Source organism: Virgibacillus ndiopensis (genome assembly GCF_900187325.1).
Taxonomy (GTDB): domain Bacteria; phylum Bacillota; class Bacilli; order Bacillales; family Amphibacillaceae; genus Virgibacillus_E; species Virgibacillus_E ndiopensis.
This window is the reverse complement of the sequence record NZ_FZMZ01000005.1, coordinates 634,386-692,056: the sequence shown is the minus strand read 5'-3', so window position 1 is coordinate 692,056 and position 57,671 is coordinate 634,386. Positions and strand designations below refer to the sequence as shown.

The following is a 57,671-nucleotide window of genomic DNA, read 5'->3' as shown; positions in this document are numbered from 1 at the left end:
AATTGCATTCTTTTGGCCTTGATTGCTTAAACAGCGGTCGATTCAGAAGTTAAGAAAACATAAACTGATAGCTCTATTAAGTTATTAACAGAGGAGGCCACGTATACATGTCGATACCGGGAGTGTACGCTTTTGTTCTTCTAGCTTTGCATACTTAATCATGTTATTATTTGAAAGAGATAATTATTAGAAGATAGTTAAAGGAGTTTAAGTTAATGAACCGACATACAGCAAGAGAGAAGGCCTTCCAGATACTTTTTCAATTAGATATAAACGATATAAATCCTGGCGAAGCAGCTGAAGAATATCTAGAAACAATGGAAATAGATGAGTTTTTGAGAAAATTAGTACAGGGTGTTGCCACAAATAAAGCAACAATTGACAATACAATATCCGAGCATTTAGAAAATTGGTCCATTCAACGTATTGCTTCGGTAGAAAAAACAATATTACGTATCGCAACGTATGAAATAAAATATGTTGAAGATATTCCAACAAACGTTTCAATAAATGAAGCTGTAGAATTGGCTAATACATATGGAGATGAGAAATCAGGTAAGTTTGTAAATGGAGTATTATCAAAAATTGTTGCATAAAAATACGGAAGCGGGGAGTCCATTGTTACGCCTCGAGCACTAGCTCATGGAATTAGGCATGAACGATTCCGTACTTTAGTATACAGAATTCGAATACATACTTTCTTATTTTATAAAAGGGGATGAACGCTATGTCTGCAGAAATTATCAATGGAAAAGATTTAGCACATGAACTTAGAGTGGAAATGAAGGAAGAAGTTTCACGACTTAAACATGATGGATTGATACCTCATCTAACCGTTGTACTTGTAGGAGATGATCCTGCTTCAAAATCTTATGTAAATGGGAAAAGAAAAGCATCTGAAGAAACAGGGATATCTTCGCAAATTATCGAGTTACCATCATCTACTACAGAACAAGAACTGTTGCAATTAATAGATAAATTAAATAACGATGATTCTGTACATGGGATATTGGTCCAGCTCCCTTTACCTAACCATATAAGGGAACAACAAGTCATTGAAGCAATCGATCCAGCTAAAGATGTAGATGGGTTTCATCCGGTGAATATTGGAAGAATGATGACTGGGAAAGATACATTTTTGCCATGTACACCTTTTGGAATCGTAACGATGTTAAAATCAAAAAATATCCCAATTGAAGGTAGTCATGTAGTGATCATTGGTCGTAGTAATATTGTTGGAAAACCAGTTGGTCAATTATTACTTAATGAGAATGCAACGGTTACATATTGTCATTCAAAAACAAAAGATCTAAAACAAATTACAACAAAAGCGGATATTTTAATTGTTGCAGTTGGCAAGGCAAATATAGTTGATAAAGACTATTTGAAGCAGGGTGCTGTTGTTATTGATGTTGGTGTAAACCGCTTAGTAAACGGAAAATTAACTGGTGATGTGGACTATGAGGATGCAAAAGAAAAAGCTTCTTACATAACACCTGTTCCTAGAGGAGTAGGTCCAATGACGATAACAATGCTACTAAAAAATACAATTAAAGCAGCGATTGGATTGTCAGGAAAGTGAATCATAATTATTTAACGGTAACGGCGCTAACGAAATACATCAAGCGAAAGTTTGAAACAGATCCACATTTAAAAACAATATTGCTTAAAGGTGAAATATCTAATTTCAAGCATCATAGCCGTGGGCATATGTATTTGACAATTAAAGATGAGAATTCCAGAATACAGGCTGTTATGTTTGCTGGGAATAACCGCTTTTTGAAATTCAAACCTGAAAATGGTATGAATGTGCTTATTAAAGGAGAAATTGGTGTTTTTGAACCACAGGGACAGTATCAGCTTTATATTCAACAAATGGAACCTGATGGAATTGGGGCGCTTTATTTAGCCTTTGAACAATTAAAGGAAAAATTATATAAACAAGGCTATTTTGATGAAAAGTTAAAAAAAGAAATACCTATATTTCCGAAACGAATTGGTGTTATTACCTCTCCTACAGGTGCGGCGATTCGTGATATTATTACAACAATAAATCGTAGATACCCAATTTGTAATACGACAATTATCCCTGTAATTGTTCAAGGGCAAAACGCGGCAACGTCGATTGCGAAAGCGATTGAAACCGCTAACCGTTACAATGATTTTGATACCTTAATTGTCGGTCGTGGAGGAGGTTCGATTGAAGAGTTGTGGGGGTTCAACGAGGAAGTTGTAGCTCATGCCATATTTCATTCAACTATTCCTATAATTTCGGCTGTTGGTCATGAAACGGACACAACGATTAGTGACTTCGTTGCTGATTTACGTGCCCCAACTCCAACAGGGGCAGCTGAGCTTGCTGTTCCTTCTCAAAGCGAATTAAAAGACAGAATATATAGTATTAAACGTACGTTATCGAAAGTAATAAAATCGGACATAGTCAATTCTAAACAGAGTCTTCAGCGAATAAAGCAATCGTATGCATTTCGTTATCCCGAACAACTTGTGAAACAAAAAGAGCAGGAATTAGATAAACAGGTTGAGCGGTTAGAGAAAACACTAACTATACACGTAAACAGAAAAAAAGAAATGTTTTTTAATATGAAGGCCCGATTAGTAAATCAACATCCAAAGAAGCAATTTTTACAAGCGAGGAAAGATTTACAACAACTTATTAAGCAAAACAATTATTTTATGAAAAAGAATCTTGAACAAAAGACTGCACAATTATCTACTTCATTAGATAAATTGACTTTATTAAATCCTTTAGAAATTATGAAGCGTGGTTTTGCTATTCCATATACAGACACTAATAACATTATTAAATCAACAAAGCAAGTTGAACAAGAGGACTTAATTTCCATAAAGCTTAGTGACGGTAATTTGGAATGCCGGGTGTTAAATGTAAAGGAGGACAAAAAATGACGAATGATATTTCCTTTGAAGAAGCCATGATTGAATTGGAAAAGATTGTAGAAAAACTAGAAATGGGTGACGTTCCATTAGAGAAAGCGATAGTGTACTATCAAGAAGGTATGAAACTTTCAAAAGTTTGTAATGATAAACTAATAAATGTTCAAGATAAAATGACACAAATTATGAATGAACATGGTGAGCTTGAACCGTTTGAAATACAGGAGGAAGAATAGTGTTACACGGAACGCTTAATAATTATATAGACGATAATAAAAAAATTGTGCACGATGAATTGAAAAATCAGTTACATCATTTACCTATTCCAAAGCGTTTAAAAGAGTCCATGTTATATTCTGTTGAAGCTGGAGGGAAAAGGCTTCGGCCGATTCTTTTAATTGCTAGTAACGAGGCGTATGCAGGTGATTCTCAAAAGGTACTGACAACTGCTGTTGCACTTGAAATGATTCATACATATTCACTGATACACGATGATTTACCTGCAATGGACAACGATGATTATAGAAGAGGTAAGCCCACAAACCATATAATGTTTGATGAAGCAACTGCAATATTAGCTGGAGATGCTTTGTTAACATATAGTTTTGATATTATTTCTAATGATTCATTGTTAGCGGATAATCAAAAAGTAGAGCTAATCAAAATGTTATCGCATTCCAGTGGGCCAAAAGGTATGGTTGCTGGGCAATTTCTCGATATGGAAGCAGAAGATAAAGTCGTTTCAATCGAAGAATTAGAAGAGATACACGATCTAAAAACTGGCCAATTACTAAAATTTGCAGTTACTGCGGGCGCGTTAATAGGAAATGCAACTAGTGACCAGTTAAAACATTTAAATGCGTTTGCATATTATTTAGGATTAATTTTTCAGGTGCAAGATGATATTTTAGATGTAACTGGTGATCAAAATAAACTAGGTAAGCCAATTGGTAGTGATGAGGTCAACAAGAAAAGTACATATCCGAAGCTCTTGGGAACAGACGGAGCATTGGAGCAAAAAGAAATATATGTTTCGAAAGCAAAAAGTGCATTAAAAGAAGCGAATGCAGATAAATCTTATTTAATGATGTTAACGGATTACTTTAGTAAACGAGATCATTGATAAGTACCATATAGAAATTTATTCAATAATATGGTATAATAGATCTATCAACGGAATGGTGCAGTATTCTAGTCAGCCCTCCGTTCCTGAAGGCGGGCCTAAAAATCCGCCAAAGGGCACATCGATGAAGTTCCTTGTGGTGGCTTGAGGCGCCCAGCCTTGGGTCACTGCTGGGAGTTAAGGTTTTAGGGCGATCCACAAAGGCATGTGGGCGTTGACCCTATTACCGCGGAGGCCCATCTTTGTATTGATAACTAAGCCTAGGGATCAGTATGAAATGGGGTATGAACCTGCTTAAATAAGGTAAGGGACTCCTTATTAGCAGCGTAGCCTGCCTTGAGTGGTGCTGAGAGGATTGGATTCTTAAATAATAAGCTAGGTGGCCACTAGATTGTTATTTGTATCTCCATGAAATCAGAACTGCAAAAGAGGCTAGGGAGCGGTTAAAGGCTGTTGAGGAAATCTCCTAGACTGTTCCTCGGACGTTTGAAAGGGATTATAGTGTGGACTAAGTGGTAATCCAGTCTAGCTTTTGGTGACGAAGCTAAGATGGTTTTAAAGGGGAACCGCCTTCATGGCAACATGGGGTAGCCATCTGGGAAAACCTACTGGACCTAAGCCGCAGTTTTTACCTTTCGAATGACCATTCCTACATACATAATAATCTAATGTAAATTGAGGTATAGAATGAAATCGCACATAAGAAGCTCGATTAAATTCAGTTTGACTATTGCCGTTATCACTTTTGTGTTAGCGGCTATTTTTTCAATTGTATCATCATCTATTTTAAGTGATGTCGTATGGATAGTAGGAATACTTATTGTCTTCGTTATTGTGGCAATTGGTGTTATATTTGATATGTTAGGTATAGCATCGACAGCTGCAGATGAAGCGCCATTTCATGCAATGGCAGCAGAAAAGGTAAATGGTGCAAAAGAAGCAGTTATTATAATACGAAACGCAGATAAGTTTGCAAGTTTTTGTAACGACGTAATTGGTGATATTTCTGGTATTGTGAGTGGAACTGCTTCAGCAATAGTAGTACTGCAAATAGCCTCATTAACTGGAAATGGGGAAGGGTCAACTGTACAAATTACTTTATCTGTTGTAGTTACAAGTCTTGTTGCGGCTTTTACTGTTGGAGGCAAAGCGTTAGGTAAGTATTTTGCGATTAATTCCTCAACACATATTATATTTTTTGCAGGTAAGGTAATTGCTGTCATTGAGAATAAATTAAAAATACGGATACTTCCTAAAGGTAATAAAAAATAACTAAAAGATAGAATAATTATACAAAAAAGGACTTGCATAGATGAGTAAAATAAGACTGGATGTTTTATTAGTAGAAAGAAATTTAATTGAGACAAGAGAAAAAGCTAAACGAGTAATAATGGCTGGTTTAGTTTTTTCTGAACAAAATCGTTTGGACAAGCCCGGTATGAAAGTTAATGAGGATATTCCGTTAACTGTAAAAGGGAAATTAATCCCTTATGTTGGTCGAGGTGGATTAAAATTAGAAAAAGCATTGAAGCACTTTTTCATATCAGTGGAAGATAAGATAATGGTGGATATAGGATCATCTACTGGAGGTTTTACAGATTGCGCTTTACAAAATGGCGCTAAACTTTGTTATGCTATCGATGTTGGTTATAACCAATTAGATTGGAAATTACGGAGTGATGATCGGGTTGTTGTAATGGAGAAAACAAATTTTCGTTACGTTACGCCTGATATGCTTCAAAACGGTCTGCCGGATATGGCGACGATTGATGTATCGTTTATATCTTTAAAACTGATCTTGCCAGTTCTAAAACAATTATTAAAACCAAATAGTGATATCGTAGTATTGGTTAAACCTCAATTCGAAGCTGGGCGAGAAGAAGTTGGCAAAAAAGGGATTGTACGTGATAAAAAAATTCATAAAAAAGTTTTAGATAAAATTCTATCGTTTGCATTAGATGAGGGCTATCAATTATACGGTTTAACTTATTCACCAATTACCGGTGGAGATGGCAATATTGAATTTTTAGTACATCTTGGTTGGAATAATGAAAAAGAAGGAAAAGAATTGAATGGTGTCGAATTAGAACAAGTAGTAGAACAGGCACACGTAAATTTTACAGCACATCGTTTACAATAATCAGGGCTACGTACGTTATTAAGTAGTTCTTAATCTATAAATGGAGGATTATTATGAGTAAGATCCAACGCCATATTAAAATACGTGAATTGATTACAGAGAACGAAATAGAAACTCAGGATGAATTAGTCGACCGATTAAAAAGTTTAGGTTACAACGTCACACAGGCTACAGTTTCACGTGATATTAAAGAACTCCACCTTGTTAAAGTTCCCTCCGTTTCTGGGACTTATAAATATAGTCTCCCTGCCGACCAACGCTTTAATCCATTAGAAAAGTTGAAACGTCTGATTATGGATGCTTTTGTTAAGATTGATCATGCGAACCACTTTATTATTTTAAAAACTTTACCAGGTAATGCACACGCAGTAGGTGTTTTAATTGATAATTTAGATTGGGATGAAATAATGGGTACAATATGCGGTGATGATACGTGCTTAATTATTTGCCGTACTGTAAATGAGTCGGAAATTATTAAAAGTCGTTTTTTAAGTATGCTTTAACATCCGAAAATTGTAAATAACGGGGTGAATTAAACTTGCTTACAGAATTATCTATTCAGGATTTTGCTATTATTGATAACATATCTATAACTTTTAACGAAGGTCTTACGGTATTAACAGGAGAAACTGGTGCAGGAAAATCAATTATCATTGACGCTGTTCAATTGTTAGCAGGTGGAAGAGGATCTATTGAATTTGTGCGCCACGAGGCTAAAAAGGCAGAAATTGAAGGATTATTTAGTGTTGAACCAGGTCACCCAGTATTTCGTATAGGTTCTTACTATGGTATTGATATACAGGAAGACGGGATGGTTGTTTTACATCGAACGATTACACAAAACGGAAAAAGTATATGTCGTGTAAATGGAAAATTAGTTACGTTGGCTATTTTGCGCGAATTTGGCAAGACATTAATTGATATACATAGTCAGCACGAAACCCAATCACTGATGGATCGTGAAAATCATATCGACCTACTTGATTTATATGATGAGGACATAATCGTAAAAACAAAAGAGGAATACACAAAATTATATCAAAAGTTATCGATGTTGAAAAAACGTTATAAGGATTTAAGTGAAAATGAACAAGAAATAGCACACCGTTTAGATTTACTTGAATTTCAACTGCAAGAGCTTGAAGAAGCTAATTTAACACCAAATGAGGATGAAGTCTTAGAAGATGAGCGTAGTCAATTAGCAAATTTTGAACGTATTTATACTGGTATTCAAGATGCTTATAATGCATTATATGGTGAACAAAAAGGTATTGAATGGTTAAATACAGCACAACAAGCCTTGCAGGATAATCGTCAATACGATAATTTTATAGCTGAAAAAGCTACTGAATTATCAAATCACTATTATCTTATTGAGGAATTGTCATATGATTTACGTAACTACAGTGAAACATTGCAATATAATCCGGAACGATTAAATGAAATTGAAGCCAGGTTGAATGAAATAAGCCGTCTTAAGAAAAAATATGGACCGACCGTAAATGAGATTATTGAATATATGGGTAAAATAGAGGAAGAATTAGAACAATTAACGAATAAAGATTCCCATTTAACTAAATTAGCGGAGCAAATAAATGAAACTGCCCAAGACACTTATTTAGAAGCAAAGCAACTACACGATATTCGGCAAAAGGCTGCGAATTCACTAATAGATGATATCCACGATGAGTTAAAAGGGTTATATTTAGCAAAAGCAAGATTTTCGGTATCATTTGATACAAAAGCAGATCAGGATATAGAGAACCAATTAAATAAAAATGGTATTGACCATATAACATTTCAAATATCAACTAATCCTGGTGAGCCATTGAAAGAATTAAATAAAGTGGCTTCAGGTGGTGAATTATCCCGTATTATGCTTGCTTTAAAAAAAATCTTTTCCAAGCATCAAGGTGTAACGAGTGTAATTTTTGATGAAGTTGATACTGGCGTAAGTGGCAGGGTAGCACAAGCAATTGCCGAAAAAATTTATCGTATTTCTAATGGGTCACAAGTGCTTTGTATTACCCATTTACCACAAGTAGCAGCAATGGCAGATACACATAAATTAATTGAAAAAGTTGAAAAGAATAATCGAACATCTACAACAGTTGCGGAGTTAACACAAAATAAAAAAATTGAAGAATTAAGCAGAATGATAACTGGTACAGAATTAACAGAAACCGCTAAAGAACATGCTAAGGAATTGCTTGAATTAGCGACAGACTATAAATCAAAAAAAAAATAAGGATAATGTTGATAAAAAAGCCAGAAAATATAACATCTGGCTTTTTTTTATTGTTAAAACGTTGATTTATATACATATTCGTTATTGAAGAATTTTTTAAAAGGAAATGTTACACATGTTTTCTTATCTTTAACCAGTTTAAAAAAGGTTCTGTTCGGTCAAATTAGAAGTACAGAAATAAATATGGTATGGGTTAGGAACGAGGAGAGTGAATTGATTGAAACACACTAATAAATTACGAATAGGGGTTGGAATTCTGCTCCTTGTTACGCTAGTAGCATTACCTTTTTTTAACCCATTACAAAAATACCTTTCCATTCCTAATGAAATTGTGACCTTTAATAATCAAACTCCAATTGAGGTTCCCGCATTAGGCGATAACGTTAACATTGACACTACTGAAGAGAATGTTCAAGCAATTGATTCCTCCGAGTTTTATGCCAAAGAACCAGGAAAAAGTCAATTAGTATACGAAATGGCTGGCCTTCCAATTAAAAAAGTGAATGTATCTGTATTAGAAGATATTAAAGTAATTCCTGGCGGTCAATCCATTGGTGTTCAACTTCATACCTTGGGGGTACTAGTTGTAGGGCATCATCTTGTAAAAGGAGAAGAAGGTTCAATGTCTCCAGGGGAAAAGGCAAATATTAAGGTTGGTGACGTAATTTTAAAAATTAACGGTAAACCAATCAAGGAAATGTCTGATGTTAAACCATTTGTAGAGGAAGCTGGTAAAAAGAATAAGAAGTTAAATGTAACCATTAAACGTGATAAAGAAACGTTTAATACTACATTGCAGCCTGTTATGGATCAAAAAGGACATGAATATCGTATTGGATTATATATTAGAGATTCAGCGGCTGGAATTGGCACAATGACCTTTTATGATCCAAAATCGAAGAAATACGGAGCACTTGGTCATGTGATTTCTGATATGGATACACAGAAACCAATTCAAATTCATAACGGTACGATCGTTCGCTCAAATGTGACTTCAATCGATAAAGGTGGCAATGGTACTCCAGGTGAAAAACAAGCCGAGTTTTCAATTGGAGAAAATAAAATTGGAAGCATTAACAAAAATAGTCCGTTTGGGATTTTTGGTAAATTAAATAAACCGATAAAAAATAATATTATGGATAAGGCTATGCCTATTGCATTATCACACCAAGTAAAAGAAGGGCCTGCGAAAATTTTAACAGTATTGGATGGAGAGAAAGTGGAAGAATTTGATATAGAAATAGTTAGCAGCGTTCCACAAAAATACCCTGCAACTAAGGGTATGATTATCCAGGTCACAGATCCTGAACTATTGAAAAGAACAGGTGGGATTGTACAAGGAATGAGTGGAAGTCCAATCATTCAGGATGGAAAAGTTATTGGCGCTGTTACACATGTCTTTGTAAATGATCCTACAAGCGGATATGGTGTTCATATAGAATGGATGCTTCAGGAGGCTGGGATTAACATTTATAAACCAAATAAGAAAGCAAGCTAATGAGCTAAACAAAATGACTGGTAATGGAATTTTTCCATTCCCGGTCATTTTTCTATTTCCGTTTAAGATTATCATTATTATGGTATAATTCTTTTAAATTAATATTTTTCGACAAATATACTAACGGTTATGTCGTAAAAGATCATATTTTATCAAAAAATATCGTAATCAGAAGTAAAATAAAGTAAATAAAAGAATATGCAAAAAAAACTAAAGTTTTTCAAATAAAAAAAGGATATTTGATACTTGTGTCGAATACATTACGTGGAGATCTTGAATTACATAAAGGAGGAACTTTTTAGTGGAAAAAATCTCAGTTTGTTTGGTAGATGACAATAAGGAACTCATTCAGTTGATGGAAGATTATTTTGGAGAACAAAACGATATTGAGGTAATCGGAACAGCTTTTAATGGAAAAGAATGTTTAGAAATGTTAGATGAATTGGATCCTGATGTATTGATTTTAGACATAATAATGCCTCACGTGGATGGATTAGCAGTGCTTAACAAAATAAAAAATGCTGAACGAAATCCTAATGTTATTATGTTAACTGCCTTTGGTCAGGAAGAAGTTATGAAAAAAGCGGTTGACTTAGGGGCATCTTATTTTATTTTAAAACCATTTGATTTAGATAACCTTGCTGATCAAATTAGACAGGTTCAAGGAACTAATATTATCTATTCAGGCACGAAGAAAGGGATTAAAAAGGACAGAAGGAAAAAGGATTTAGAAGCCAGCATTACAAATATTATCCATGAAATAGGTGTTCCAGCACATATCAAAGGTTATATGTATTTACGTGAAGCAATTACTATGGTTTACAATGATATAGAATTGTTAGGGTCCATTACGAAAGTGTTATACCCAGACATTGCCAAGAAATATAATACAACTGCTTCACGTGTTGAACGCGCAATACGACATGCAATTGAAGTTGCCTGGAGCCGTGGGAATATAGATTCAATTTCTGCGTTATTTGGCTATACGGTAAGTATCTCTAAAGCTAAACCAACAAATTCCGAATTTATAGCAATGGTAGCGGACCGTTTAAGATTGGAACACAAAGCGAGTTAATAAATTAAAAAAAATTACTGCATCCCACTTTTATCGGGGATACAGTAATTTTTTTCATATAGGAAGTTTATGATTCAAAAAAAGCGGTATACAATGATTGGACAGCACGGTTTATATCTATTTCCTGAATACCGAACATCATGGAAACCTCTGATGATCCTTGGTTAATCATTTCAACGTTAACATTTGCTTCTGCAATAGCAGTAGTTGCCTTTTGGGCAACGCCAATTGTACTTGTCATACCTTCACCGACAACCATTACCATTGCTAAATTTCGGTGGATTTTAACCATATCAGCATGTAATTCATCATTGATACGATTTAATATTTTTCGTTCTTTTGCAGCAGTTAATTGATTTTGACGAATGATTACTGACATATCATCAATACCAGAAGGAGCATGTTCAAAAGAAATACCTTCGTCTTCAAAGATTTGCAATAATTTGCGACCAAACCCTACTTCGCGGTTCATTAAATATTTACTAACATATAAACTGCAGAACCCAACGTCGCTAGCTATCCCAACAACACATTTTTCGTTTGGCTTTTTTTCTGATACTATCATTGTTCCAGGTGTATCAGGATTATTTGTATTTTTAATACATACTGGTATTCCAGCTTTAAATGCAGGAATTAACGCTTCATCATGAAAAACGGAGAATCCTGCATAGGATAATTCACGCATTTCCTTATATGTAACCGTTAGGATTTCTTTCGGCTGGTTAACAATCGTAGGATTCACAGCATAAACGGAATCAACATCAGTAAAATTCTCGTATAAATCAGCCTGAACACCAGCTGCTACAATTGATCCAGTTATATCGGATCCACCTCTAGAAAAAGTTACTAAGTCGCCTTCTTTTGTATAGGCGAAGAATCCTGGAATAACAAAAATTCCTTCTTCATTACGTAATGTTTTTAGTTTGGCAAAACTTTCTTGTAATATTTGAGCTCTTCCTGGTTCATTACTAACCAATATGCCGGCGTCTTTTGGATTCAAATAGGAAGCATTTAATCCTAATGATGAAAGGTACTCACTTAATATTTTTGCAGAGTTATCTTCCCCTAGTGATTTAAGCGCATCCATTTTCATAAGATAAGACTCATTACTATTTAAAATTGATTGAATAGAGTCTTCTAATTCATTAACAATGTTTGTTTGAATTTTTAAATCGTCGATAATTTCAGAAAATCTATCCAAAATAGTAGCCACTATATTTTCATGAGGTTTATTTTGGCTGTGTTGAATAGCTAAGTCAATCAATTTATCCGTAATTTTAAAATCACCTTTATATCTTTTACCTGGAGCAGATACTACAATAAATTTCCGCTTAGGGTCTTTCTTTATAATTGCTCCTACTTTTTTTATCTGCATTGCATTTGCAACTGAACTCCCGCCGAATTTTGCTACTTTCATTTCCCCATCGCCCCACTTACTTATCGTATTTTTATTTTTCATAGTAACACATTGACTCTACCTTGTGTACAAAAAAAGATGACTAGTTAGTCATCCTCCCCATGATGGTATTTTTTCTTTTTTATAAGTTGTCGCTTTCGGTCACGGTGTACGATAAATCCTCCTATAAACGCTATACCACCTACAAAAAAAACAAGCCCAATAAAAAATTGAATTCCTATATGGAAGAAAATAGGTATTAATTCGTTAAATAGTGAATCGCGCATAAGTTTTATTCCATATGCAGCAATAATTCCAGGTATAAATAATAATAGCGCAGCAATAATTCGTTTCATACCTTTTCCCCTTCTATATAATAACTTTATATAGTATATCAAATTCAATTAAAAATGGGAATAATTCAAGATTTGCTAAAAAGTGCAGATTATCGTATGATTAGTTTGTGCAAAAAATTGCAAGGTGGGGTTGTATGAAACGTGTCCTTATTGTAGGTGGGGGTAAAGGCGGCAGTGCCTTGTTAAAAATTTTATCTGCAACAGCTCATATGGAAATAGTTGCTGTTATTGATAAAAAAAATGATGCGATGGGAATTCTGACTGCCCGAAATTTTGACATACCAGTAGGAGTAAACTGGAAGGAATGGATACATAAGGACCTTGATATTATTATTGAAGCAACCGGAAATGAGCAGGTTCTAGAAGAATTACTGGAAACAAAAAATAGAAAAACAGTAGTAATACCGGGTTCTGTTGCTTACATAATTGCTGAGTTGTTCGAAGAGAAAGAGAAATTGTTAGACCGTATAAAACTTCAAATGAGTAATCAAGAGTTAATATTAAATAACATTCGTGATGGAATGATTGTTATTAATAATGAAGAAATTGTTCAGTTTGTTAATAAAAGTACGGAGCGAATAGTGGGAGTATCTAAAAAGGATTTTGAAGGAAAACCTATTAAAGATATTATTGAGCACACGAGATTACCACATGTTTTGCGTAGTCGGAGAAAAGAAGTAAACCAGAAGTTGGTATTAGAAAATGGCAAGAAAGTGATTACTACTAGAATACCGGTCATTAATGCAGATGATCATTTAGTAGGCGCTTTTGCTGTTTTTAAGGATATTACTGAGGTAATGAATTTAGCTGAAGAAAATACAGATTTAAAAGAGATTAAAACAATGCTTGAAGCGATAATCCAATCCTCTGACGAAGCAATTACAGTAGTAGATGAAAATGGTATTGGTATCATGATAAACCCTGCATATACAAGAATTACCGGTCTAAAAGAAGCTGATATTGTTGGACAACCTGCAAATGTAGATATTTCAGAAGGCGAAAGTATGCATATGAAAGTTTTGCAAACACGTAGACCTGTAAGAGGAGTTAGAATGAAAGTGGGTTCCTCTAAAAAGGATGTATTGGTTAATGTTGCCCCTGTTATCGTGGATGGAAAAATCAAAGGAAGTGTCGGAGTTTTACACGATGTTTCTGAGATAAAGTCATTAACAAGTGAATTAAAAAGAGCAAGGCAAATTATTCGAAATCTAGAAGCAAAATATACCTTCGCTGATATTGTTGGAACTTCACCGGAAATGAAGTTGGCCCTAGAGCAAGCAAAGGTAGGCGCGAAAACCCCTGCTACAGTTTTACTTAGAGGAGATTCTGGAACTGGTAAAGAGCTTTTTGCTCATGCGATTCATAACGAGAGTGACAGGAAGCATAATAAATTTATCCGTGTTAATTGTGCAGCGATAGCCGAAAGTATTTTAGAAAGTGAATTGTTTGGTTATGAAGAAGGTGCTTTTTCAGGGGCAAAAAGAGGTGGAAAAAAAGGGTATTTTGAAGAGGCGAATATGGGCAGTATATTCCTAGATGAAATTGGCGAGCTTTCCCTACATATGCAAGCGAAATTACTCCGAGTATTGCAAGAACATGAAATAGTGAGAGTAGGTGGAACAGATCCAATCACCATTAATGTTCGTATTATAACGGCTACAAATATTAATTTAGAAAAAGCCATTATGAATAGAACGTTTCGAGAAGATCTTTATTACCGATTAAATCGTTTGCCAATTTTTATTCCATCATTAAGAGAAAGAGTGACTGATTTACCAATATTAATAAATCATATTATTGATAAAATTAATCAGGACTATGGACGAAATGTTAAATCGATTTCAGAGGATGCTTTAGTTGATTTAAAAAACTATCATTGGCCAGGAAATGTTCGTGAATTGGAGAACGTTATAGGACGAGCTATGATCTATATGGATATGAATGAAGAATTGATAAAAAGAGAGCATATTCCAAGTCTTGGTACAAATAACACTACTAGTCATACAAAAAAAGATATACCGATAGAGATTGAAAATGATCTAACACTTCAAAAAGCTATGGAACAATATGAAAAAAAATATATTTTAAACGCTTATAAACGAAATAACTTTAACAAAACTAAAACTGCTAAGGATTTAAATGTATCGATTCGAAACCTTTATTATAAAATGGAAAAATACAAAATTGAAAAGATCAGCATGCAAGATTTTTCATAAATGCAGATGTTTGCACGTTTTCGAACGACGTAGTAAAGCGCTTACATAGATTTAGTGTTGGCACAAAATTTGCAGTATAATTCATGGAGGATGTTTAGGGGGAATTATGAATAGATTAACATCGTTACAAAATATGGCAAAGCTAAATAAGAACCAGATTGTTTCAATCGCTAATGCAGCTGACTTTGAAGTACTCGATACCGTAAAAAAAGCGATAAATGAAGAGATGTGTTCGTTTATTTTATTTGGGGATGAACAAGACATTAGGTCTGTCGCGAAAACAGTCGATTTAGATTTGTCATCAACTAGAATAGCGTTGGAAAATGTAACGAATCCGGCGGAATCTGCTGTTAAAGCGGTTCATCATAACGAAGCTCATATACTTATGAAAGGAAACGTTTCAACGAAAGATTTATTAAAAACGGTACTGAACGAGAGATACGGATTACGATCTGGCAGCGTCTTATCTCATGTGGCATTATTTGAAATACCAAATCAGGATCGCCTATTGTTCTTAACGGATGCGGCAATGAATATCGCGCCATCTTTAAAAGAAAAAATAGAGATTGTCAACAATGCGGTTAAAGTGGCACATCATATTGGGGTCAAAAATCCAAAAGTTGCTGCGCTAACATCTGTTGAGGTTGTTAATCCGGCCATGCAAGCAACAATTGACGCTGCTGCCTTGACTCAAATGCAAAGACGTGGGCAAATTACAGGTTGTACCATTGATGGTCCTTTGGCTTTTGATAACGCTGTATCGATAGAGGCTGCTGAACATAAGAATATTGTCTCTGATGTAGCTGGTTATGCGGACATGTTACTAGTTCCAACAATTGAGGTGGGAAACGCATTATACAAGTCATTTATGTATTTTGCAGGCGCAAAGGTGGCTGCGGTAATAAGTGGCGCTAAAGCACCAATAATTTTAACGTCTCGCGCGGATTCAGCCGAGAGTAAATTATACTCATTATCTTTAGCTCTATTAGCATCTAAAACATTTTAGGAGGAAACAGCATTGAATAATAACTTAGAAATCTTTACTTATATGGAGAAATACGATTACGAGCAATTAGTTTTTTGTCAAGACAAAAATTCAGGATTGAAAGCGATAATAGCTATTCATGATACAACATTAGGACCAGCATTGGGTGGGACTAGAATGTGGACATATGATTCGGAAGCTGCTGCGATTGAGGATGCTCTGAGACTTGCTAAAGGGATGACCTATAAAAACGCTGCTGCTGGATTAAATCTTGGTGGAGGAAAAACAGTTATTATTGGTGATCCTAAAAAGGATAAAAGTCCAGAATTGTTTCGAGCATTTGGACGTTATATTCAAGGTCTAAACGGACGTTATATTACAGCTGAAGATGTAGGGACAACCGTTCAAGACATGGACTTAATTCACATGGAAACAGATTTTGTTACTGGTATATCACCAGAATTTGGATCATCTGGAAACCCTTCCCCTGTTACAGCTTATGGAGTTTACAAAGGAATGAAAGCTGCAGCAAAAGAAGCGTTTGGATCTGATTCATTGGAAGGAAAAACAGTTGCGGTCCAAGGTGTTGGAAATGTTGCCTATACAATGTGTGAGTATCTCCATGAAGAAGGAGCAAACTTAATTGTTACTGATATTAACAAAGAAGCGGTAAATCGTGCAGTAGAAGCATTTGGCGCAACAGCTGTTGAACCAGACGACATTTATAACGTTGATTGTGATATTTATGCACCATGTGCTCTAGGAGCTACGGTTAATGATGATACCATTCCACAATTAAAAGCAAAAGTTATTGCTGGTTCAGCGAATAATCAATTAAAATCAACCAAACATGGTGATATCATTCATGAAATGGGCATTGTCTATGCCCCAGATTACGTAATCAATTCTGGTGGTGTTATCAATGTAGCTGATGAACTAAATGGGTACAACAAAGATAGAGCAATGAAGAAAGTTGAAACAATCTATGATAGTTTAATAAGAGTTTTTGAAATATCCAAACGTGATAACGTTCCAACTTATGTAGCTGCAGACCGTATGGCTGAAGAACGGATTGAATCACTTCGAAATTCTAGAAGTCAATTCTTGCTGAATGGACATCATACACTTAGCCGTAGAGGGTAAAAAAGCGCTGTAAGCAACGGAGGACAAAAAATTGCAACAACAACTATTTCGAATACTAGTATTAAATCCAGGATCAACATCTACGAAAATTGGTGTATTTAATAACGAAAATTGTATTTTAGAAAAAACCATTAGACACAATGTAGACGATATAATGCAGTATAATCGGATTATTGATCAATATGATTTCAGAAAAAGAGTTATTCTTGAACATTTAGATTATGAGGGTATTAACATTTCCAAGCTAAGTGCTGTATGTGGGCGCGGTGGACTGTTACGCCCCATAGAAGGTGGGACCTACGAAGTAAATGACGTGATGCTTCAGGATTTGAAAATAGGCTACAATGGGGAACATGCTTCTAACCTCGGGGGGATTATTGCACATGAAATAGCATGTGGCTTAAATATTCCATCTTATATTGTTGATCCTGTAGTTGTTGATGAATTAGATGATATCGCAAGGTTTTCGGGGGTTCCTGAAATACCTAGAAAAAGTATTTTTCATGCACTAAATCAAAAGGCAGTTGCAAGGAAAGCTGCTTTTGATTTAGGTGAAGCATATGAAAATGTTAATCTTATCGTTACGCATATGGGTGGAGGTATTACAGTTGGTGCCCATCGAAATGGCAAAGTTATCGATGTTAATAATGGCTTACACGGTGAGGGGCCATTTTCTCCAGAACGTGCAGGAACTGTCCCAGCAGGCGATTTAGTTTCATTATGTTTTTCCGGTCAATATTATCGAGATGAAATAATGAAAAAGCTGGTCGGGCAGGGTGGATTAATGGCATATTTACAAACCAACGATGCTATGGAAGTAGAAGATCGGATAAAGAATGGAGAACACGATGCTGCTAACATTTATGATGCTATGGCATACCAGATAGCAAAAGAAATTGGGGCAATGAGTGTCGTCCTTTCAGGCAAAGTTGATGCAATTGTTCTAACTGGTGGTCTTGCGTATGGAAAGACGTTTGTCGAAATGATATCTGAACGTGTGAATTGGATAGCCGACACCATTGTCTATCCTGGTGAAGATGAATTACAGGCATTAAATGAAGGTACATTACGAATTTTGCGTAACGAAGAAGTAGCGAAGACTTATCCAAATAATGTTCAAATAAAGGAGAATTAATGTATGGCAAAAGAGTATGATCTTGTTGTTCTAGGAGGAGGAACGGGTGGTTATGTAGCAGCGATTCGAGCCTCACAGCTAGGTATGCAGGTTGCTGTAGTAGAAAAAGGAGAACTTGGTGGAACTTGCTTACATCGAGGTTGCATCCCATCAAAAGCGTTACTTCGTAGTGCTGAGGTTTTTAAGCAAACAAAGGAAGCTGAACATTATGGAGTTGACACAAAAGATACAACGTTAAATTTCACAAAAGTACAAGAAAGAAAAAGTAGTATTGTCAGTACATTGCATCAAGGCGTGCAAGGATTAATGAAAAAAGGAAAAATTGATGTTTTTGAAGGGTATGGGCGTATTTTAGGGCCAAGTATTTTCTCTCCAATGCCAGGAACTATTTCAATTGAATATGAAAATGGTGACGAAAATACAATGATTGTCCCTAAAAATGTTTTGATTGCAACAGGGTCCAAACCTAAGTCGTTGCCAGGATTAGATATTGATGGACAATTTGTGATGACTTCTGATGAAGCATTACAAATGGATAAATTACCAGATTCTATCATTATTGTTGGCGGAGGGGTTATTGGAATCGAATGGGCATCCATGCTTGCCGATTTCGGTGTAGATGTTACAGTTATTGAATATTTAGATCAGATTCTTCCAACAGAGGATGAATCAATCGTAAAAGAAGTTGAGAAGCTTCTGAAGAATAAAGGAATTAAATTTATAAAAAGTGCTAAAGTTTTATCTGATACGTTGTCTCGTGATAATGGTGTGATTATTGAAGCGGAAATTAACGGGGAGACTAAAAGCTTTCAAGCAGATAAAATGCTCGTCTCTGTTGGTCGTTTAGCGAATACAACAAACATTGGTCTTGAGAACACAGATATAGTAGTGGAAAAAGGTGTTATTCAAACAAATCAATTTTATCAAACGAAGGAATCTCATATTTATGCCATTGGTGATGTAATAGGTGGAATGCAACTTGCCCATGTTGCATCACATGAAGGAATTGTAGCTGTTGAACATATGGCAAATAATACACCCACACCAATTGAATATGAAAACATTCCAACATGTATCTACTCGAATCCGGAAGTTGCAAGTGTTGGTTTAGCCGAAAAGCAGGCTAAAGAAAAAGGTTTAGCTATAAAAGTGGGGAAATTTCCATTCAAAGCAGTAGGTAAAGCACTTGTGCATGGGGAGTCAGATGGCTTTGTTAAAATCATTTCCGATAAAAATAATAATGATTTATTAGGCGTCCATATGATCGGACCGCATGTGACCGATATGATATCTGAAGCAGGACTTGCAAAAGTATTGGATGCAACACCTTGGGAAATTTCAGAAAGTATCCATCCACATCCAACATTATCTGAGGTTATTGGAGAAGCGGCATTAGCAGTAGATGGTAAACAAATTCATGGTTAGAATCAAAAGGAGGGACTTTTATTATGACTGTAAATCGTCATGAAGCATTAGGCTTAACAGATGAGCAAGTCTTAGACATGTTTAAAACAATGCTTTTAGCTAGAAAAATTGATGAAAGAATGTGGCTGTTAAATCGTGCTGGGAAGATACCTTTTGTTATTTCTTGTCAAGGACAGGAAGCGGCACAGGTTGGAGCATCATTTGCGTTAGATCGTGAACATGATTATGTGGCACCTTATTATCGTGACATGGGTGTTGTACTTGCATTTGGTATGACTGCAAAGGATTTAATGTTATCAGGGTTTGCTAAAAAAGAAGACCCTAACTCGGGTGGACGGCAAATGCCTGGTCATTTTGGTCAAAAGAAAAATAGAATCCTAACGGGGTCATCTCCTGTAACTACACAGGTTCCGCATGCAGTGGGTGTTGCGCTAGCAGCTAAAATGGAGAAAAAAGATATCGTTTCACTCGTTACTTTAGGTGAAGGATCATCAAACCAGGGTGATTTCCATGAAGGATTGAACTTTGCTGGTGTACATAAATTACCAGTGATTACTATGGTAGAGAATAATAAATATGCCATTTCCGTACCTATTGAACGTCAATTAGCATCTGAAAAAGTATCTGATCGTGCACAGGGATATGGTATGCCAGGTATAACTGTAGACGGGAATGATCCCCTTGCAGTTTATGAGGCGGTAAAGGAAGCGCGTAATCGTGCAATAAATGGTGAAGGACCTACATTAATTGAAGCTGTTTCGTATCGATTAACGGCACACTCAAGTGATGACGATGATCGTCAATATCGTGAAAGTGAAGAAGTGGAAGAGGCGAAAAAGAAAGACTCAATTATAACGTTTGCATCTTACCTAAAAGAGGTCGATATTTTAACGGAAGAGGTAGAAAAAGAAATTAATGGAGAAATTAGTGATCTTGTAAACGAAGCTACGGATTATGCAGAAAATGCTCCATATGCAGATCCTGAAGACGCTTTAAAGTTTGTTTATGAAGAGTAAGGAGGGAAATTTACTATGCCAGTAATGTCATATATTCAAGCTGTTACAACTGCATTAAAAGAAGAAATGCAACGTGACGAGAAAGTATTTGTATTAGGGGAAGATGTTGGTAAAAAAGGCGGTGTGTTCCGTGCTACCGATGGATTGTACGATGAATTTGGTGAATATCGTGTACTAGACACACCACTAGCTGAATCTGCAATAGCCGGTGTTGGTATTGGTGCTGCGATGTATGGAATGCGACCTGTTGCAGAAATGCAGTTTGCTGATTTTATCATGCCTGCAGTCAACCAAATCATTTCAGAAGCATCTCGAATTCGTTATCGTTCAAACAATGACTGGGATTGCCCAATTACGATTCGTGCGCCATATGGAGGCGGTGTGCATGGTGCGTTGTATCATTCGCAGTCCGTTGAAGCGGTTTTTGCCAATCAACCTGGTCTAAAAATTGTAATGCCTTCTACACCATATGATGTGAAAGGATTATTAAAGGCAGCAATTCGAGATAATGATCCAGTGCTATTCTTTGAACACAAACGTGCATATCGTTTGTTAAAAGGGGACGTGCCAGAGGATGATTATGTTCTACCAATAGGTAAAGCGGATGTAAAACGAGAAGGTTCCGATATAACGATTATTACGTATGGACTATGTGTACATTTCGCCCTCCAAGCTGCAGAGAAATTAGCTGAAGAAGGAATAGATGCACATATTCTAGATTTACGTACAATTTATCCACTTGATAGAGAGGCTATTATTGAAGCTGCCAAGAAGACAGGGAAGGTATTGCTTATTACAGAAGATAACAAAGAAGGCAGTATTATTGGTGAAGTTGCGGCGATTATTGCAGAGAATTGTTTATTTGATTTAGATGCACCAGTACAACGATTAGCTGGTCCGAACATTCCAGCAATGCCATATGCACCGACAATGGAAAAATATTTTATGGTTAACCCAGACAAAGTAGAAAAAGCAATGCGTGAATTAGCTGAGTTTTAATACAATAGTTAGGCAAGTTTGCAAAGTGGTGAAAAGCGGTAATAGAACGCGCGAATTTGGCTCTTGGAGTGACATTGAATATGTCTCGAAACTCTCGCGTGCATCGCTAGACGTGCCTCATGCTACTACATTTTTAATTATAAAAAGGAGGGACCTGTGATGGCTACTGAAAAAATTAACATGCCTCAATTAGGAGAAAGTGTAACGGAGGGGACAATTAGTTCATGGCTTGTTGGTATTGGAGACAAAGTTAACAAGTATGATCCGATTGCTGAGGTCATGACAGATAAAGTAAACGCAGAAGTTCCATCTTCGTTCACAGGAGTAATAAAGGAGCTTATCGCTCAAGAGGGCGACACGATTGAAGTTGGAGAATTAATGTGTTATATCGATACGGAGGGGGGAGTTGGTGAGGAAAAAACCCCTGTATCAGATGAAAAAGTAGAAGTCGAAGAAAAAACAGAAGATAATGCCAATGCTGATCAATCAATGAAAAAGCGGTATTCTCCGGCTGTTTTACGAATGGCGCAGGAAAATGATATTGATTTAGTACAAGTAGACGGAACAGGAAAAGGTGGACGTATTACTAGAAAAGATATAGAAAAAATTATCGCTTCTGGTGAAGTACAGAAAGCCAATGACAAAATACCGGCAAGTGAGGATAAGAAACAACAAGAACCAGAATCGGCTAAAAAACCATCACCACAAGTATCTCAACAAACAACTCAATCTGGTGATATCGAAATTCCAGTTACAGGTGTACGTAAGGTAATTGCACAGAACATGGTACGTTCCAAACAGGAAATTCCTCATGCTTGGATGACTGTTGAAGTTGATGTGACGGATCTGGTGAATTATAGAAATAGTGTTAAAAATGAATTCAAACAAAAAGAAGGATTTAGCCTTACATTCTTTGCTTTTTTTGTGAAAGCTGTTGCACAAGCATTGAAGGAATTTCCACAATTAAATAGCGCCTGGGCAGGAGATAAAATTATTCAAAAGAAAGATATTAATTTATCTATTGCAGTTGCTAAGGATCAAGAGCTTTTTGTGCCTGTTATTAAACATGCGGATGAGAAAAGCATCAAAGGAATTGCTAAAGATATTTATGAACTTGCATCAAAAGCCCGTTCAGGTAAGTTGACTTCTGAGGATATGCAAGGTGGTACATTTACCGTTAATAATACAGGTTCTTTTGGGTCAATTCATTCAATGGGTGTAATCAATTATCCGCAGGCAGCTATTTTACAAATTGAATCCATTGTAAAACGTCCAATGATTATTAATGATATGTTTGCTGCAAGGGATATGGTGAATTTATCCTTGTCTTTAGATCACCGAATTTTGGATGGCCTTGTTTGTGGTCAATTCCTTGCTAGAGTAAAAGAAATTCTAGAAAATATCAATAAAGACAATACAAATGTCTATTAGTGAATTTTGGGTTCAAGTACAATCTAAATAAATTGAAATCTAGGCTTAAAATTGATAAGCTAGTGATAGGTTTCAACTATACTTATTTTTAAGGGGATGGATGTTCAGATGGATTTTAATCTATTCATGAATGACGTTGTCGATGCTGCTAGAAAAGATATTAGGGAAGCAGGTTACGAGGAACTAACTACGACTGAACAAGTTGATGAGGCTCTTAACCGTAAAGGCACAACGCTTGTTATGGTAAATTCAGTATGTGGGTGTGCTGGTGGAGTTGCACGTCCAGCGGCTGCAAATGCGATACATTATGATAAACGACCAGATAATCTTGTTACTGTTTTTGCAGGACAAGATCGTGAAGCTACTGAAAAAGCGCGTGGCTATTTTGAAGGATATGCACCATCATCTCCATCTTTTGCATTTTTGAAGGATGGAAAAATTGTTACGATGTTAGAACGTCATGACATTGAAGGTTCTAGCGCAGTTGACGTAATAGGCAAGCTTCAGCATGTATTTGATGAGCATTGTAAAGAAATATAAACTAAACTAGAATTTCTAGTTAAAATGAGGCTGTCTCAATGTTTAATGCGGGTCAGCCTCTTTTTAGTTTAAGTAAAGAGCGCTTTATACTTGTAAGGGGAGATATTATTGTGAAAATTGGCTCTAGAACTGTTAAAACTGCAATAGGTACTCCCATCGCTATTACGATTGCTCAATTTGTAGGTGTGACAAACTTTGTTTCGGCAGGAATTTTAACGATTTTGTGCATTCAGCCTTCTAGAAAACGTTCGGTTTTGAGTGCGTGGCATCGTTTTTTAGCTTGTACGTTAGCAATTATTTTTTCCTTCGTTTTTTTTGAAACAATTGGTTATAATCCTATAGTTGTTGGCTTAATGTTAGCATTTTTCATTCCAGCAACTGTTTTGTTGAAAATTACACCTGGAATAGCGACTAGTTCCGTAATTATATTGCAATTATATGGTGCCGGGCATATTTCGTTCAGATTTATACTTGAAGAGTTCCTGCTCATTTTAGTAGGTGTTGGTACAGGACTACTTTTAAATTTATATATGCCTAGCTTAGATAATAAGTTAAAGAAACAGCAAATGAAACTTGAACAAAATTTCCAAGTTATTCTAAAGGAAATTGCATTATACATAAGAGACAACAACATACTATGGGATGGTAAGGAAATAACAGAAACAGAAAAAATTTTACATGAAGCAAACGATTTAGTTGATCGTGATCGAGAGAATCATATGTTACGTAACAAACATTCATACCATGATTATTTTCAGATGCGTACAAAACAATTTGAATTATTACAACGTATGCTTCCGCTAGTAAGTAGATTATCAAATACCGATTCACTCTCAGAAAAAATAGCTAGCTTCTTTGAGGGGTTATCAGACGCAGTGCATCCGGGTAATACGGCGGTATTATTTTTGGATGAATTGGATGAGTTATATAAGACGTTTAAACAAGAGCCTTTACCAACATCGACTGAAGAATTTGAAACAAGAGCTAATCTGTTTAGACTGCTTCATGAAATTGAGGATTATTTGATTTTAAAAAAGAAATTCAAAACAAGTGATGTTTCAACCGATAGAAAACATAAAAAGACTGGAACAAAACAATCTAGTTGATCCAGCCTTTCTTTCGCTTCTTAAACGTATACTTATAGGAACATTACCAAGCCTGTTGTAAGCGATGACAAAACCATGGCGAGAATCATGATATAGATAACAATCTTAAGTCGTCTTTCACGCTTTGATCGCTTTCTTGGTGCTTGTTGTTTAATTTGTTTTGCAGCCACAATTAATCCTCCTTCTCTTTCCCCCATACTACTTGTATTTTATCGTTAAAATAAACAATGGACAAGTATAAAAAAATAATTAAAAATAGAATTATAGGAAATTATAAGATTTTTTTGAATGGAGGCATTATCTGTATGACTGAAAGAAACAAATGGGAACAATCTGTTGAAAAAACGGTAAAACGTTTCCCTGAACGAAAGGATACGTTCACCACATCGTCGGATATAGAGGTTAAACGGTTGTATGTTGATGAAAATACAGATCAGTATGAGGAAAAACTAGGGTATCCAGGGGCATATCCATATACACGAGGTATACAGCCGACAATGTATCGGAGCCGTTTCTGGACGATGCGTCAGTATGCTGGATTCGGTTCAGCGCAAGAAACGAATAAAAGGTTCCGTTATTTGCTGGAACAAGGTCAAACAGGACTTTCAGTTGCGTTCGATTTACCAACACAAATAGGGTACGATTCGGATGATATCATGGCGGAAGGAGAAGTCGGGAAAGTAGGAGTAGCAATAGATACGTTATATGATATGGAGCAGCTATTAGATCGAATTCCACTTGATAAGGTAAGCACGTCGATGACAATTAATGCACCTGCATCCGTATTATTATGTATGTACATTGCTGTTGGTGAGAAACAGGGGGTTCCGTTAGAACAATTAACAGGAACGATCCAAAATGATATTTTAAAAGAATATATCGCACGTGGTACCTATATTTTTCCGCCAAAGCCCTCTATGCGATTAATTACAAATATTTTTGAATACTGTCAACAAAATACTCCGAAATTTAATACGATAAGTATCTCTGGCTACCATATAAGGGAAGCTGGCTCCACGGCAGTTCAGGAAGTGGCATTTACAATTGCAAATGGAATGGCATATGTTGACGCTGCATTAAAGGCAGGTTTAGATATTGATGCATTCGCACCAAGACTTGCTTTTTTCTTCAATGCGCATAATCATTTTTTTGAGGAAGTTGCGAAATTCCGTGCTGCAAGAAGAATCTGGGCCAAAATAATGAAAGAACATTATAAAGCAAAAGATGCAAAAAGCTGGAAAATGCGTTTCCATACACAAACTGGTGGTTCGACGTTAACCGCTCAGCAACCAGACAACAATATTGTTCGAGTAACATTGCAAGCGCTTGCGGCAGTGATGGGAGGAACACAAAGTTTGCATACAAATTCCCGTGATGAGGCATTATCATTGCCAACAGAAGATTCAGCGAGAATCGCGCTTAGAACACAGCAAATTATAGCTCATGAAAGTGGTGTCGCTGATACAATTGATCCATTTGCTGGCTCCTATTATGTTGAGGAATTAACTGATAAAATAGAAGAAGCAGTAAACAAATATATTGAGCGCGTAAACGAATTAGGTGGAGCTGTAAAAGCGATCGAAGAAGGATTTATGCAACGGGAAATTCACCACAATGCATACGAAACACAAAAAAGTATTGAAAAAGAGGAAGAAATCATTGTTGGTTTAAATAAATTTAAGCTTGATGAGGAAGTAAATCCAGATTTACTTAAAGTAGATGAAGCGTTAGAACAAGCACAAAAAGAATCTGTTGAATCAATAAGAAAAAGCCGTGATCAGGAAAAGGTACACGAAACATTAACTGTTTTAAAAGAACAGGCAAAAATGGATGACGTAAATTTAATTCCATATATTTTAGATGCCGTAAAGCAATATGCAACAATTGGGGAGATTTGCAATGTTTTACGTGAAGAGTTTGGAGAATATACAGGAGTTTAAGTATATAATTTTTTATGTTCTTTACTAGTAAAAGGGGGAGAGACAAATGGGAAAAATACGCGTATTAATCGCAAAGCCGGGGTTAGATGGTCATGATCGTGGCGCACTCGTGATAGCTCAAGCATTACGTGACCATGGAATGGAAGTTATCTATACAGGCTTAAGGCAATCACCAATACAAATTGCGCAGGCTGCTATACAAGAAGATGTAGATGTCATTGGGCTTTCTTCTTTGTCAGGTGCACATCGTACATTATTTCCAAAAGTAATTGAGGCATTGAAAGAGCGAAATGCAGGCGATATTCCAGTTGTTGCTGGTGGTGTTATCCCAAGTGAAGACATTCCTTATTTAATCGAAAAGGGAATCAACAAAATCTTTACAAGTGGTTCATCAACAGATGTACTAGCAAATTATATTAAACAGTTAATCTCTCCAGAGGCGATTAATGTGGCCCCGCCTAAAAAAATTGCTCATATTGGAATTGCCGTCCAGTCAATCGATCAAGCAATTTCCTTTTATACAGATATGTTGGGGTTAAAGCTAGAAGGTGTTGAAGCTGTTGAATCTGAAGGAGTTAAAGTAGCATTTTTGAAAATTGGCGAGTCGAGGTTTGAACTGCTAGAACCGTTACATGAATCTTCAACGATTCAAAAGTTCCTTAACAAAAAAGGGGAAGGCATTCATCATATCGCACTTGAAGTTGATAATATTGAGGATCGATTAACGCAATACAAGCAAGCAGGTGTTAAACTCATCAATGAAGAAGCAAACACCGGGGCACAATCAAGTCAAATTGCTTTTATTCATCCAAAAGTAGCAAATGGTGTTTTATTGGAATTATGTCAGCATGACGAGGGAAGTGAATCATAATGGATATTTTTGACAAAATTAACGAATTATACGATAAACGAAGACAGGTAGAACTTGGCGGCGGAGATGAACGAATTGACAAGCAGCATGCTAAAGGAAAGATGACAGCTAGAGAAAGAATTGAATATTTGCTTGATGACGGTTCGTTTGTCGAGCTAAATCCATTTATTGAACATCGTTCTTCTGATTTTGGTATGGATAGTTCCATAGCAAAAGGGGAAGGCGTCGTAACTGGATATGGAAAAATAAATGGTAAAGCTATTTATTTATTTGCTCAGGATTTTACCGTCTATGGTGGTGCACTTGGAGAAATGCATGGTAAGAAAATAGCGGCAGTAATGGATTTAGCAGCTAAGAATGGTGTACCGTTTATAGGCTTAAACGATTCTGGTGGAGCTCGTATCCAAGAGGGGGTATCGTCACTGGATGGGTATGGACAAGTGTTTTATCGTAACTCTATTTACTCTGGTGTTATTCCGCAAATTTCGGTAATCATGGGTCCTAGTGCTGGCGGAGCAGTTTATTCTCCAGCTATTACAGATTTTGTAATCATGGTCGAAGAGACGTCTCAAATGTTTATTACAGGACCGAAAGTAATTGAAACAGTTACCGGTGAAAAAATATCAGCAGAAGATTTAGGTGGAGCCCAAATTCATAATGCAAAAAGTGGGAATGCCCACATTAAAACCAAAAATGAGGAAGAGGCTTTAGATACTGTTCGTGAATTACTTACATATTTACCAGCAAATAATCAGGAAAAACCTACAGTAGAAGCTACGGATAAGGTAACAGATAATCTTTGCCCTGAATTAACCGAGATTGTTCCGTTTGATTCAACTAAACCATATGATGTAAAAAAGGTAATCGAACAAGTTGTTGATAAAAATAGCTTTTTTGAAATTCATAAAGCGTTTGCCAAAAATATTGTTGTTGGGTTTGGTCGTATCTCTGGTGAAACAGTTGGTCTTGTGTGTAACCAACCAAAGTATTTGGCAGGGGGTCTAGATATTGATTCAAGTGATAAAGCAGCAAGATTTATTCGCTTCTGTGATGCGTTTAATATTCCGCTTATTACATTTGAGGATGTTACAGGCTTTTTCCCTGGTGTAAAGCAAGAGCATGGTGGTATCATACGTCATGGGGCGAAAATTTTGTATGCTTATTCTGAAGCAACGGTACCTAAAATTACCGTCATTACCCGAAAAGCTTTTGGAGGGGCTTATGTTGCGTTAAACAGTAAATCAATTGGGGCTGATTTAGTTTATGCTTGGCCAAATGCAGAAATCGCTGTAATGGGTCCTGAGGGGGCAGCAAATATAATTTTTGCGAAAGAAATTGCTGAGAGCGCTAATCCGGAAGTAACCCGCCAGGAAAAAATAGAGACATATCGTGAGAAATTTGCAAATCCGTATGTCGCTGCAGGGCTTGGTATGGTTGATGACGTAATTGATCCACGAGAAACTCGAATTAAACTTATTCAAAGTTTAGAGATGCTATCCAATAAGCAAGAGGACAGACCAAAGAAAAAGCATGGAAATATTCCATTATAAAGTTTAAAGAAGCAGGGCGGAATGCATATCTTACATATGAAAAGGAGTAATGTATAAATGGTTCAAGTAAACAATGACCGATTAATAAATGAATTTATGGAATTGGTACAAATTGATTCAGAAACTAAACATGAAGAAAAAATAGCTGAGGTTCTAAAAAAGAAATTCACTAATTTAGGTTTAGAAGTTATTGAAGATGATAGCAAAATTGAAACTGGCCACGGTGCTGGAAACTTAATTTGTAATTTAAAAGGTACAAAAGATGGTATTGATACAATTTATTTTACATCACATATGGACACAGTTGTCCCTGGTAATGGTATAAAACCATCTATCAAAGGCGGATATATCGTGTCTGATGGTACGACAATTTTAGGTGCGGATGATAAAGCCGGGTTGGCTGCTATATTGGAAGCTATCCGTACGTTAAAGGAAAATAACATAGAGCATGGTGACATTCAATTTGTTATCACTGCAGGTGAAGAGTCAGGTTTAGTGGGAGCAAAAGCTTTGGATAGTTCGTTGTTAAAAGCAAAATATGGATATGCAATTGATAGTAATGGAACAGTTGGTGATATTATAGTTGCAGCTCCGACACAAGCGAAAATCTTCACGGTTATGAAAGGCAAAACAGCTCATGCCGGGGTAGCGCCTGAAAATGGTGTCTCGGCAATTACACTTGCAGCTAAAGCTATTGCTAAAATGCCGCTTGGCCGCATTGATGAAGAAACAACAGCTAATATCGGTCGATTTGAAGGAGGTAAACAAACAAATATTGTCTGTGATAATGTTGAAATTTTAGCAGAAGCTCGTTCACTTGTTCCTAACAAAATGGAAGAACAGGTCGCAAAAATGAAAGAGGCATTTGAATCCACTGCCAAAGAACTTGGTGGAAGTGCTGATGTCGATGTACAAGTTATGTACCCTGGATTTAAACAAGAAGCAGGGGATGAAGTAGTAGAAATTGCGAGAAGCGCAGCAAAATCGATTGGTCGTGAAAGTAAATTGCTAAAGAGCGGTGGTGGCAGTGATGCTAATGTTATCGCAGGACTCGGTATCCCAACTGTAAATTTGGCAGTCGGTTATGAAGAAATTCATACCACTAACGAACGAATTCCTGTTGATGAGTTGATAAAGGTTTCGGAACTTGTTACAGCAATTGTGCAAGAAGTAGCCAATAAATAAGTAGTGAAGTGGAACCCTTAGACTGAGGGTTCCTCTTTACATTTATCCCATATTATTGGGCATTATGATTGTACGTGTTCGGTTTGTCAAACTTACATTAAGTGGGTGAAAAAAAAATCCCACCTGATTGAAGTGTCACTTTATGCTATAATAAGTATAGCAAACAATTGTTCGTAAAGGGTGTTAATTATGTCTCAATGGTACCCTAAAAAGGGCCGTGTCATTTTCCATATCGATATGAATTGTTTTTATGCATCTGTGGAGATGGCTTATAATCCAATGCTAAAAGGGAAGCCGCTGGCAATTGCAGGTAATCCGGAAGAACGAAAAGGGATTATTGTTACCAGTAGCTATGAGGCAAGGGCAAAAGGTGTAAGAACAACAATGACATTGTGGCAGGCACGAAAATTATGCCCAAATTTAATAGTGATGCGACCTAACTTTGAGCGATATCGGACAGCATCAAAAGAAATGTTTAAAATTTTAGCGGAAATAACCCCATACGTTCAACCAGTTTCAATTGATGAAGGATATATGGATATAACCGAAAGCGGACATCTCGGTAACCCATTGGAAATAGCTGAAAACCTGCAAAATAAAATTAAAAATGAACTTGACTTACCGTGCAGTATTGGAATCGCCCCAAATAAATTTTTAGCAAAAATGGCATCGGACATGAAAAAGCCACTAGGAATAACGGTGTTAAGAAAAAGGGACTTGCAGCAAAAATTATGGCCCTTACAGGTGGGGGAAATGTATGGTATTGGTGAAAAAACAGCTAATAAGTTAAATGCAATTGACGTAAATACAATTGGTGATCTTGCTAATGGTGATGTCTATCAATTAAAACGAGTGTTAGGTATAAATGGAGAACGTTTACAAAATCGTGCTAATGGTATTGATCCAAGGCAAGTTGATCCAGAAGCAGTTCATGAATTCAAAAGTATCGGTAGCTCCCAGACACTCCCACAGGATACGACAAACGAAACAGAAATAAGAAATCTAATGCATCAATTGGCAGATAGTGTTGAACGACGAATAAAACGAAAACAAGCTGCTGGGCGAAGTGTGCAGATAATGATTCGTTATCATGATCGAAAGACAATTACCAGGAGTAAAAAACTGCAAGCATATATTGAAAATAAAGAAGACATTCTATATGCTGCAAATGAATTATTTCAAAAGCATTGGGATCTTGAACCAATTCGTTTGTTAGGGATTACAGTGCAAGATGTTGAAGTGAAGGAAAATATTGCACAACAACTGGATTTGTTTACGTATGAAAAAGAAGCAGAAAAAGAGAAGCTTTATACTGCTATTGATAAGCTTACAACTAAATATGGGAAAAGTCCTTTTATGCAGGTAAAGGATGAAGAAAAGGAAGATCAACCACGGACCAGCTTTCAAAAGGATTTTCTGGATGATTATAAAAAGTAAAAGCTCACAACTATTTTAGAATCGATTCAGTTGTGAGCTTTTTACTTTTACCTCATTATCCGTTTAACCAACTGTTCCGCTACTTTGCCACCGGGGTAGCGAAAAGGCATATCAAATTTTGTAGTTTGTTTTAATACACTTTTTTTGTGTGAGAATGTATCAAAGCTATATTTACCGTGGTATCCTCCAATCCCACTACTTCCTACACCTCCAAAAGGGAGATGTGGATTTGCCAAATGATAGAGTGTATCGTTAATACACCCACCACCAAACGAAATATCCCGTAAAATCTTTTGCTGTGCTGGCAATTTTTCTCCAAAATAATAAAGCGCTAAAGGCTTTTCTATTTGTTTGATGCTTAAAACAACATCATCGAGATTGCTAAATGTTAATACAGGCAACAACGGACCGAATATTTCTTCTTGCATAATCGAATCTTCCCATGATATTTTGTCTAAAATAGTTGGTTCAATTGCATTTTTACCTTCGTTATAATTTCCACCATAAACAATTTTTCCGTCAGTCAGAAAAGCTTGTAATCTATGAAAATGGTCTTTATTAATGATTCGGACATAATCTTCATTTTTCAAAGGTTTTTTTCCATAAAATGATTTAATGTATTTCTTCATTGTTTTAAGAAGTTTTGGTTTTATATCCTCGTGAGCATATAAATAATCTGGTGCTACACATGTTTGCCCAGCATTTGTAAATTTACCCCAAACAATTCGCTTTGCCGCTAGATCAATATTGGCATCTTTATCGACAATTACAGGACTTTTTCCACCTAATTCCAAGGTAACAGGTGTTAGATGTGCACTTGCTTCTCTCATGATTATTTTCCCGACAGTGGTGCTTCCGGTAAAAAAGATATAATCAAATTTTTGTTTCAACAATTTTTCACTAACCTCTTTATCACCCTCAACTACGGCAAAGTACGTATTATCAAATGTTTCATTTATCATTTCAACTAATAACGAAGAAGTAGCTTGAGTGAATTCGGATGGTTTTAGAATAACTGTATTTCCAGCCGCAATCGCGCCTATTGCAGGAGCAATTGCCAACTGTAACGGGTAGTTCCATGGAGAAATTACCAGGGAGACACCATATGGCTCTGACAAAATGTAATTTTTCGTCCCTTTATGGGTAATTGGCGCCTCCGCTTTCTCAGGTTTCATCCAGTCTTTGAGATGTTTAAGTGTAAAGTCTATCTCTGTATAAAGGAATCCAACTTCTGTTGTAAGGGTTTCATAATTCGATTTGTTTAAATCAGTTTTTAGGGCTTGATAAATACTTTTCTCGTATTTTTTAAGCATATTCTTTAATTTTTTAAGCTGTTCCTTTCGAAATGAATAGGTTAATGTTTCCCCACTTAAAAAGAATTCTCGCTGATTTTCCACTAATTGTTCCGTTTGATCCATTTAAAAACACCCCTCTATTTTTTTGAATCTATTGTCAACTGGTAAAAATCATTTGCGAGTACAGTGTTTGGAAAAACTTCTTGTGCTTCTATTAACAAATGTTTGAAATCTTCTCGTTGATAGCGTGACGAGATGTGTGTCAAAACTAATTTTCTTGTACTGCTCTCCTTGGCAAGAGAGGCAGCCTGGGTTGTTGTGGAATGGAAATAATTTTTAGCTAATTCGTCCTTCGAATGGTCAAACGTTGCCTCATGCACTAGAACATCGGAATTTTCCACAAATGATATATTATCTTCGGTGAACCGTGTATCTCCTAAGATAGTTATGATTCTTCCTGGTTTATTAGGTCCAATAAATTGTTCTTGATAAATTGTTTGTCCATTTACTGTAACAGTGTCATTTTCTTTTATTTTCTGATAAATCGGTCCGGGTTTAATGCCTGCTGCTTTTAGTCTTTCAACCAACAGTTCACCAGGCTTATCTTTTTCAACGATACGGTATCCATAACAGGGGATCCCATGGTCAAGCTTTTTACAATAAACCGTGAATTTGTCATCATCTATAATCTGTCCTTCAGTGATTTCAACAATTTGTAAAGGATATGTAAGATGCGTTCCACTTGTTTCAAGACTTGTTTCAATAAATTGTTTAATACCAGTTGGTCCGTAAACTGTTAATAGTTCATCTCCACCCTGGAAGGAGCGACTGCTTATAAGACCTGGGAGACCAAAAATGTGGTCTCCGTGCAGATGTGTAATGAAAATTTTGTTTATCTTTCTTGGTCGTATTGAAGTATTTAGAATTTGATGTTGTGTTGATTCGCCACAATCAAACAGCCAAATACTGTTTTGTTCCTGAAGCATTGTCAAGGCGATCGATGATACGTTTCGTTCTTTAGACGGAACACCTGCGCCTGTTCCAAGGAAAATTAGTTCCATAGTTAAGCCTCCTAATTCCAGCCTCTTTTATACTGCACAGGTGCACCAATGGAATATCCCAGTTCATCAGCAGCAGCTTTTGGCCAATAGGGATTCCGTAATAGTGCGCGTCCGATAAATACCAGATCTGCTCTGTCGTTTTGAACAATTTCCTCTGCCTGTAATCCGCTAGTAATCAGTCCCACAGCTCCAGTAGCAATACCAGTTTCATGCTTGATTTGCTCACAACGAGGGAGTTGATAACCTGGATAGGATAAGACTTTAACAGGTACTACACCACCTGAACTACAATCGATTAAATCTATTCCTTGTTTTTTCATTTCGTTAGTAAAATAGATGAAGTCCTCGAGTGAATTGCCTTCATCGCTGTATTCATTAGTAGATATTCGTACAAAAATAGGACCATTCCATTCGGTTTTAACCGCATCGATGACTTCAGAAAGGAAACGATAACGCTTTTCCTTTGAACCACCATACATATCTGTTCGTTTATTTGTTAATGGTGAAAGGAATTGGTTGATTAGATAACCATGAGCACCATGAAGTTCAATGATGTCAAATCCTGATTCCTTTGCTCTTCTTGCACCATTTTTAAATGCTTGGATAGTTTTTTGTATGTCATCTTCCGTCATCTCTACAGGAGTATCAGATGAATCATTAAAAGGTAGAGCAGATGGAGCATAGATTGCAGAATCCAATACTGCTTTTCGTCCAGCATGTGCGAGTTGTGTTGCTGACTTGGCACCATAAGCGTGAATCTGTTCGTTTAATTCTTTTAACCCTGCAACATGTTCGTCATCCCATATTCCTAAATCCTGTGGAGAAATACGTCCTTCCGGCATTACTGCAATTGCTTCGGTCATAACTAGACCAACTTGCCCAACCGCTCTACTAGTTAGATGGGTTATATGAAAGGGCGTTATTTTACCGTCCTGTTCATAACAAGCGTACATACACATAGGGGACATAACAATTCGGTTTTTTAGTTCGGTTTCTTTAAAAGTAATTGGCGAAAATAATTTTGACATATGGATCCTCCTAGGACTATTTGTTTTGTTCCTTAAAAACTGTACGATATTGTAATGCAAGATCCGGGACGTCAGTAAATATACCATCACAGTTTAATGCATAAGATTTTAGCATACGTGATGGTTTATTAAGTGTATAAGCCCGGATAGCCATGTTTGCTTGATGACATTGGTCAACAAGAAACCGATTCAGTAAACGGTATTTAACATGGATCGCATTTGCACCAAGTTCCCGCGCGTAAGGCACCAGATTTTTGTTTCTTCTTGATGTTAAAAAAGCAATCTTTATTTCGCTATGAAGCTCGCTAATTCGTTTTACACTTTTCGGATTAAATGTCGACAATGTCGTTCGATTTAATAATTGATAATGCCTTACCATATCGTATACAATTGTTTCAATGTTCTTATAGTCTATCTTATTATTTTTTAACTCAATATTTAAGTATAACGGCTTAGGTTTTATCCATTCCAGGAATTTCTCAAGCGAAATAATTGCTGTCCCGGTGTATTTTTGAGAGAACCAGGCGCCGGCATCCAACTGTTTTAATTGGGCAAATGTGAGGTCTTTGATGTAGCCGATACCATTCGTTGTTCGCTTGACATGTTCATCATGAATTAATACAGGAACATTGTCCTTCGTTAATTGGACATCTGTTTCTATTGCCTCTGCACCTTGCTGATACGCCAGGTTAAAGGCAGGCATTGTATTTTCGGGAGCTAGTTTACTAGCACCGCGATGGGCAATAATTTTAGTAGTCAATAGTTTCACCTCTTGTTTGATTGTGTTTTATTCTTTGCAAAAAGTCAATTTCCATAGGAGGAACACGTATGAGACTCTGGCAAACAAAGGAAGAATTAACCGAAATTTTATGTTCGTTAGTTAATCATCAAAGTATAACTGGCAGCAATGCAGAAATTGCATTAGCAGAATACCTTTATCATTTACTTGCACAAAAGGAATACTTTCAAAGTAATCCTGAATTATTAAAATTACATCCATTAGATGATGGTAGAAGACTTTTAACAGCTCTAGTTAAGAAGGGTGATGCAAAAGAAACGGTTATTTTATTAAGCCACTTTGACGTTGTCGGTGTAGAAGATTATGGCTCACTACAAAATCTTGCCTTTCATCCAAGGGAATTAACAAAAGAAATGGAAGAAATCAGAGATCAATTACCTGAACAGGTCAAGCAAGATTTAAAATCAGGCAAATGGTTGTTTGGTCGAGGAACGATGGATATGAAAGCAGGTCTGTCCTTGCATTTGTCCATGTTAGAAAAAGCAATTGATAATGAATTCGATGGAAACATTCTTTTGTTAACAGTTCCTGATGAGGAAGTTAATTCAAAAGGGATGATAACCGCATTACCTGTTTTAAATGAGTTACAAACAACAGAAAACTTAACCTTTAATGCCTGTCTAAACGGTGAACCAATGTTTAGTAAATACCCTGGTGATCCTTCACATTATATATATACAGGTTCAATCGGAAAAGTACTACCTGGTTTCTATTGCCATGGGAAAGAATCGCATGTTGGTGAACCATTTGCGGGTATTAATCCGAATTTAATGATTAGTTTCTTATCCCAGCAACTAGAATTAAATGAGTCTTTTATCGAAAAAATAGGTGAGGAAGTAACGCCGCCACCAACAAGCCTAATGCAGCGAGACTTGAAGGAAGAATACTCTGTACAGACACCTCATGCAGCAATCGCAATGTACAATGTCTTGTATTTAAAACAACCTTTTGATCAAATTAATCAAAAATTGCTAGCAGGCGCTAATAAAGCTGGGAGGGAAATAGAAAGCTATGTAAATGAGAAAGCGGTTAATTTCGCCAGCATGGCAACGGATTTTGCGCCATCAGAAATTAACGTAAACGTTCTGATGTATGAAGAATTATATAACGAAGCAGTGAAACGATATGGAAAAAATGAAATAACTAGACGACAAAATTTATTAGTTAATCAGAGAGACAAAGGGGATCGGGATTTCTCTACATTACTTGTTCAAGATCTAGCAGCAATGTGTAAAGACTTGAGCCCAATGATTGTACTGTTTTATAGTCCGCCATTTTATCCAGCAGTTTCATCGTATAATGACCCGTATATAAAAGATGTAATGGATTATGTTATGGAAAAAACATCTGAGTCTTTTAATATTGACCTAACTGTAGCAGAATTTTTTACAGGTTTATCCGATTTAAGTTATGTCGGACCCGCTTCAACTAAAAGTACGTTAAGCCAATTAACAGCGAATATGCCTTTGCAAAATAATGGATTTGTTTTCCCAGATGATATTATGGAAAAACTGACAATGCCTATTTTAAATATTGGTCCAAAAGGAAGAGACCCCCACCAATGGACCGAGCGTCTTGAACTGACATACAGCTTTGAACAGTTACCAGAGATTTTAACTAGTGCGATACACCGGTTATTTACAAGAAAAGAGTAAGTTATGTGACATTTTTGTACTAAAAGGGTAAAATGAAATATAATGAATGATCATTCACTTTTATGGGGGCTTTTACATGAAGTTACTACACGATACTATTACAAAGCTTACACTACCTACGCCATATCCGGTTGGCGATGTACATGTTTATCTTTTAAAAGGAGATACATTGTCATTAGTCGATGCAGGCGTTAAAACAGAAGCGGCATGGGATGCTCTTACGTATCAATTAAAACAAATAGGGTATTATCCAAACGATATTGAACAAATCATTTTAACGCACCACCATCCAGACCACATTGGTTTGGTTGGGCAATTTCCGAGGGCTCAATCAATCGTTGGACACAAAAATAACGACCTTTGGTTAAAACGAAATGAAACATTTTTAATGCATTATGAACAATTTTTCAAAAATTATTTTATGGCTTCTGGTGTTCCAAATCGTTATTTGCGATTTCTAGATAAATTAGATAAGCCATTACGGTATGCCGGCGTTGGAGAACTAACTGCAATATTGGACGAGGGTGATGTTTTGCCTGGCCATGATGATTGGCATGTCATTGAGACAAAAGGTCATGCACAGAGTCATTTATCATTTTTTCGTGAAACAGATGGAGCGTTTCTTGCAGGTGATCATCTTTTGAAACACATTTCGCCAAATCCATTATTAGAGCCACCGGTGGATAAGCAATCTGATCGTCCAAAACCGTTGCTGCAATATCGAACAAATTTATTGAAGTGTCAATCGCTTGGTATTAGAACGGTTTATCCGGGTCATGGAGAAATTTTTACGAATGTCGACGAATTAATTCCTGTACGGATAGAGAAACAGGAACAACGAGCGGCTAAGGTGTTACATATGTTAACAGAAAAAGAACAAACTCCTTTTGAAATTTGTGAAAAACTATTCCCTAAACATATCGATGATGAACTTGATTTAACAATGTCGGAAACAATTGGTCAGCTCGATTTTCTTGAGAGCGAAGGGCATATTGTAAAAACAATTGACAATGGTATATTCATTTATCAGGCGAAATAGGTGGTTTTTTGAGTAGAAATGTAGCAAATAAAGCAATTATTGTAACAGGTGCATCAAGTGGTATCGGTGAGCGTATTGCATGGCATATTGCGAAAAACGGTGGTACACCAATTATGATTGCCCGTTCAATTAAGAAGTTAACAAAACTAAAGCAAATGATGGATCAATCGCTAGGCATTGAATCATTTACTTATCAAGCTGATTTAACGAATGTTACAGAGCTCGAGAATGTTATCAAACAAATTTTAGCAGAACATAAACAAATACACGGTTTAATCAATAATGCAGGTGCAGGTGTGTTTGATTACGTAGAAACGATGCGTTTGACCGATATGGAAAACATGTTTCAATTGAATGTATTTGCACTTATACGAGGGACAAAGTTTTTATTGCCTCATTTTTTAGCAAAACAAGAGGGGCACATCGTTAATATAGCTTCACAAGCTGGTAAAATTGCTACACCGAAATCAGCTATTTACGCCTCCACAAAGCATGCAGTTCTTGGGTTTACAAATGCACTTCGTTTAGAAATGACTGATAAAAGCATTCATGTTATGGCTGTAAATTTAGGGCCGGTTCGTACGAATTTTTTTGATGCAGCTGATCCCGATGGTACATATCAAAAAGGTATTGAACGTTATATGCTTGATCCCGACAGGGTTGCACAAAAGATTGTCCAGCATTTGTTTATGAATAAGCGCGAAATTAATTTACCAAGATGGATGGATCTAGGTAGCAAACTGTATCAACTTTTTCCAAAGACTATGGAATTACTATTAAGGAAACAGTTTAATAAGAAATAAAAAACAGTTGTGATGACTGTTTTTTATTTGTTTCATTAGGTGGGAAAGGCTTGACAAAAGTCAAGCACTTATAAAATAGTGATACCCATAATGTCATCAAAAGAAATCCATGTACTGTCGTGAGGGGAGACAAGTTTAATCTGTTTGGGAGTTGTTTTTTGAATTCTTCCTGTAATGTGGTAATCATGATAGGGGTGAAAAATTTGAATTTTTACGTTCCTTTCCTGTTGTACCGCTTCTGAAATTAGTTGAGAAAACAATATAATTTGTTGTTCATCAAAAATTGGTTTTGTTCGTTTCTTTAACTCCTTTTGATGTTCTCGTATGCGTGATTTATGTTCTGGAAGCATCATACGACTTGATTCCCACATCAAATTATGACCTGGAGTCAATTTGTTTGGATTCATTTGCTATTCCTTCTTTCCTATTGGCTCTTTTCGTAAATTTTATTGTCTTTTACTACGTAGTTTCAATAAAATGCGACGTAAGTGATTTAATTGTTAAATCTAATTCTTGATCGTCGTCCGGGATCGCTACGGGCGGATGCTTTCCGCGGGCACGGCCTCAGCCTCCTCGAGAAAAACACTCTGCGGGGTCTTCGGACTCGTGCTGTTCCCGCAGGAGTCACCACCCTCCGCTCACCCGGACTAGTGATGTGGTATAATGCGGTCTTCTCTATAACAATTTTTATTCCACCTATGGACCGTAAACGCAACACCAGCGAAGGAAATACACGGAGACTCCTGTGGGATAGCGAAGACGATGAGACCCCACAGTGAGTGGGTTTCTCACGAGGAGGCTCATCGCGAGCCCACGGAAAGCGTAGTGTATTTCCGCAGCGGTAGAAGGTCACCAAACATAATTTTTCGTCATGTCGCAGTTTATGTATTTTGTGTAAGAACAACAATCTTTTAGAAAATAGCCTTCCTATTTATAATGCCCACCAATCTTTTCGGCTCGGCTGTATGCTTGCCCGGCACTTGTTAGTGAAGATGCTCGCACAATAGCGGTGGGACCATATTTCGTATAGATATAATCCATCGCTTCATTTAGATGTTCCTTTTTTAGCGAAAAATCAAAAAGACTTAATTGATATGGATCAGCTGGTTGCAATTCTGATAATGTTACACCGGCACTACGGACGGGCAAACGATTCCAATGGATGCGGAATAAGTGTAAGGCTGCATGAAAAATATCCATATCAAAATTGGTTGGCGATGTAAGCTTTACTTGTCGATGAAATCCAGTGGGAAAATTAAAATCAGCGCCACGTATACCAACTGATACCGTATTCCCTCGGTAACCACCAGTTCTGGCGCGTCTGGCAACTTCTTCACTTAATTCAAGTAAAATTACTTTTATTTCATCAAATGTTTTATAATCTCGTGGCAGTGTCATATGATGCCCCACCGCTTTTTGCTTGTCATGTGTCTTTGTTGTTACGGGAGCGTAATCTATTCCATTTGCGATTTGCCATAGTACTTGCCCGTTGATTCCCCAGCGCTTCGTTAATGTATCAATAGAAAAAGTTGCTAACTGGCCGATTTTTTGAATGCCCATTCGTTGCAGGTGATCTTTCATCCGGCTGCCTACTCCGAACATTTTACCAATTGGAAGTTCCCACATCGTTTCTTTCATATTTGACTCATCGAGTTTAAAAATGCCATTTTGATTTTTTTTAGCAAACGCATCGCAGGCAATTTTGGCTAGTGTTTTATTAGGAGCAATTCCAACCCGGGCGTAAACGCCAGTTTCTTCAATGATTTCCTGCTGTATTTTTTTGGCAATTGTAAATGGATCACCGAATAGCTTTAAGCTACCTGTAAGGTCTAAAAATTGTTCATCAATTGAAAATACTTCAACAAGATCTGTATACTGTTCCAATATGGTTGTGATTTGACACGATATGTCAATGTAACGCTGCATTCGTGGTCGGACTACAATAGCTTCTGGGCATTTGGTCTGTGCTTGCCATAGTGCTTCAGCAGTCTTTACACCGGATTTTTTAGCTAGTGGACAAGCTGCCAGAATAATTCCGCTTCGCCGCTCAGGATCTCCTGAAACAATAACAGGCTTGTTTTTTAGTTTTGGATTTTCCGCCTTCTCAACAGAGGCATAGAATGATTGCATGTCAACTAAAAAAATAACTCTTTTCATCATAAGTTTCCTCTCCATACTTTCAGAACAAACGTTTGTATATTTATTATATGCGAATATATGTTCTTTATTCAATGGAAATTGTTGTATGAATGAAAAAAGGTAGGAAAAAAGGAGGGAGAATAAATGTTTTATGCGTCCGTCGCTTACTCTGTGATAACATCATAGAGCTAAACATATTGTACTTTTTTACTAGTAAAAAAGGAATATCTCATTATCAAAAGACATTCCTGATTCCGCTTTGGTTTAGCGATGATTAGTATATTGCACCTGCTTAGCAGCTGCTTTTATAGCTTGGTATTTTTCTTCAGACATTGGTGTTGCCTGTGTAATAGCCGCATTTTCGGTAACCTGATCAATAGAGCTTGCTCCGAATACAGCGCTTGCGACAGTAGGGTGGTGAAGTACATATTGTAATGCATTTGTATTGAAAGAAGAGTTTACTCCAATAATATCTTTTATTTCATCATATACCCTTACTAATTCTTCATAGGAGTAATCCAAAAATCCATCCCGTGATTTGCGTTCAATTTGTTGTTGCCCCTTGTTACTCAATATTCCTTTAGCTAAAGGACCTCGGGCTAAAACACTAATTGTATGTTGCTGTAGCAAATTAAGGATTTCTTCCTCAGGCCTGGAATCTAATATACTATACTGCATCATTACCGCATCAATAGATGAACGTTTTACATATTCACGAATAACATTAGGGCGAATGGATGAAATTCCGTATGCACGGATAAGTCCTTCTTTCTTTAATTCCTCAAAAGCGTCAATTGATTCGTCGATTGGATCATCTAGCGTTCCACCATGTAACATATAAAAATCAATATAATCGGTTTTTAAACGCCGTAAACTATTTTTAATTCCTGATTTAATGTGTTCTTTTGATGGATCCCAAAACCAATCTTTTGTATCTTTATTAAAATGATTGCCGACCTTGGTTGTTAAAATAATTTGATCACGTTTATTTTGAATAGCACTACCAACGATTTCTTCATTTATCCCGAAATCGTATAAATCAGCGGTGTCAAGGTGGTTTATCCCAACTGACAGGGCATGTTCAATAATCTCTTGTGTTTTAGTTTTGTCTGTTCCAAGTGACATACAACCAAGTGTCAGTTCGGATACATATAAGTCTGATTTACCAAGCTGGTTCTTCCTCATATTATTCCTTCTTCCTCAAGTATGTTTCTTCCTATTGTAAAAATAGTGTACCGTAAACTCAAGCTTTTTCACTTATGTTAAAATAGGTTAATAATCATAATAAGTGAGGTTGATCCGATGAAAAAATTTGAAGAAAAAACACTAAAAACAAATAAAATATATAACGGAAAAGTTGTTAATTTACAAGTGGATGAAGTTACGTTGCCAAATGGAAAAACCTCTACACGAGAAATTATTAAACATCCAGGAGCGGTAGCAGTTATCCCAATTACAAATGATAAAAAAATTGTGTTTGTTGAACAGTATAGAAAACCATTGGAGAAATCATTAGTTGAGATTCCTGCTGGTAAACTAGAGGATGGCGAAGAACCAGAAATAACTGCAGTACGTGAATTAGAGGAAGAAACAGGGTACACAACAAGTAATCTCACGCTCGTTACTTCTTTTTACACGTCACCTGGGTTTGCTGACGAATTAATTTATATTTACATGACAGACCAGCTTGAACCATTAGAGGAGCAGGTTGCTGGTGATGATGATGAATTTGTTGAACTTTTGGAGTTAACATTAGATGAGGCTAAGCGTTATGTAAAAGAACAACGTATTCATGATGCAAAAACAAATTATGCTATCATGTATCTGGAAACATTGGAGATGATGTAATGCTGAATTCTTATTTTGCTGATATGCATATCCACATTGGGCGAGATATGTACAATAAGCCAGTGAAAATAACAGGAGCGAAAAGCTTAACATTAACAAATATTTTAAAAGAGGCTAGTCGAAATAAAGGGATTCATATGGTAGGTGTCATTGATAGCCATGCTCCCGCTGTACAAGAGGAAATAAAGCAGCTCATTGTTGATAACAAAGCGGAAGAATTAAAAGACGGCGGAATTCGTTTTGAACAGGTGACATTATTATTGGGGTCAGAAATTGAAGTCTATGATGAATTTTGTAAAGGACCAATCCATGTTCTAGCCTTTTTCCCAACCCTGGAGAAAATAGGATATTTTTCTGAATGGTTAACAACAAAGATGAAAAATATTACGCTAAGTTCCCAGCGTTATTACGGTACAGCAAAAGAACTGCAATACAAAGTGAAAGAATTATCGGGTATATTTATTCCTGCCCATGTATTTACACCGTTTAAAAGTATGTACGGTAAAGGTGTTCATCGATCGTTGACGGAAGTGTTTGATCCAGATCTAATTGATGGGATTGAGCTTGGACTAAGCTCAGATACCCAAATGGCTGATCAGATTAAAGAGCTGCATGATTTTACATTTGTATCGAATTCAGATGCACATTCCCTAGCAAAAATAGCGCGTGAATATCAAGAGGTTCGTATGGAGGAACCATCGTTTAAAGAATTTAACTGGGCATTGCACAATGTTCATGGTAGAGATATAATACAAAATTTTGGTATGAACCCACAATTAGGAAAATATCATACGACAGTTTGCAGCAACTGTTTACAGCAAGTTGCATACAAAACAGAACATTGTCCAAACTGTGGATCAAAAAAAATAATTAACGGTGTATTTGACCGAATTCAGGAATTGGCAGATACAAAAACAATGAGGGAGCGGCCACCCTACTTGTATCAGGTTCCATTAGAGTATTTACCATCTCTCGGCTCAAAAACGTTTCAAAAATTGTTAGATCGTTTTAAAACAGAAATGAATGTAATTCACTACGCTTCATTAGAAGAATTAAAAGAAGTAGTTCCCGAAAAACTAGCAATAGTTATTACAGAAATGAGAGAAGGGAATTTACTGATTAAAGCAGGTGGTGGAGGAAAGTATGGGAGTATAGCATCGACAGATTAATTATTTTCTTAAGGAATATTAACCTATTAAAAATAAACATTTTGGTATTTTTAATTGCAATTCTTCATAGTTTTTAATTATAGACCACCTATAGTTGAATGGAGGATTCCAATGTACCAAAAAAGAACTCATGTCTTTAATCACGTAAAGGAACACGCCGCAATTTACATTTTTATGATCATTTTGTTTTTAACAGGTGTTATTTTTGGTGCAGTAATTGTTAACAGCATGAACACTGTACAGAAACTAGATTTATTTTTTTATTTAGAACGTTTCTTTGGTCAAATTGCTGACAATCAACAAATTGAGAATAGCGAAATATTGAAGAGTAGCTTCTTTTATCATGCCAAATATCTAGTATTATTATTTATATTAGGTTTGTCTGTGATAGGTCTACCAATAGTATGGATTTTACTATTTTTAAAAGGATTAGTAGTTGGTTTTTCAGTAGGGTTTATAGTTAATCAGCTTGGACTAAAGGGACTTTTTCTAGCTTCTTTGTCAATTGCACCGCAAAATATAATCATCATTCCAATATATATATTGGCGGGCAGTTTATCGATGATTTTTTCACTAACATTACTCGGTAAACTGTTCACACATAGGTTCACACGACCAATACTTCAGCCGTTTGGTAGATATATTACAATGTTTACCTTATTATTGGCAGGTTCATTAATTGCTGCTGTCATGGAAGCATTTGTAGCTAATGAAGCGATGGAATCATTAATTCAATCACTATATAAATAATAATAATTATTATATAATATAAATTATCAAATTAGTTTATAATGATTATACTTTGACACTCGTTTCAAGTGTGCATATAATGGAAGATGGGGATATGAGGGAGGAGACTTGCCATGGAACATCGAATTGAGCGAATAAAGAAGCATCTCCATGCACAAAGCTACAAGCTGACTCCACAACGAGAAGCGACGGTTAGAGTTTTACTAGAGCGTGAAGAGGACCACTTAAGTGCAGAGGATGTATACTTACTTGTAAAAGAAAAAGCACCTGAAATTGGACTCGCAACCGTTTATCGTACATTAGAATTATTATCGGAATTGAAAATTGTTGATAAAATAAACTTTGGTGATGGTGTTTCTCGGTATGATCTACGTAAGGAAGGTGCAGAGCATTTTCATCATCATTTGGTCTGTATTGAATGTGGATCTGTTGAAGAAATCGTTGAAGATTTGTTAGGTGATGTAGAGAAAATTGTTGAGAATGATTGGGGTTTTCAAGTGAAAGACCACCGCCTAACATTTCATGGAATCTGCAAACAGTGTCAAAAAGTAGCTGTCAAAACTACATGATATCTAAAACATTACATTGCCTTTTTTCGATTGAGGAAGAAAGGCTTTTTAATATTGGCTCCTTTCATTAATTTTGTTGCTTTTTAACCTCGTAGTTTCAATAAACTGCGCCGTAACTAAAAAGTCATGTTCGTTACCCCGCGATCGCTACGGAAAAATACTACGCTTTCCGCGGGCTCGCGCTAAGCCTCCTCGCTTGCAAAGACCGCTCCCTGTGGGGTCTCATCGTCTTCGCTTTCCCGCAGGAGTCTTCGTGTTTTTCCTTCGCTAGTTATACGTTTATGAACCATTAGCTGGAGTAGGACGTTATATAAAATCTAATCACACCATTTCACTAGTCCGGGTGAGCGGAGGGCGGGGCGAGAATTGGAAGTAATTGTAGAAAGCATTCTAGCACTGATGTTGCATTTATGTATTTTGTGTAATAACAACAATCTTTTAGAAAACTACCTTCGTATTTAAACAATTTACAAATGGATGAATATGGGTTATTTTGGTGATGTAGACTTTTTTAAGTAAATCTATTTTTCATAGTTTATGTATATTGTTATTCTTTTTTGGCATATCTTTTAATAGTATTAAATTAAAAGAGGGGATATGCTAATGAAACGAATGGTATGGGATACAGTAAAGGTTTTTGTGATTTTTGTAGCATGTACATTTTTATTTTATTTTGGGTTACGCATCATGCATAATGAGTATGAGCAGTATCATCGTTATGATTCACCTGAAGGACCTTCTGTTAAAGTTTTTAATGCAGATCAAAGTTTTATAGATCGATTGAACTTATTTTTTCGATTGGGAGAGTAATAACTATGCTGAAGCCTGCATTGACTGATTTTTTTCATTATTTACAAGTAGAAAGAGGTTTATCAGACAATACACTAAAGTCATATAAACGAGACTTAAGTAAATACCTTAACTATATAGAAAAAGTACTACAAAAAACAACATGGAATGAAGTAGTTAGAAGTGACATTATTGGTTTCTTATATACGTTAAAGGATGATGGAAATTCCGCAGCTACAATTGCGCGAACAATTTCTTCTATTCGGTTATTCCATCGATTTTTAATTAGTGAACAAATGGTTAATCAAGATGCTAGTTTACATATTGAAACACCTAAAAAAGAAAGAAAATTGCCCGATATACTATCAACACAAGATGTGGAAGGATTACTGGCAATTCGTGGTAATTCACCACTTCAAATTAGAAATAAGGCAATGCTTGAATTATTATATGCTACTGGCTTACGTGTTACAGAATTAATTTCTTTAAAAGTTAGTGATCTTCATTTAACGATGGGTTTTGTCCGATGCTTTGGAAAAGGTTCAAAGGAGAGAATTGTGCCACTTGGTGATGTAGCTAAAGAAGCCGTTGATAATTATTTACAATATGGTCGTGGAATTCTACTTAAAAATGGAATAGAAGAGACGTTATTTGTAAATCAGCATGGCAGAGCCTTAACTAGGCAAGGGTTTTGGAAAATCCTTAAATCAATTGCAAAAGATGCCGGAATCAAGAAAAGAATAACACCACATACGTTACGACATTCTTTCGCAACACATTTGTTAGAAAATGGAGCTGATTTACGCTCTGTTCAGGAAATGCTAGGACATTCCGACATCTCTACAACACAAATATATACACATGTATCTAAAACTAGATTGAAAGATGTTTATAAGTCTTACCATCCAAGAGCATAATTTTTTGTTTATAGTTGTCTGACATCATACGACATAGTAAAATGGACATATTACATGGAGAAAAAGGGAAGATAAATACGGGAGGTAATATCATGAAAAATTTTAAACGCGTATTTTTAGTTGTTATGGATTCTGTAGGAATTGGTGAAGCACCAGATGCAGAACAATTTAATGATAATGGTGCAGATACATTAGGTCACATAGCAGAGCGTATGAATGGTCTCGATATGCCTAATATGGCTAAACTCGGATTAAGCAATATTAGGCAAATTAATGGCATTGAAAAACAATCGCAACCAATGGCTTATTTTACTAAAATGCAAGAAGCATCGAATGGTAAGGATACGATGACAGGCCATTGGGAGATTATGGGTTTAAACATCCAGCAGCCGTTCCGCACCTTTCCTGAAGGTTTCCCAGATGAATTAATAAATGAATTAGAAAACAAAACAGGTCGAAAAATAATTGGGAATAAACCAGCTTCTGGAACAGCGATACTTGATGAGTTAGGTGAAGAGCACATGAAAACGGGAGCATTAATCGTTTATACGTCTGCAGATTCTGTATTACAAATTGCTGCACATGAAGATATTGTACCAATTGAAGAATTATACCGCATATGTGAGATTGCCCGTGAACTTACACTGGATGAAAAGTACATGGTTGGCCGTGTAATTGCAAGACCGTTTGTAGGAAATCCTGGTGCATTCGAACGTACGGCGAATAGACATGACTACGCTTTAAAACCTTTTGGCCGCACCGTTATGAATGAGTTGAAAGATGCTAATTATGATGTTATTGCGTTAGGCAAAATTTCCGATATTTATGATGGTGAAGGTGTTACGGAAGCTATACGTACTAGAGATAACGAAGATGGAATGACAAAATTAGTGGAAAGTATGGAAAAAGATTTTCATGGAATTAGCTTTTTAAATTTAGTTGATTTCGATGCAAAATATGGTCACCGTCGTGATCCAGAAGGCTATGGTAAAGCGTTAGAAGCCTATGATGTTAGACTTCCAGAGGTACTAAATCGATTAAACGATGATGATCTATTAATTATAACAGCAGATCATGGAAATGACCCTATTCATCATGGTACAGATCATACAAGAGAATATGTACCACTTCTTGTTTATCATACAAACATAAAAGAAGGCAGTCAGTTAGACCTTAGAGAAACGTTTGCAGATATTGGCGCAACTATTTCAGAAAACTTTAACGTGGAAATGCCTAAGCATGGAAAAAGCTTTTTAAAAGATATTCGCTAAGAGAGGATGAAAAGAATGAAACAAATACAAGAAGCATGTTCTTCAATAAAAGAAAAATTAACTACCACTCCATCCATTGGCTTAATTTTAGGGTCGGGGCTTGGAATTCTTGCGGACAAAATTGAAAATCCGGTTACAATTTTATATAAAGATATACCACATTTTCCTGAATCGACAGTGTCTGGTCATAAGGGACAACTAGTCATTGGTACACTAGAAGGCAAACAGGTTATTGCGATGCAGGGGCGTTTTCACTTTTATGAAGGATATTCTATGAAGCAGGTCACATTTCCTGTTCGTGTCATGAAAGAGCTTGGTATAGAATCTATTATCGTAACGAATGCAGCTGGTGGAATAAACAAAGATTTTAATCCTGGAGACTTAATGTTAATTACAGATCACATAAACAATATGGGAACTAATCCGCTAATTGGACCGAATGATGAAGACTTAGGGGTTCGCTTTCCAGATATGTCACAAGTATATGATACATCATATATCAAGCATGCTGAAAACTGTGCACACAATTTAGGTATCACCGTTCAAAAAGGTGTTTATGTTGGTAATACGGGACCTACATATGAAACACCAGCAGAAATAAGAATGCTGCGTACTTTAGGTGGAGATGCAGTAGGTATGTCAACGGTACCAGAAGTCATTGTATCTGGTCATGCAGGACTTAAAGTCTTAGGAATATCTTGTATCTCAAATATGGCTGCAGGGATTCTCGATCAACCATTGACACATGATGAAGTAATTGAAACAACTGAAAAGGTTAGAGAAGATTTTTTGCGATTTGTAAAAGAAATTATTAGAACGCTACCACAATAGAGAAATAAAGGTGATAAAAATGAGAATGTACGACATCATTGAAAAGAAACGTGATGGTAAAGAACTGACAAAAGAAGAAATTAAATTTTTTATAAAAGGATATACTTCAGGTGATATTCCAGATTATCAAGTCAGTTCATTATTGATGGCTATTTATTTTCAGGACATGACGGAGGAAGAACGTGCACAATTAACAACTGCTATGGTAAATTCTGGGGATACAATTGACCTTTCTGCTATTTCAGGGATAAAAGTTGATAAACATTCAACTGGTGGTGTAGGTGATACAACTACATTAATTCTCGCGCCGCTCGTAGCATCGTTAGGAGTTCCTGTAGCAAAAATGAGTGGCAGGGGCTTAGGTCATACAGGTGGTACAATTGATAAACTGGAAGCAGTGCCAGGGTTCCATGTTGAAATAACGAGTGATGAATTTATTGATTTAGTGAATAAAAATAAAGTGGCTGTTATAGGGCAAACTGGTAATTTAACTCCTGCAGATAAAAAACTGTATAGTTTACGGGATGTTACTGCAACAGTTAGTTCTATTCCTTTAATTGCAAGTTCGATTATGAGCAAAAAAATTGCTGCAGGTGCAGATGCGATTGTTTTAGATGTTAAAACAGGTGCAGGTGCATTTATGAAAGATTTGGATGACGCCAAAAAGTTAGCTAATGCGATGGTGTCAATTGGTAATCGCGTTGGTAGAAACACAATGGCCGTAATTTCTGATATGAGTCAACCACTTGGAAATGCTATTGGAAATGCCCTAGAAGTAAAAGAAGCAATAGATACGTTACAAGGAAAAGGACCGAGAGATCTAACGGAGCTTTGTTTAACGTTAGGGAGTCAAATGGTTGTTTTAGCAAATAAGGCGGGAAGTATTGAAGACGCACGTAACAAATTAAAAGAGAATCTGACAAATGGTAGGGCTTTTGAACAATTTAAAATTTTCCTTGAATCACAAGGCGGCGATTCAAGTGTGGCAGACAATCCAAATTCACTACCGCAAGCAAAATATAAAATAGAACTACCTGCACAAAAATCAGGAACAGTTGCGGAAATCGTTGCTGATGATGTCGGAACTGCTGCTATGATGTTAGGGGCTGGAAGAGCTACAAAAGAATCTGTGATTGACCTTGCAGTAGGAATTGTTCTTCATAAAAAGATTGGAGACAATGTAAAAGAAGGTGAGCCTTTACTTACAATACATGCAAATCAAGATTCGATCGAAGAAGTAAAAAACAAATTATATCAAAGTATAACGGTAACAGATCAGCAAGTTAAAGCACCTTCATTAATCTATGATACAGTTACTAAATAGAAGTACTAGGACAAAAAAGCGTACATAATTGTGCGCTTTTTTTGTGGTTTTAATAGGTAATTTTTGTTATAAAAAAATAGTAATATGGAAATCCTAAAGTTATATTGACTTTTGGAGGTAAGGATATGAAAAAATACGTATTAATACTCAGCATGGTTTTATCTTTACTATTCGTTTCAGCAATTCCTGTATTTGGTGAGGAAAAAAATGTGAGTGAATCTAATCAGTTAAACCTTGCACCAAATGCAAAATCTGCGATACTTATTGAACGAGATACTGGAAAACTGTTATATGATAAAAATGCTCATGAAAAATTACCACCAGCAAGCATGACTAAAATCATGACACTGTTACTAATTATGGAAGCGATTGACCAAGGAAAATTGAAATTAGATGAAAAGGTTCGAGTAAGCGAACGTGCCGCATCGATGGGAGGATCCCAAATATTTCTTGAAGCCGGGGAGGAAATGACAGTAAACGATCTCTTGAAGGGAATTGCTATTGCTTCTGGAAATGATGCAAGTGTAGCTCTGGCTGAAAGAATAGCCGGCAGTGAGGAAGCATTTGTAAAAAAAATGAACGATAAAGTTAAGGAATTAAAACTCAAAAATACGCACTTTCAAAATACCACAGGTTTACCAGCAGACAATCATTACAGTACTGCGTATGACATGGCAATAATGGCCAAAGAATTATTAAAATACGAAACGATAACGAATTACACTTCAAAATATGAAGATTATTTGAGAAAAGGTACTGAAGATGAATTTTGGTTGGTCAACACCAATAAATTAGTTAAGTTTTATCCGGGAGTAGATGGACTGAAAACCGGTTATACAAGTGAGGCAAAATATTGCTTAACGGCAACTGCTGAAAAGGATAACATGCGTGTTGTTTCGGTAGTAATGGGAGCAAAAACGCCGAAAGATCGAAACGAAATGGTTAGTCAAATGTTAGATTATGCCTATAACCATTTTGCAACAAAAAGATTGTTTGAAAAGGGACAAAAAATTACAAACTTAAAGATGCTAAAAGCGGAAAATAACAATGTTAATGTTGTTGCTTCTGAATCCATTAGTACCCTTTACAAGAAGGGCAATCCGCCAGAAAATATTATCACATCTGTTAAGCTTAATGAAAACATGAATCTTCCAATGAAAAAGGGGGATCAGGTAGGAGTCCTTATTGTTAAAAAAGGGGAGGATATTCTATCGAAAACGCCATTAGTAATTGATAGAGCAATGGAATCAGCATCATTTTTAACTTTGTTTAAGCGAACAATTCAAGATATGGTGAAATATCGCTAAAATGGACAAGTTTAGTCGAATCTCTTCTTCTTTTGTCAGGCGAGCAGGAATTGACCCTTTTGGTAAAGAATTAATCACATACACCGAATTGTGAGGAGGAATATAAATGGGTCTTTCAACATTGTTTGATGTTAAAGAAGATGTCCTAATCGTAAGGCTGTCTGGTGAATTAGACCATCATGAATCAGAGGCGTTACGAAATGAATGGAAAGAAAAGATGTATAGAAACCCAGTAAAGCATGTTGTTCTGAACCTTGAAGACGTATCATTTATGGATAGTTCTGGTTTAGGTGTCATATTAGGCAGGTATAAAGAAGTGTTGCAATTAGGCGGAGAACTGGTGGTTTGTTCTATTTCACCACCAGTAAAACGTCTATTTGAAATGTCGGGGTTATTCAAAATTGTTCGTCTGGAGGAAAATGAACAATATGCATTAGTTACTTTGGGGGTGGCTTCATGAAGAATGAAATGTCCGTGGAATTTTCCAGTGTCAGTGAGAATGAATCTTTTGCAAGGGTAACGGTAGCTGCTTTTGTAACACAATTAGATCCGACCATGGATGAGCTGACTGAAATTAAAACAGTCGTTTCAGAAGCTGTTACAAACGCTATCATTCATGGTTACAACAATGAACCAAATCATAAGGTTATCATTCATTGTGCAATTCAGGAAGGGGAACTAGAATTAACAATAAAAGATACAGGCATTGGGATAGGTGATGTTGAAGAAGCAAGACAACCATTGTATACTTCTAAACCTGAATTAGAACGGTCTGGAATGGGCTTTACAATTATCGAAAACTTTATGGACTCAGTTAACGTCGTTTCATCCCCGGATGCAGGAACAACAGTACACATGACGAAACAATTGACGAAAAATAAAACGGTTTGCAAGTAGAGGGATGCCTATGGATGTAAATGTAAAGCATCTCAACCGCAAGGAAGCCTTAACCGATGAACAGGTAAAAGAATTTATCTATAAGAGTCAACAGGGCGACAAAGAAGCTCGTGATATCTTAGTTGAAAAAAATATTCGTCTCGTTTGGTCTGTTGTACAACGTTTTATTAACCGAGGATATGATCCAGATGACCTCTTTCAAATAGGCAGTATTGGGTTAATTAAATCAATTGATAAGTTTGATCTGTCGTATGATGTTCGTTTTTCAACGTATGCTGTTCCAATGATCATTGGTGAAATCCAACGATTTATTAGGGATGATGGAAGTATAAAAGTCAGTCGTTCCTTAAAAGAAATAAGTAATAAAATACGTAAGAAAAAAGATGAATTAACGAAACAACTTGGGAGATCTCCAACAATTAATGAAATAGCAGATGGCTTGGAAATTACACCTGAGGAAGTTGTCCTAGCTCAAGAGGCCTCTAAATCACCACATTCAATTCATGAAACCGTTTTTGAAAACGATGGTGACCCAATAACATTATTAGATCAAATCGCTGATCAAGATACCCGGTGGTTTGATAAGATAACCTTGCAGGAGGCTATAAGGGATTTAAGTGAGAGAGAAAGGTTAATAGTATATTTACGCTATTACAAGGATAAAACACAATCAGAAGTAGCAGAGAGACTAGGAATATCACAAGTACAAGTATCTCGTCTTGAGAAAAAAATATTACATGATATGAAAGAAAAAATGGAAAATTAAGCGCTTATATGCTAATGAAATCATCACATTACTGTGGTGATTTTTATTTTTTCCGTGATAAAAATTGAATTAAAACAAATACTAACAAAAGAAGTCATATGGAGAGGATGTCCACATGAGTGAAATTGTTTATTTACGGATGAAAAGAAATGTGGAAATGATCGGTTTGCAGGCAGTCCAGCTCCGACACATTGCCTTAATATCTACCCCTTCACAGTTTAAGCGTGAGTTAGAAAAAACCACATTGTACCGAATTTCAAAAGAGGATCGGAATATAGTGATCATTGATAGTTTTTTAGTAATTGATCATTTAAATAGCTTGTACCCAGGGATAGAGTTTCAATTAATAGGTCCAAGTCAAACGATAATACGAATTACAAAACGTAAAAAAGCACCTTCTATATTGATTGTATCATTTGTTTGGCTTCTTTTATTCATTGGTACAGCAATGACAATAATGAACTTTCATTATGATGTTAGTATGCAGGAAGTTCAGCAAAAATTACATTATTTATTAACAGGGGAGCAAGAGGAATATCCATTGTGGATACAAATACCATATTCATTTGGTCTGGGAATAGGGATGTTATTATTTTTCAATCATTGGTTTAAAAAGCGGTTTAACGAAGAGCCAAGCCCACTTGAAGTAGAAATCTTTAATTATCAGCAAGACCTCGATCAATATGTAAGCTATTATGAAAACAAATTAAATGATAATAAACCTATTCATTAATTTTATTGAAATTATTATAGGATTAGCTGGAGGACTTGCTGTTGGGTGTGGATTTGTTGCTTTTTTAACTGTTTTAGGAATCATCCCTAGATTAATTCAATTAAGTAAATCCCAAAGTTTACTACGCGTTTATGGAGCATGTGTCATCGCTGGATCGATATTTGGGACATATATTTCATTTACAAATATCACTTGGAGCCAGCCTATTTTCGTGTTAGTACTGTGGGGCGGTCTACATGGGATATTTAACGGCATGCTTGCTGCTGCATTAACAGAAGTCTTAAATGTATTTCCTTTGTTATCCAAGCGGATTGGATTAGAAGGGCATCTATTGTGGCTATTAATGGCAATCTTTTTCGGGAAAATAGCAGGGTCTCTGTTTCAATGGATGTATTTTGTGAAGTAAATCAGTGTACAGACTGGAGTGAAAGAATTTGAAAACAAAGGATAAAAATCCAATTTCACCAAATATAAATGATACCGAAGCATATATGAAAGAACTAGTTGGGGTAGGGACATCGTTTGATTTAGGATTTCGTGAAATTATTATCCTTAAAAATAAAGTTCAACTCTATTATTTGACAGGTCTTTGTGATACATCGGTCATCCTGCAAATATTAAAAGTGATAGTTGAAATAAATGATAATGAACGGAATAAAAACAAGATTCCAGAGATTATTGAAAATAGGTTGATACATCAGCAGGTGAATCGAATAAAAACGATGGATGAAGCAGTCGATCAAGTGCTTTCTGGATTAATTGTCGTATTTATAAATGGCGAACGAGAAGCTTTCGTCGTTGATGTTCGTCATTATCCTGGTAGACAACCAGAAGAGCCAGATACTGAGCATGTTGTGCGTGGCTCAAGAGACGGCTACACCGAGAATATTATTGAAAATACTGCGTTAACCAGAAGAAGAATACGTGATGCAAGATTACGTCATGAAATGTTAAAAATAGGAGAACGTTCCAAAACCGATGTATGCGTTTGCTATTTACAGGATGTAGCAGATGGAGGATTGGTTAAATTAATAAAGAAAAAAATACAAGATGTAGAAATTGACGGAATCACCATGACGGATAAAACATTAGAAGAATTTATGAATAAACGTAAATGGAACCCTTATCCTATGGTTAGGTTCACCGAACGACCAGACGTTGCAGCTCATCATATTTTAGAAGGTCATGTATTAATTATTGTAGATACATCACCAAGTGTGATGATTTTACCAACAACTTTTTTCCACCATGTTCAACATGCCGAGGAGTATCGGCAAGCACCTACAATCGGAACATTCATACGCTGGACACGTTTTTTAGCGATATTAGCGTCGATATTTCTATTACCATTGTGGCTATTGTTTGCAATGGAGCCAACTCTATTACCGAAAGAACTCTCATTCATTGGTCCGAATGAAGAAGGAAATATTCCGATATTTATTCAAATTATTTTGGGAGACCTCGGTGTTGAATTCTTAAGGATGGCAGCGATACATACCCCTACACCGTTATCAACCGCCATGGGATTAATTGCAGCAGTTTTGATTGGTCAAATTGCGATTGATGTTGGTATGCTTAGTCCTGAGGTCATTTTGTACGTTGCCATAAGTGCAATAGGTTCTTATGTTACACCAAGTTATGAATTAAGTGTAGCGAATAAATTAATCCGATTAATTTTAATATTATCTACAGCTGCATTTGGATTATATGGGTTTTCAATTGGATTTACGTTATATATTTTATTTTTGGCGAATTTAAAATCGTTAAGAACACCATATTTATGGCCATTCCTTCCGTTTAATGGAAAAGCCATTATACAAATACTGTGCCGAATCCCAGTACCTTATTCTAACAGCCGGCCAAGTATAGTACATCCAAGAAATAACTATCGTCAACCAATTAAGAAATAATGACAGTGGGACAAACTTGCTTTTAAAGTTTGTCCTTTCGTTTTTTGTCACAATATGATAGAGTATTTTTAATATTTTATTCAGGTATGTAGGAGTTGGGAAAACAACAATGATAACAAATAATCATCCTTTTCAAGTAAATAAAGATGGCCATTTAGAAATTGGTGGAATAGACACAATTGACATAGCAAAAAAATATGGAACTCCTTTATATGTTTACGATGTATCCATTATTCGTGATAACTGTAAAGCTTTTGTCAATACCTTTAAAGAACTAGATGTAAAGGCGCAAGTGGCATATGCAAGTAAAGCGTTTTCATCGATTGCTATGCTGCAAGTAGTTAAACAAGAAGGCTTAAGTTTGGATGTTGTGTCAGAAGGTGAATTATTTACTGCATTACAAGCAAACTTCCCGACAGACAAAATTCATGTTCATGGAAATAACAAAAGTGTCCAAGAATTAACAATGGCAATACAAAATAATGTTGGATGTATCGTAGTGGACAATTTTTATGAGATTGAGCTTTTGGATAAACTATTGAAAACCTTTGACAAGAAAATAGATGTCTTAATGCGGGTAACTCCTGGTATAGTGTCAAAAACACATCAGTATATAATGACAGGTAATGAGGATTCTAAGTTTGGATTTAACTTACAAAATGGACAAGCTGACAAAGCATTTGAACGATTACATGGCCATGACTATATTCGGTTTAAAGGTTTGCATTGCCACATCGGCTCACAAATTTTTGAGACGGATCGTTTTAAGACAGCAACCGACATGCTGTTTAAGCAGCTTACTAAATGGAACAATCTATATGGCTATATACCGGAAGTTCTAAATTTAGGAGGAGGTTTCGGTATACGTTATACAGAAAAGGACAGTCCTTTGCAATTGGAAAGCTATGTAAATACGTTAGTTTCTGTCGTTAAACAGCACTCTAGTGATCTCAAAATACCAATGCCTGAGATTTGGATAGAACCTGGCCGTTCAATAGCTGGTAATGCAGGAATAACTTTATATAAGGTCGGATCTATGAAGA

56 protein-coding genes (1 of these 56 only partly in view) are annotated in these 57,671 nt (G+C 36.2%); 46 read left to right on the top strand and 10 right to left on the bottom strand.

Annotation, left to right across the window (positions count from 1 at the left end):
* The first annotated feature begins 215 nt into the window (after window positions 1–215).
* From nusB to spo0A, 11 genes are all read left to right on the top strand, one after another.
* Window positions 216–596 carry a transcription antitermination factor NusB gene (gene nusB, locus CS937_RS10805; protein ID WP_099158466.1) on the top strand — a complete coding sequence of 127 codons (381 nt, stop codon included), beginning with the start codon at window positions 216–218 and terminating at the stop codon, window positions 594–596.
* Between the two features lie 131 nt (window positions 597–727).
* The gene (folD, locus tag CS937_RS10800; RefSeq protein ID WP_099158465.1) at window positions 728–1,582 is read left to right on the top strand and encodes a bifunctional methylenetetrahydrofolate dehydrogenase/methenyltetrahydrofolate cyclohydrolase FolD; all 855 of its coding nucleotides are present in this window, start codon (window positions 728–730) and stop codon (window positions 1,580–1,582) included.
* Window positions 1,579–2,925 (top strand): exodeoxyribonuclease VII large subunit, encoded by a 1,347-nt coding sequence (xseA, locus tag CS937_RS10795; protein ID WP_099158464.1) that lies wholly within the window; start codon window positions 1,579–1,581, stop codon window positions 2,923–2,925. Before folD ends, xseA begins: the two co-directional genes overlap by 4 nt.
* Complete coding sequence (locus tag CS937_RS10790) at window positions 2,922–3,149, top strand: exodeoxyribonuclease VII small subunit (RefSeq protein WP_099158463.1); 228 nt, start codon at window positions 2,922–2,924, stop codon at window positions 3,147–3,149. The genes xseA and CS937_RS10790 overlap by 4 nt, the downstream gene beginning before the upstream one ends.
* A complete protein-coding gene (locus CS937_RS10785; RefSeq protein WP_099158462.1) occupies window positions 3,146–4,036 on the top strand; it encodes a polyprenyl synthetase family protein in 891 nt (296 codons plus the stop codon). Before CS937_RS10790 ends, CS937_RS10785 begins: the two co-directional genes overlap by 4 nt.
* A 687-nt stretch (window positions 4,037–4,723) precedes the next feature.
* Entirely contained in the window at window positions 4,724–5,308 is a 585-nt protein-coding gene (locus tag CS937_RS10780; RefSeq protein ID WP_099158461.1) for a hypothetical protein, read from the top strand.
* 40 nt (window positions 5,309–5,348) lie between these two features.
* Window positions 5,349–6,176: a TlyA family RNA methyltransferase gene (locus tag CS937_RS10775; RefSeq protein ID WP_099158460.1), complete on the top strand. Its 828-nt coding sequence runs from the start codon at window positions 5,349–5,351 to the stop codon at window positions 6,174–6,176.
* Window positions 6,177–6,229: 53 nt separating this feature from the next.
* Window positions 6,230–6,679 carry a transcriptional regulator AhrC/ArgR gene (gene ahrC / locus CS937_RS10770; protein WP_099158459.1) on the top strand — a complete coding sequence of 150 codons (450 nt, stop codon included), beginning with the start codon at window positions 6,230–6,232 and terminating at the stop codon, window positions 6,677–6,679.
* Window positions 6,680–6,714: 35 nt separating this feature from the next.
* Window positions 6,715–8,424 (top strand): DNA repair protein RecN, encoded by a 1,710-nt coding sequence (recN, locus tag CS937_RS10765; RefSeq protein ID WP_099158458.1) that lies wholly within the window; start codon window positions 6,715–6,717, stop codon window positions 8,422–8,424.
* Between the two features lie 217 nt (window positions 8,425–8,641).
* The gene (gene spoIVB / locus CS937_RS10760) at window positions 8,642–9,922 is read left to right on the top strand and encodes a SpoIVB peptidase (protein ID WP_099158457.1); all 1,281 of its coding nucleotides are present in this window, start codon (window positions 8,642–8,644) and stop codon (window positions 9,920–9,922) included.
* A 355-nt stretch (window positions 9,923–10,277) separates the two neighbouring features.
* Window positions 10,278–10,997 carry a sporulation transcription factor Spo0A gene (gene spo0A / locus CS937_RS10755; RefSeq protein ID WP_245835745.1) on the top strand — a complete coding sequence of 240 codons (720 nt, stop codon included), beginning with the start codon at window positions 10,278–10,280 and terminating at the stop codon, window positions 10,995–10,997.
* A gap of 67 nt (window positions 10,998–11,064) precedes the next feature.
* Here spo0A and CS937_RS10750 read toward each other — a convergent pair whose 3' ends face one another.
* Together CS937_RS10750 and CS937_RS10745 are read right to left on the bottom strand one after the other, a co-directional pair.
* Window positions 11,065–12,414 (bottom strand): aspartate kinase, encoded by a 1,350-nt coding sequence (locus tag CS937_RS10750; RefSeq protein ID WP_099158858.1) that lies wholly within the window; start codon window positions 12,412–12,414, stop codon window positions 11,065–11,067.
* Window positions 12,415–12,500: 86 nt separating this feature from the next.
* Window positions 12,501–12,749, bottom strand: coding sequence for a DUF2627 domain-containing protein (locus CS937_RS10745; protein WP_099158455.1), 249 nt, complete (start codon window positions 12,747–12,749; stop codon window positions 12,501–12,503).
* Window positions 12,750–12,883: 134 nt separating this feature from the next.
* Here CS937_RS10745 and CS937_RS10740 point away from each other — a divergent pair, with 134 nt between their 5' ends.
* The 10 genes from CS937_RS10740 (at window position 12,884) to CS937_RS10695 (ending at window position 24,745) form a co-directional block, all read left to right on the top strand.
* A complete protein-coding gene (locus CS937_RS10740; RefSeq protein ID WP_099158454.1) occupies window positions 12,884–14,965 on the top strand; it encodes a sigma 54-interacting transcriptional regulator in 2,082 nt (693 codons plus the stop codon).
* 106 nt (window positions 14,966–15,071) lie between these two features.
* Window positions 15,072–15,971: a phosphate butyryltransferase gene (yqiS, locus tag CS937_RS10735; RefSeq protein WP_099158453.1), complete on the top strand. Its 900-nt coding sequence runs from the start codon at window positions 15,072–15,074 to the stop codon at window positions 15,969–15,971.
* A 42-nt stretch (window positions 15,972–16,013) separates the two neighbouring features.
* On the top strand, window positions 16,014–17,093 hold the full coding sequence (gene bcd / locus CS937_RS10730) for a branched-chain amino acid dehydrogenase (RefSeq protein ID WP_099158857.1): 1,080 nt from the start codon (window positions 16,014–16,016) through the stop codon (window positions 17,091–17,093).
* 31 nt (window positions 17,094–17,124) lie between these two features.
* The gene (buk, locus tag CS937_RS10725; RefSeq protein WP_099158452.1) at window positions 17,125–18,228 is read left to right on the top strand and encodes a butyrate kinase; all 1,104 of its coding nucleotides are present in this window, start codon (window positions 17,125–17,127) and stop codon (window positions 18,226–18,228) included.
* A gap of 3 nt (window positions 18,229–18,231) precedes the next feature.
* Complete coding sequence (lpdA, locus tag CS937_RS10720; RefSeq protein ID WP_099158451.1) at window positions 18,232–19,653, top strand: dihydrolipoyl dehydrogenase; 1,422 nt, start codon at window positions 18,232–18,234, stop codon at window positions 19,651–19,653.
* A gap of 23 nt (window positions 19,654–19,676) precedes the next feature.
* Window positions 19,677–20,669, top strand: coding sequence for a thiamine pyrophosphate-dependent dehydrogenase E1 component subunit alpha (locus CS937_RS10715; protein WP_099158450.1), 993 nt, complete (start codon window positions 19,677–19,679; stop codon window positions 20,667–20,669).
* A gap of 15 nt (window positions 20,670–20,684) precedes the next feature.
* A complete protein-coding gene (locus tag CS937_RS10710) occupies window positions 20,685–21,668 on the top strand; it encodes an alpha-ketoacid dehydrogenase subunit beta (protein ID WP_099158449.1) in 984 nt (327 codons plus the stop codon).
* 159 nt (window positions 21,669–21,827) lie between these two features.
* A complete protein-coding gene (locus tag CS937_RS10705; protein ID WP_099158448.1) occupies window positions 21,828–23,099 on the top strand; it encodes a dihydrolipoamide acetyltransferase family protein in 1,272 nt (423 codons plus the stop codon).
* Window positions 23,100–23,207: 108 nt separating this feature from the next.
* The gene (locus tag CS937_RS10700; protein ID WP_099158447.1) at window positions 23,208–23,639 is read left to right on the top strand and encodes a BrxA/BrxB family bacilliredoxin; all 432 of its coding nucleotides are present in this window, start codon (window positions 23,208–23,210) and stop codon (window positions 23,637–23,639) included.
* Window positions 23,640–23,749: 110 nt separating this feature from the next.
* Window positions 23,750–24,745, top strand: a complete 996-nt coding sequence (locus CS937_RS10695; protein ID WP_099158856.1) for an aromatic acid exporter family protein — start codon at window positions 23,750–23,752, stop codon at window positions 24,743–24,745.
* 32 nt (window positions 24,746–24,777) lie between these two features.
* Here CS937_RS10695 and prli42 read toward each other — a convergent pair whose 3' ends face one another.
* Window positions 24,778–24,915: a stressosome-associated protein Prli42 gene (prli42, locus tag CS937_RS19490; RefSeq protein WP_245835731.1), complete on the bottom strand. Its 138-nt coding sequence runs from the start codon at window positions 24,913–24,915 to the stop codon at window positions 24,778–24,780.
* 135 nt (window positions 24,916–25,050) lie between these two features.
* Between prli42 and CS937_RS10690 the strand changes: the two genes are divergently transcribed.
* The 5 genes from CS937_RS10690 to CS937_RS10670 all read left to right on the top strand — a co-directional run bounded on the left by CS937_RS10690 (window position 25,051) and on the right by CS937_RS10670 (window position 31,728).
* On the top strand, window positions 25,051–26,685 hold the full coding sequence (locus tag CS937_RS10690; RefSeq protein WP_099158446.1) for an acyl-CoA mutase large subunit family protein: 1,635 nt from the start codon (window positions 25,051–25,053) through the stop codon (window positions 26,683–26,685).
* Window positions 26,686–26,731: 46 nt separating this feature from the next.
* On the top strand, window positions 26,732–27,556 hold the full coding sequence (gene mce / locus CS937_RS10685; protein ID WP_099158445.1) for a methylmalonyl-CoA epimerase: 825 nt from the start codon (window positions 26,732–26,734) through the stop codon (window positions 27,554–27,556).
* Window positions 27,556–29,106: an acyl-CoA carboxylase subunit beta gene (locus CS937_RS10680; protein ID WP_099158444.1), complete on the top strand. Its 1,551-nt coding sequence runs from the start codon at window positions 27,556–27,558 to the stop codon at window positions 29,104–29,106. The genes mce and CS937_RS10680 overlap by 1 nt, the downstream gene beginning before the upstream one ends.
* Window positions 29,107–29,163: 57 nt before the next feature.
* Window positions 29,164–30,291, top strand: coding sequence for a M20/M25/M40 family metallo-hydrolase (locus tag CS937_RS10675; protein ID WP_099158443.1), 1,128 nt, complete (start codon window positions 29,164–29,166; stop codon window positions 30,289–30,291).
* A gap of 189 nt (window positions 30,292–30,480) precedes the next feature.
* Entirely contained in the window at window positions 30,481–31,728 is a 1,248-nt protein-coding gene (locus CS937_RS10670) for a DNA polymerase IV (protein ID WP_099158442.1), read from the top strand.
* Window positions 31,729–31,775: 47 nt separating this feature from the next.
* Here the strand turns inward: CS937_RS10670 and CS937_RS10665 are convergent, their stop codons facing one another.
* The 4 genes from CS937_RS10665 to CS937_RS10650 are packed head-to-tail and all read right to left on the bottom strand — an operon-like array spanning window position 31,776 to window position 35,872.
* On the bottom strand, window positions 31,776–33,146 hold the full coding sequence (locus CS937_RS10665; protein WP_099158441.1) for an aldehyde dehydrogenase: 1,371 nt from the start codon (window positions 33,144–33,146) through the stop codon (window positions 31,776–31,778).
* A gap of 14 nt (window positions 33,147–33,160) precedes the next feature.
* On the bottom strand, window positions 33,161–34,084 hold the full coding sequence (gene rnz / locus CS937_RS10660) for a ribonuclease Z (RefSeq protein WP_099158440.1): 924 nt from the start codon (window positions 34,082–34,084) through the stop codon (window positions 33,161–33,163).
* Window positions 34,085–34,095: 11 nt separating this feature from the next.
* Complete coding sequence (namA, locus tag CS937_RS10655) at window positions 34,096–35,112, bottom strand: NADPH dehydrogenase NamA (RefSeq protein WP_099158439.1); 1,017 nt, start codon at window positions 35,110–35,112, stop codon at window positions 34,096–34,098.
* 16 nt (window positions 35,113–35,128) lie between these two features.
* A complete protein-coding gene (locus tag CS937_RS10650; RefSeq protein WP_099158438.1) occupies window positions 35,129–35,872 on the bottom strand; it encodes a glycerophosphodiester phosphodiesterase in 744 nt (247 codons plus the stop codon).
* A 68-nt stretch (window positions 35,873–35,940) separates the two neighbouring features.
* On the opposite strand from CS937_RS10650, the gene CS937_RS10645 reads away from it, so the two are divergent.
* The 3 genes from CS937_RS10645 (at window position 35,941) to CS937_RS10635 (ending at window position 39,408) form a co-directional block, all read left to right on the top strand.
* Window positions 35,941–37,566 carry a M20/M25/M40 family metallo-hydrolase gene (locus CS937_RS10645; RefSeq protein ID WP_099158437.1) on the top strand — a complete coding sequence of 542 codons (1,626 nt, stop codon included), beginning with the start codon at window positions 35,941–35,943 and terminating at the stop codon, window positions 37,564–37,566.
* A 76-nt stretch (window positions 37,567–37,642) separates the two neighbouring features.
* Entirely contained in the window at window positions 37,643–38,605 is a 963-nt protein-coding gene (locus CS937_RS10640) for an MBL fold metallo-hydrolase (protein ID WP_099158436.1), read from the top strand.
* 8 nt (window positions 38,606–38,613) lie between these two features.
* A complete protein-coding gene (locus CS937_RS10635; protein ID WP_099158435.1) occupies window positions 38,614–39,408 on the top strand; it encodes an SDR family NAD(P)-dependent oxidoreductase in 795 nt (264 codons plus the stop codon).
* Window positions 39,409–39,476: 68 nt separating this feature from the next.
* Here the strand turns inward: CS937_RS10635 and CS937_RS10630 are convergent, their stop codons facing one another.
* The 3 genes from CS937_RS10630 to CS937_RS10620 form a co-directional block, all read right to left on the bottom strand.
* On the bottom strand, window positions 39,477–39,815 hold the full coding sequence (locus CS937_RS10630) for a YolD-like family protein (protein WP_099158434.1): 339 nt from the start codon (window positions 39,813–39,815) through the stop codon (window positions 39,477–39,479).
* 520 nt (window positions 39,816–40,335) lie between these two features.
* Entirely contained in the window at window positions 40,336–41,568 is a 1,233-nt protein-coding gene (gene dinB, locus CS937_RS10625) for a DNA polymerase IV (protein WP_099158433.1), read from the bottom strand.
* 243 nt (window positions 41,569–41,811) lie between these two features.
* Window positions 41,812–42,732, bottom strand: coding sequence for an aldo/keto reductase (locus tag CS937_RS10620; RefSeq protein WP_099158432.1), 921 nt, complete (start codon window positions 42,730–42,732; stop codon window positions 41,812–41,814).
* 117 nt (window positions 42,733–42,849) lie between these two features.
* Here CS937_RS10620 and CS937_RS10615 point away from each other — a divergent pair, with 117 nt between their 5' ends.
* From CS937_RS10615 to lysA, 17 genes are all read left to right on the top strand, one after another.
* On the top strand, window positions 42,850–43,395 hold the full coding sequence (locus CS937_RS10615) for an NUDIX hydrolase (protein WP_099158431.1): 546 nt from the start codon (window positions 42,850–42,852) through the stop codon (window positions 43,393–43,395).
* Complete coding sequence (locus tag CS937_RS10610) at window positions 43,395–44,564, top strand: endonuclease Q family protein (protein WP_176555816.1); 1,170 nt, start codon at window positions 43,395–43,397, stop codon at window positions 44,562–44,564. Before CS937_RS10615 ends, CS937_RS10610 begins: the two co-directional genes overlap by 1 nt.
* Window positions 44,565–44,675: 111 nt before the next feature.
* On the top strand, window positions 44,676–45,314 hold the full coding sequence (gene spoIIM, locus CS937_RS10605) for a stage II sporulation protein M (protein WP_099158430.1): 639 nt from the start codon (window positions 44,676–44,678) through the stop codon (window positions 45,312–45,314).
* A 113-nt stretch (window positions 45,315–45,427) separates the two neighbouring features.
* Window positions 45,428–45,883, top strand: coding sequence for a ferric iron uptake transcriptional regulator (fur, locus tag CS937_RS10600; RefSeq protein ID WP_099158429.1), 456 nt, complete (start codon window positions 45,428–45,430; stop codon window positions 45,881–45,883).
* Between the two features lie 603 nt (window positions 45,884–46,486).
* The gene (locus CS937_RS10595; RefSeq protein WP_099158428.1) at window positions 46,487–46,693 is read left to right on the top strand and encodes a YqzK family protein; all 207 of its coding nucleotides are present in this window, start codon (window positions 46,487–46,489) and stop codon (window positions 46,691–46,693) included.
* 5 nt (window positions 46,694–46,698) lie between these two features.
* Window positions 46,699–47,589, top strand: coding sequence for a site-specific tyrosine recombinase XerD (gene xerD, locus CS937_RS10590; RefSeq protein ID WP_099158427.1), 891 nt, complete (start codon window positions 46,699–46,701; stop codon window positions 47,587–47,589).
* A 92-nt stretch (window positions 47,590–47,681) separates the two neighbouring features.
* Window positions 47,682–48,860: a phosphopentomutase gene (deoB, locus tag CS937_RS10585; RefSeq protein ID WP_099158426.1), complete on the top strand. Its 1,179-nt coding sequence runs from the start codon at window positions 47,682–47,684 to the stop codon at window positions 48,858–48,860.
* A 15-nt stretch (window positions 48,861–48,875) separates the two neighbouring features.
* Entirely contained in the window at window positions 48,876–49,691 is an 816-nt protein-coding gene (locus CS937_RS10580; protein ID WP_245835730.1) for a purine-nucleoside phosphorylase, read from the top strand.
* 19 nt (window positions 49,692–49,710) lie between these two features.
* Window positions 49,711–51,015: a pyrimidine-nucleoside phosphorylase gene (locus CS937_RS10575; protein WP_099158424.1), complete on the top strand. Its 1,305-nt coding sequence runs from the start codon at window positions 49,711–49,713 to the stop codon at window positions 51,013–51,015.
* Between the two features lie 125 nt (window positions 51,016–51,140).
* Window positions 51,141–52,322: a D-alanyl-D-alanine carboxypeptidase family protein gene (locus CS937_RS10570; RefSeq protein ID WP_099158423.1), complete on the top strand. Its 1,182-nt coding sequence runs from the start codon at window positions 51,141–51,143 to the stop codon at window positions 52,320–52,322.
* A gap of 106 nt (window positions 52,323–52,428) precedes the next feature.
* Window positions 52,429–52,782 carry an anti-sigma F factor antagonist gene (gene spoIIAA, locus CS937_RS10565; RefSeq protein WP_099158422.1) on the top strand — a complete coding sequence of 118 codons (354 nt, stop codon included), beginning with the start codon at window positions 52,429–52,431 and terminating at the stop codon, window positions 52,780–52,782.
* Window positions 52,779–53,219, top strand: a complete 441-nt coding sequence (gene spoIIAB, locus CS937_RS10560) for an anti-sigma F factor (protein WP_099158421.1) — start codon at window positions 52,779–52,781, stop codon at window positions 53,217–53,219. Before spoIIAA ends, spoIIAB begins: the two co-directional genes overlap by 4 nt.
* 10 nt (window positions 53,220–53,229) lie before the next feature.
* Window positions 53,230–53,985, top strand: coding sequence for an RNA polymerase sporulation sigma factor SigF (sigF, locus tag CS937_RS10555; protein WP_099158420.1), 756 nt, complete (start codon window positions 53,230–53,232; stop codon window positions 53,983–53,985).
* A 115-nt stretch (window positions 53,986–54,100) separates the two neighbouring features.
* The gene (locus tag CS937_RS10550) at window positions 54,101–54,718 is read left to right on the top strand and encodes a stage V sporulation protein AA (protein WP_099158419.1); all 618 of its coding nucleotides are present in this window, start codon (window positions 54,101–54,103) and stop codon (window positions 54,716–54,718) included.
* Window positions 54,696–55,124 (top strand): stage V sporulation protein AB, encoded by a 429-nt coding sequence (locus tag CS937_RS10545; protein WP_099158418.1) that lies wholly within the window; start codon window positions 54,696–54,698, stop codon window positions 55,122–55,124. Before CS937_RS10550 ends, CS937_RS10545 begins: the two co-directional genes overlap by 23 nt.
* A gap of 85 nt (window positions 55,125–55,209) precedes the next feature.
* Window positions 55,210–56,628: a spore germination protein gene (locus tag CS937_RS10540; protein ID WP_176555833.1), complete on the top strand. Its 1,419-nt coding sequence runs from the start codon at window positions 55,210–55,212 to the stop codon at window positions 56,626–56,628.
* Between the two features lie 109 nt (window positions 56,629–56,737).
* A protein-coding gene (lysA, locus tag CS937_RS10535) for a diaminopimelate decarboxylase (protein WP_099158416.1) crosses the window boundary here: on the top strand, window positions 56,738–57,671 show its 5' portion. Its footprint extends 386 nt past the window's final position; the window shows 934 of its 1,320 coding nt (coding positions 1–934); it begins with the start codon at window positions 56,738–56,740; its stop codon lies beyond the right edge, outside the window.

Excerpts from the sequence above, each read along its gene's own strand:
- spoIIAA (WP_099158422.1), top strand. The coding sequence starts at position 52,429 with ATGGGTCTTTCAACATTGTTTGATGTTAAAGAAGATGTCCTAATCGTA.
- lpdA (WP_099158451.1), top strand. The coding sequence starts at position 18,232 with ATGGCAAAAGAGTATGATCTTGTTGTTCTAGGAGGAGGAACGGGTGGT.
- CS937_RS10575 (WP_099158424.1), top strand. The coding sequence starts at position 49,711 with ATGAGAATGTACGACATCATTGAAAAGAAACGTGATGGTAAAGAACTG.
- CS937_RS10630 (WP_099158434.1), bottom strand. The coding sequence starts at position 39,815 with ATGAATCCAAACAAATTGACTCCAGGTCATAATTTGATGTGGGAATCA.
- CS937_RS10620 (WP_099158432.1), bottom strand. The coding sequence starts at position 42,732 with ATGAGGAAGAACCAGCTTGGTAAATCAGACTTATATGTATCCGAACTG.
- CS937_RS10775 (WP_099158460.1), top strand. The coding sequence starts at position 5,349 with ATGAGTAAAATAAGACTGGATGTTTTATTAGTAGAAAGAAATTTAATT.
- mce (WP_099158445.1), top strand. The coding sequence starts at position 26,732 with ATGGGAAAAATACGCGTATTAATCGCAAAGCCGGGGTTAGATGGTCAT.
- CS937_RS10645 (WP_099158437.1), top strand. The coding sequence starts at position 35,941 with ATGAGACTCTGGCAAACAAAGGAAGAATTAACCGAAATTTTATGTTCG.
- ahrC (WP_099158459.1), top strand. The coding sequence starts at position 6,230 with ATGAGTAAGATCCAACGCCATATTAAAATACGTGAATTGATTACAGAG.
- rnz (WP_099158440.1), bottom strand. The coding sequence starts at position 34,084 with ATGGAACTAATTTTCCTTGGAACAGGCGCAGGTGTTCCGTCTAAAGAA.
- CS937_RS10715 (WP_099158450.1), top strand. The coding sequence starts at position 19,677 with ATGACTGTAAATCGTCATGAAGCATTAGGCTTAACAGATGAGCAAGTC.
- CS937_RS10545 (WP_099158418.1), top strand. The coding sequence starts at position 54,696 with ATGATAATAAACCTATTCATTAATTTTATTGAAATTATTATAGGATTA.
- CS937_RS10615 (WP_099158431.1), top strand. The coding sequence starts at position 42,850 with ATGAAAAAATTTGAAGAAAAAACACTAAAAACAAATAAAATATATAAC.
- CS937_RS10750 (WP_099158858.1), bottom strand. The coding sequence starts at position 12,414 with ATGAAAGTAGCAAAATTCGGCGGGAGTTCAGTTGCAAATGCAATGCAG.
- CS937_RS10670 (WP_099158442.1), top strand. The coding sequence starts at position 30,481 with ATGTCTCAATGGTACCCTAAAAAGGGCCGTGTCATTTTCCATATCGAT.
- CS937_RS10745 (WP_099158455.1), bottom strand. The coding sequence starts at position 12,749 with ATGAAACGAATTATTGCTGCGCTATTATTATTTATACCTGGAATTATT.
- CS937_RS10690 (WP_099158446.1), top strand. The coding sequence starts at position 25,051 with ATGACTGAAAGAAACAAATGGGAACAATCTGTTGAAAAAACGGTAAAA.
- CS937_RS10640 (WP_099158436.1), top strand. The coding sequence starts at position 37,643 with ATGAAGTTACTACACGATACTATTACAAAGCTTACACTACCTACGCCA.
- nusB (WP_099158466.1), top strand. The coding sequence starts at position 216 with ATGAACCGACATACAGCAAGAGAGAAGGCCTTCCAGATACTTTTTCAA.
- CS937_RS10740 (WP_099158454.1), top strand. The coding sequence starts at position 12,884 with ATGAAACGTGTCCTTATTGTAGGTGGGGGTAAAGGCGGCAGTGCCTTG.
- spoIIM (WP_099158430.1), top strand. The coding sequence starts at position 44,676 with ATGTACCAAAAAAGAACTCATGTCTTTAATCACGTAAAGGAACACGCC.
- sigF (WP_099158420.1), top strand. The coding sequence starts at position 53,230 with ATGGATGTAAATGTAAAGCATCTCAACCGCAAGGAAGCCTTAACCGAT.
- CS937_RS10610 (WP_176555816.1), top strand. The coding sequence starts at position 43,395 with ATGCTGAATTCTTATTTTGCTGATATGCATATCCACATTGGGCGAGAT.
- CS937_RS10680 (WP_099158444.1), top strand. The coding sequence starts at position 27,556 with ATGGATATTTTTGACAAAATTAACGAATTATACGATAAACGAAGACAG.
- xerD (WP_099158427.1), top strand. The coding sequence starts at position 46,699 with ATGCTGAAGCCTGCATTGACTGATTTTTTTCATTATTTACAAGTAGAA.
- spo0A (WP_245835745.1), top strand. The coding sequence starts at position 10,278 with ATGGAAGATTATTTTGGAGAACAAAACGATATTGAGGTAATCGGAACA.
- CS937_RS10580 (WP_245835730.1), top strand. The coding sequence starts at position 48,876 with ATGAAACAAATACAAGAAGCATGTTCTTCAATAAAAGAAAAATTAACT.
- CS937_RS10700 (WP_099158447.1), top strand. The coding sequence starts at position 23,208 with ATGGATTTTAATCTATTCATGAATGACGTTGTCGATGCTGCTAGAAAA.
- namA (WP_099158439.1), bottom strand. The coding sequence starts at position 35,112 with ATGTCAAAATTATTTTCGCCAATTACTTTTAAAGAAACCGAACTAAAA.
- CS937_RS10540 (WP_176555833.1), top strand. The coding sequence starts at position 55,210 with ATGAAAGAACTAGTTGGGGTAGGGACATCGTTTGATTTAGGATTTCGT.
- bcd (WP_099158857.1), top strand. The coding sequence starts at position 16,014 with ATGGAGAAATACGATTACGAGCAATTAGTTTTTTGTCAAGACAAAAAT.
- fur (WP_099158429.1), top strand. The coding sequence starts at position 45,428 with ATGGAACATCGAATTGAGCGAATAAAGAAGCATCTCCATGCACAAAGC.
- CS937_RS10705 (WP_099158448.1), top strand. The coding sequence starts at position 21,828 with ATGGCTACTGAAAAAATTAACATGCCTCAATTAGGAGAAAGTGTAACG.
- CS937_RS10780 (WP_099158461.1), top strand. The coding sequence starts at position 4,724 with ATGAAATCGCACATAAGAAGCTCGATTAAATTCAGTTTGACTATTGCC.
- spoIIAB (WP_099158421.1), top strand. The coding sequence starts at position 52,779 with ATGAAGAATGAAATGTCCGTGGAATTTTCCAGTGTCAGTGAGAATGAA.
- yqiS (WP_099158453.1), top strand. The coding sequence starts at position 15,072 with ATGAATAGATTAACATCGTTACAAAATATGGCAAAGCTAAATAAGAAC.
- dinB (WP_099158433.1), bottom strand. The coding sequence starts at position 41,568 with ATGATGAAAAGAGTTATTTTTTTAGTTGACATGCAATCATTCTATGCC.
- CS937_RS10665 (WP_099158441.1), bottom strand. The coding sequence starts at position 33,146 with ATGGATCAAACGGAACAATTAGTGGAAAATCAGCGAGAATTCTTTTTA.
- CS937_RS10790 (WP_099158463.1), top strand. The coding sequence starts at position 2,922 with ATGACGAATGATATTTCCTTTGAAGAAGCCATGATTGAATTGGAAAAG.
- CS937_RS10570 (WP_099158423.1), top strand. The coding sequence starts at position 51,141 with ATGAAAAAATACGTATTAATACTCAGCATGGTTTTATCTTTACTATTC.
- CS937_RS10550 (WP_099158419.1), top strand. The coding sequence starts at position 54,101 with ATGAGTGAAATTGTTTATTTACGGATGAAAAGAAATGTGGAAATGATC.
- CS937_RS10675 (WP_099158443.1), top strand. The coding sequence starts at position 29,164 with ATGGTTCAAGTAAACAATGACCGATTAATAAATGAATTTATGGAATTG.
- CS937_RS10710 (WP_099158449.1), top strand. The coding sequence starts at position 20,685 with ATGCCAGTAATGTCATATATTCAAGCTGTTACAACTGCATTAAAAGAA.
- CS937_RS10595 (WP_099158428.1), top strand. The coding sequence starts at position 46,487 with ATGAAACGAATGGTATGGGATACAGTAAAGGTTTTTGTGATTTTTGTA.
- folD (WP_099158465.1), top strand. The coding sequence starts at position 728 with ATGTCTGCAGAAATTATCAATGGAAAAGATTTAGCACATGAACTTAGA.
- deoB (WP_099158426.1), top strand. The coding sequence starts at position 47,682 with ATGAAAAATTTTAAACGCGTATTTTTAGTTGTTATGGATTCTGTAGGA.